Raw genomic sequence first — 57,671 nt, 5'->3', positions numbered from 1 at the left:
AACCGATCATGCCAAACATTCTTGAAATGTTAACTAATGTACCCTCCGGCATAACCGCTTCCGCCCCACCTGCTGCAAATTGGGACCATACCATCGCAGTCGTTAAAATGTTCCCCACAATGATAAACAGGGTCGTAATGAATCCAGAGACTCCCGTTTCACGTGATTGTACCATATAGGTGACGATCGTCCCGACTGACATTAGAATACAAGCGATCAAACCCGTTGTCAGCTCTTGTGTGCTGTCCGTCCCCCAAATAATCGAAGCCGGCGTCATTCCCATTCGTGTAATCCCCGCCAGGATACAGATCATGCCTAACCATTTGATGACTTGCTTCTCATTCATTTTACCTCATCCTCCAAATCGAATTTGTGCTGCTATGCTATTTAGATTACACGGTGGGAAATCACGGAAAACAGAGCAGAGACTCCCGACTTTTCGGGAAACTTTCAAATCTTTTTCGGGAATAAGCAGGAAAGCTAATGGGAAATTATCCTTAATCCATTTTCATAAGGCCAGGGATCAAGCTATAATTAAATGAAAAAAGATTCTAATTAGGAAGGCGATTGTGGCATGTCGATGGAGATTGTCAAAGGAAGTAATCCAGAAATGCGAAATGAACGAAAAACAGCTTGGAGAATGTTGATCTTGCAGCTGTTTGTGCTTGTTTTCAGCTTGATAACAGCCGCGCTGTATATAGGCAGCATTCCGAAGTATTATACGGCTTTGGTACAAACATGTATTGTCCAAGGATGCGGCATTCTAGTCCCTGCCATGCCTTTGCCCGATCAGGGACTAAGCTTAGACAGCTATGCTCTCTTATTCGTGCTCATTGACTGCGTCTTTACGTTTGTCTTTTACTCCACTTCTGCTATTGTACTGTGGAAAGGTTTTCGGGAGCCGATGGGACTGCTTGCAGCTCTGGCTATGGTTTCTTTTGGTACGTCATTCCCTTCGTTGGTCATGGTTGCCTCTGAAGGTTCAACATTCGCCTACAGCTGGTTTATGTTTGTATCTATGTTTGGTTGGATTTCTTTGTCGTTATTTTTCTTTCTTTTTCCTGACGGAATGTTCGTGCCGAGATGGACTCGTGCCGCCTTTGGTCTGATTGTGTTCGTTGATGTATTAAATTTCTTTTTAGAAGGAAACATATGGAATTCTCTTCATATTCCCGAATTCCTTCAACTATTCTGGTATGGGGGATCAACGCTCATTCTCATCTATTCACAAGTTTACCGTTTCCGTAAAGTGTCCTCACCCGCTCAGCGGCAGCAAACCAAATGGGTGGTGTTTGGGGTTTCCATCGGACTCGTCGGATTCGTTGGGATGAGCGCTTTATTTGATCCCAGTCTCAACGACGGTTCAGCTATGACTTACGTTTATTTGAACGCCATTCTGAACCTCTCCTTAACAGCAATACCAGTTACGTTGATGGTTTCGATTTTGCGGCAGAGGCTATGGAACATTGACCCAATCGTCAATCGGACGCTTGTCTATGCAGCCTTATCCATCTGTGTAGTACTGCTGTACACACTGGCTATTCTTTATTTAAGCCGTTTATTTCAAACCCGGGATAACTATATCGTATCCCTTTTGGCCACAGCTGTAGTTGCAGTAGCGTTCGCTCCATTAAAAGAATGGCTGCAGCGCCAAATTAATCGGCTTATGAAAGGCCGACATGATGACCCGTATGCGGTTCTTTTAGAGCTCGGCAATCAATTCATTCAGCCGATTGCCCCGGAAGACATCCTTGATGCCGTCGTAAGGACAGTTAAAGATGCACTACGCCTCCCTTATACTGGTATTTCTATTGGCGTTGGTGGTCAGGACACCTTGGTTGCTTCTGCCGGTGAACCTAACAATGATCTTCATGTGATGCCTATTATTCATAGGGGTGAAGAGCTGGGCATGCTCCATATTGCCAGTAGATCGCCTGGGGAAACATTTACCTTAGAAGACAGTAAGTTTCTAGATGTCCTACTACGGCAAGCCGGACCAATCGTTGAAAATGTAAACATGACGCTAGGCATGAAGCTGCTGGCTCATGACTTACAGGAATCGCGGGAGAAGTTAGTGTTAGCCCGCGAGGAAGAGCGCCGGCAAATTCGCAAGAATTTACACGACGATTTAGCGCCAAGGCTGGCTGCGCTTGCTCTAAACGCAGCGACGGCGCAGAAATACGTCGTCAAACAGCCCGATACCGCCATCGAGATGCTGGCAGATTTGCGGCAAGTCATTCGATCCACGGTCGATGAAATCCGCACCTTGGTCCATGACTTACGACCGCCCACGCTGGATGAGCTTGGGCTGATCGGGGCGATCCAAGAGCGGATCGCTCTGCTGTCCAAGCCTGCGATGCTGCTTGCGGATGAAGCGGGAGCCGCTCCGCTGAGCGTGGAGCTGCATGCGCCACAGCCATTGCCCTCTCTGCCAGCAGCGGTGGAGGTGGCCGTGTATAGAATCGTTACCGAGTCACTTGTTAACGTCATTAAACATGCCAAAGCTACCTCCTGTACCATCCGGTTGGACGTCTCATCCTCCCACCAGCTGCGGGTGGAAATCTCAGATAATGGCACAGTCCCCCCATCTCGGTCGGGGATTTCGAGCAGTAAAGGCGGCATTGGCCTTGTCTCCATTCGGGAAAGGGCTACTGAATTGGGTGGAAACTGCACAATAGAAAGACTTGAAAACGGGGGCACAAGAGTTTTGGCTGTGCTGCCACTGTAAGAGTTGATGTCGAGAGAATTGAACTTGAAGGAGATTGATGATTAAACATGAAGATCATAATCGCAGATGACCATCCAATATTTCGCAGCGGAGTCAGAAATTTGCTTAGAACGACAGAAGATTTAGAGGTTGTTGGAGAAGCTTCCTCTGGAGATGAAGCTTTGAAGCTGGCGGAACAATGCCAGCCTGATTTGATTCTAATGGATATTCGTATGCCCGGACTGAACGGGATCGAGGCCACGCGGCTGATTAAAGAGAAATTCCCGAATATCGAGGTATTAATCCTTACGATGTTCCGCGATGATCAGTCGGTCTTTACCGCCATGCGCGTCGGGGCTAAGGGCTACGTGCTGAAGGACGCGGACGAAGTTGAGCTCATGCAATCCATCCGCATGGTGGGCAGTGGCGGAGCTGTATTCAGCTCAGATATCGCAGCAAGGATGATGCATTACTTTGCGGTGCCCAAGCTGGTGGACACCGTGGAGCACCCTGTTTTGGCTGAGCTGTCCAAGCGGGAGATGGAGATATTGGAGCGTATTGCCGAGGGGGATACCAACGCTCAAATCGCCACGCGTTTGCATATCAGTTCTAAGACTGTGGCCAACAACGTGTCTACGATACTGAACAAGCTTCAAGTTGTAGATCGGAACGAAGCTAAGCGGCTTTTGAAGGAATCTCGGGAGGGTTGAGGTTCAAACTTATTACTCAACCACACCTGAGCGAACCATTACTGTCTTAATATCCACTTGAACCTTGGCATTGGGATACATCTCCCTCCACTTCTCATCCGTCAGATTGGAGTGTCGTACCTTAGAATGATAGACTTCACCAAACCCAATCGGATCCGATTGGACCGCTTGGGTTTTTGCAATCAACTTCTGTATACGCCTAACAAATTCCTTAGATATCTCGCTTTCAAAAGCACGTATGACTTTTTTTTCTCCTAGCTTCAAATCGGTAGAAACCTCTTGTATTCGAACATTCATTTTTATACGGATAGAAAAAGACGGAATAGAAGGATCCGCCAGTTTAATTTGACTGGAGCTTGATATATTTTCGATCACGATATCCACTTTATTTCCCTGAAAGCCTGGCTTCAATTGGCGAAAAGGCTCCGCGTCTAATGATATTTCCAATGAACCGGCTTTATATCGATCGCGAATGAGCTTAAGCACAAATGCCTCATCCGTACTTAGCTCTCCTACCATTTTATCATTCCGAAATAAAACGGTATGGTTCAATAAAATTTGGTCGCCAATTCGCTCAATTACTGGGAGTACAGGATCTTTGCCTACGGAATATACGTCGTGAATAAATTCATGTAGCGTACACGAGCTGATTTGTTCTCCTTGAATATTTTGACGGAGCATCTTATGAAGGTAAGTTCCGATATTGCTGATTTCCGGAAATCGGTGCGTGATGATATTTTCCGTGCTTCCTCTACTTACTGTTAGAAAAATTGTATCAGAAATGACTGAGTCTCTTGAAAGCGTATCGGCAAGCGTTATGATCCCATTCCGTGCAAGCTTCTCATTATAAATGGCGACCCTAAGTTGACCACTAACGACACGCTTCGATACTTCACGGTTTTGAGCATTGCGAAGACCTTTGCTTGTGTTAGCATTCGTAACAACCACTTGGACCTTTTCTTTAGCTGCCGGATCAATTTGATGCAGCAGCGCCGTCCCCTTTATGCGATCTTTCTCAGCAGGATCATAACCAACAACGACAACAAGTCCTAATTCTTCCAAAATTCGTTTCTGCACGCAGCCTGTCCAAATGGGTAGGAGCAATACGATAATGGATAGAACGATCACCGATTTTCTCATGACATCACCCCTTCTTCCCTTCGGAAGCGTTGTTTGATCAAGACAGCAGCGTATAGAATCCAGGGATATCCGAACACAATATACAGCGACACTTTTCCAAAGTTGTCATTCATGGTATTAATCTGCAAGCGCGTTTTGAAAAGACTAGATACAACAATAAGCATAAAAGCAAAGGCGTAAAGAGCATATTTCTGTTTCCAACTAAAAATTCGCTTTATTCCTTTGGATGCTGCCCACATGTACATCATTAAGTTCGGGAGTATAATCAACATCCACAAACTGATAGCTACATATTCAAAGCGTTCCAGAAACGGGAATATAACAATCTTGAACAGACTAAAAGTTGCCCAAACGGTTCTCAGTAGTTGATCAGGACTAAAATAAACGATCGTTATCACCATGATAACTACATATAAGACTGTGGTTGCCAGAAGACCCATATGGATGGGCAAAGAGGCACGCTCCTTGTTACGAACGAAAGGATACACAAACATCAGGATTTCAAATCCGATGATGGTCAAAGACATTTTCAACATGCCTTGCCCTAACTCCGAAATACTAGCCTCCATAACCGGAGCTAGATGTAACCATTCTGCATAACGAATAGGAAAATATAAAACAATAATCAACCATATGGTCATAATGAAGGACATAAAGCAGATCCCCACTACAATCCGAATTCCGCCAAGAACGCCATAAGTAATTAACATAGCCAAGAACGTACTCAGCAACCAAGTCGGTATTTCCGGAAATATCCAGGTCTGAACCAATTCCACGTAATTGCGTGATATCACAATTGCCGCTGCTAGCATATACAACATATACAAAGCATTGATTAGACCCCCGAAAAAGCGACCATAAAGATCTTTATGGATTTCATAAAGGTCCTTATTCGGATTCAACCTAAGGGTTCGGAGCATAATCCATACGGTGATATGGGCCCATACTCCAGCCATGCATATAGATACCCATGCATCATGCCCTGCCCTTTCAAAAATAACTCGTTGAAATCCTGCCAAACCAACCCCTACCTGATTTTCAAAAATAACAAAAAATAAGAGAAACGAACTGAACATCAGACGCTTTGGAGGATTTCCCGACTTCACCTTAACTCCTCCTTTCTTCCTTCATTCATCGATATCTCCGTGGTTTGTCGAAAGCTCTTGTTTTTCAAATCTGTACGTATCTTCGCCTTTGGTATACGAGGAGCGTCTCCTTAAGAAAGCGAAAGGTAATCTCAATATACTGTCTTTCAAGTCCTCTTTCCTAAACGGATATAAGGGATACAAATAGGGTTGATCGAGACTTGTCGCACGAAGTAGGTGGATCACCAGAAAGCAAATACTAATCATGATCCCGATTCCTCCATAGAAGCCTGCAAGGATAATGATTGGATACCGAATGATACGAATCGTAATACCCATCAGATAAATCGGTGCTATAAAGGAGGACAACGTTCCTAGAGCTACGATGATGATGAGAATATTGCTTGTGAAACCTGCTTGCACGGCGGCTTGTCCGATGACGATACCGCCTACGATCCCAATGGTCTGGCCAATTTTGCTCGGAAGTCTTGCGCCTGCTTCGCGGAGCAGTTCAATCGTTATCTCCAAAAACAAGGCTTCCATCAAGGGTGGAAACGGTACTCGAGTTCGGGATTCTGCCAGCGGCACGACCATAGCCGAAGGTATGATTTCATAATGATACGTTAGGGCAGCGACATAGAGGGGTGTAAATAATAATGACAGAACCATAGCTCCAACCCGTAATAGTCGAATGAAAGTAGCCATATTCCACCGGACCATATGATCTTCAGGGGAGGAGAAGAAATCCATCATCGTCGATGGACATACGATGGCGAACGGACTTCCAGAAACAAAGACGACGATCTTCCCCTCTGATAAGCTGAACGACGCGCGATCCACACGTTCGGTCAAGATAAACTGCGGAAATATCGTAAATTTATTATCCTCTATTAACTGAACCAGCTGTGCGCTAGCTATAAGACCATCTATCTCCAAACTATTGATCCTATCGCGTACTCGTTTGACAAGCTCATCATTTATGAGGTCTTTGATATAAAACATGGCTAGCTGCGTCTTGCTTCCCTGCCCGATCTCTAGGTTCTCCTGGCAAAGATTTGGACTCGGAAGGTACATTTGAAGCAAGGCAATGTTGGACCTCAAGATTTCCGTGAAAGCGATTTGCGGACCAAGAACTTGGTTTTCGGCATCCGGTTTTGAATAACTTCGATCTGGAGGCTTGTACATATTCAGTAAAAGATTAAAACGGGAATCGTCGGAGTGAAGATACACCCATCCAAACAACAACTTCTCCACTACAGCCTCAACATCTTCAGCCTCAACAATCCCTGCAACGGGGAACCGCTCTGTTTCATTTACTAAAGGTACATCGACTAAATTCACTAAAGGTTGAATAATATCCCTTTGAAGCAAATCCTGGTCAACTAGTGTTTCTATGTAATAGATTGCGGCTGTTTGCTGACCAAGCATGACATATTTGGCAATTAAATTTGGATTGTCATTTAGAGCCTCTTGAAGCAGCTGTTCCAACTCGATAATATCGGCAGGTAAGTCATTTTTCATGTTCTGCACGTTAAACAATCCCTCGTTTCACAATGCCATATCGCATAGTATGTCAAAATGTCAGGAAAACAATCCCATTATAGCTTTGAAAAACATAAAAAACCATCGCGTTTATATCGATGGTTCTTAAGGACTTGAGGCCCGTTACTTTATGTAATTTGTCTCTAATTTAATCCTTAGCGACAAACAGAATATGATTGCCTGATGGGTCGACTGCTGTATTTTCGTTTACAGGATAGCCCAACAATTCAAGATTCTTTTTTGCACCATCCCTAGTTAGTTCATCAGCAAATACGATCGTATAATATTTCAGACCAACGCTGTTACGAGATGGCGCTTGTATGCCTTTACCGTTCCAGATGTTTAATCCAATATGATGATGGTATCCTCCACTGGAAATAAAGAGAGCTTGATTGCTTATTTGATAAACAACCTTAAATCCAAGTCCTTTGACATAAAATTCTGCTGCTTTTGCGAGGTCTGAGACATGTAGATGAATATGTCCCATAATGGTATCAGTCGGCAAACCAGTGAACTTCTCTCCATTTGCTTCAGATAAAAGACTGCGTAAATCAACCTGTTCAGTTGCCATGCTGACTTGCTCCCCAATCCATTCCCAGTTTTCAGATGGACGGTCTACATAAATTTCCAACCCATTCCCGTCTGGGTCAGCCAAGTACAGCGCCTCACTCACAAGATGATCGGATATTCCTTGTAACGGGTATTTGATATCAATGAAGTGCTGAATGACTTTTGCTAACTCTTTCCTGTCCGGCAAAAGTATCGCATAATGATAAAGTCCTGAACGACGTGGTTCTTTCGGTGAGACATCTGCTGGCTGCTCTAGGGTCACCAGTACATCCTTTCCGTTTAGCGTCAGTGAAACTGAGGTTTCTGTGCGATCCAAAAGTTGAAAACCTAATACCCCTTGGTAGAATGATAAAGACCTTTCAAGCTTTTCAACGATTAAATGTACATGACTAACAAATGTAATTGGCTGTTGATGAAACTTCATATGAGTACCTCCCATTTATATATTAGACTTCAAGTATGGATGATCGAAATGTTACATCTTGATCACTTTGCCTTACCCTTAGATTCTATAACTTGGAGTTAACACCAAGTCAAGTTATTTATGAATGAGTAAGCATTAGATTTGCCACAAAGTTTTAAAGAAAAAGCAGGTCGCCGCGGCGCCTGCTCGTTATCTTATTCATTTCAAACTTGAATACTTACTTGAACTCTTTATTTTCAAGCATAATTAATTGGGAGGTTGACGTTTTCGCGGTCTGTTTCGTATGTTGAACGAGATTAAAAATGTCTTTATATGCTTGTTTTGCCCCTATAACCAATAAAGGCACACCTATGAAATCAATTTTTAACCATCGTGAAAGCATGCCACCACACGTCATCGCAAAAGGCACAGTTGGAGACGTGTTGGATAAAATGATTTTTTCGTTGAGAACCCCTTCTTCAATTAGCATATCAATGAGATTAAATACACCCGGAACTAGGATTTTAGACCTTCCTCTGCCCATCGTGTATACTTTATTGCCATCTTCATCCTTGCCATGAAAGTATAACTTCCCTCTGTCTTTGTAAACTAGCTTATTGAAATTGTGTGTATTCAGGATCTCATTTTTTGTTGGCTCGTGAGAACCGTCTAACTTTTTGAGATGATAAGCTGCAGCTAAAACTGTTGTATGAGTTCCCCCGAAATCGTTATAAATATAGATCATTGTTCATATCCACCACCCTGATTGCGATATTATTTTAAAACATCTTTACTCATTATCTCCTACAATGAATAAAACAACCTTATTCTCGAGCATATTACAGTTTGTTGTATCCTTATAAATAACAGCAAGGGAGCATTCTTAACAATGACAACAAACAGTGGACATCAAGGAGCGCATGGAATCGGCCAAGAGGTAGAACAGTTGAACAATCAGGCCCAGGCAGCTGAACTCATGCAAGGAAAAAATAAGGTAGATCAAGAAATCATTGCAGCAGCTAACGAGCACAGTTCAGAACTAGATGAAATCATTGAACGTGAGACAACGTAATTTGTAACTATTTAGAGAATAATACAGAGAAGCCACGCACTGATGCGTGGTTTTTTGTTGCATCTCCGTCGTCTAGGAATATCCACTAGGTAGGATCAGCTGCATAATCGGGGTCCGTATTTTTTGTTTCTTTGCCAAAAAACAATAAAACAAGGGCTCCGATGACAATCGCTACGAAGAATACCATAAAAATGGAAGTGATTGCTTTATCACTCGCCACTAGCAAACCTACAAGGTACGGACCAATGATACCGCCGATACGTCCGAAGGAAGCGGCAAGCCCAACACCCGTAGAGCGTACTTCAGTCGGATACAACTCAGGTGTGTAAGCATACATGGCTCCCCATGCACCAAGATTAAAAAAAGATAAGCTAATACCAGCTGCTATCAACATCCCTTCCGTTTCAGCATTACTGAACCATAATGCGCTTGCTGCTGTCAGCAGCAAATAAGTGACAAGCACGAACTTGCGGCCGAATTTCTCAATGAAAAAAGCGGCGGTAAAATAACCTGGAAGCTGTGCTAACGTCATGATCAATACATATTGAAAGCTTTTCACGAGACCAAAACCCTTAAGAACCATGACGGTTGGCAGCCATAGAAACATTCCGTAATAGGAAAATACGACTGTGAACCACAAAATCCAAAGTGTTAACGTGGATCTGCGATATTGAGATGACCATACGGAAGCTATACGTTCGCCGAATGACAATTTCCGGCTGCGCAGCTCTGTAAATCGAGGTGAATCTTGAATCGCTCGTCTGAGGTATAACGCATATAATGCCGGCAGCGCACCGATAACAAAGGCTGCCCGCCAGCCGTAGGAAGGAATCACGAAGTAAGCAATAAGCGCCGCGACGATCCACCCGCACGCCCAGAAGCTTTCTAGCAGAACGACAGCACGTCCCCTTTCATTAGCAGGAAACGACTCAGAAACAAGAGTTGACGCGACAGGAAGTTCTCCACCAAGTCCTATTCCAGTAATGAAACGCAAGACACATAGGATAACAAAGCTAGTAGCAAGAGCAGAGAGTCCACTAGCAGCGGAGAATATAATAAGCGTACAGAGCAATACCATACGACGTCCGTATCGGTCTGCAAGGGAGCCTGCTAATAAAGCCCCTACGGCCATTCCGATCGAATTAATGGCTGCCAACAGACCAATTTGCTGTGCACCTAATTTCCACTCGACTGCTAACGCAGCAACAATAAACGAGATAATTCCTACATCCATAGCGTCGAACAACCAACTAATACCTGTGCTGAAAAGCAACTTTCGTTTTGCCGGTTCACTTAACAAACTTGTTTTATTTACATTCAAAACGCATTCTCCTAATCATATCATTAGCTTGCCTTATCCTATTTTGTGTTAAATTTCTGAAAAACACTCCCTCAGCAAACCAATAATCAAGCCTCAAGTTGATCACTCTTCCCATCGGATTAAATGTGACCGATCTAAACATAATATGGGTATCAACTATAGGAGGCCTATAATGAAACATACTAAAAAATTACTTACCCTATTAAGCTGTATACTTGTTTTATCCGGGTGCGGTAAAGGGAATTTTGACCCTCAACAAATTGGAGTCTCAACGCAACAAGGCGGTATGGATAGGCGGCTATTGGACCCTAAAATTACAAATCAAGACGTATTGCTTCAAAGGGGTGATGCCAACATCGAACTAGAAAAGCGCGGTTATCGCGCGCAAGATGCCGCTTCTTCCACGAATAGCACTATCAAAATTCTTGGAGGAACGCAAGGACTCGTTCAAGTTTGGCCCAATCCATCTATCCAGCCCAAAGAAGGTAATTATGCAGAGAATGTGATCTCACATGCGGCTATGTACTATGGAACTCCATACGAATTCAGTTCAGATCGATCTGACCCATCCACATTTGACTGCTCCGACTTCACGCATTGGGTTTATCTTTCTTCTCTAGGGATGGATATCCCAAAAGATTCTCGAAGTCAAGCGACCTATGTTCAATCTTTTTCCAATCGGGCTTACACAACTATCGATCAAGCCCAGCGTGGAGATTTGCTCTTTTTCGTCAGTTATAAAGGGACAGATCCGAATTTATACACCGGGATGGATAAATCCATCGAAAACATTACACACGTGGGTATCTATTTGGGTAATGGAAAAATCATACATACTGCTTCAGCGGCCACAGGTGGCGTACGTATTGATGAAGTTGCCAATAATCATCTAACCTATCGCTTTGCCTTAGGTGGCTCGGTACTCGACACAAAATAGCCCTTAACTCTCACATATCTGATTGGCCTGGTTTCCATCCAAGATTCTATCTATGTTCCTAATGGAATGGACGAAACATTGTTTCATCCTGTGGAACCGATTGCTCCCAAAGGTGAGCGAGTTAGGATTTTGTTGGAAGGTTCCATGGAAAGGAATGGCTGATGCCATTGCAGCAGTGAAAGACTTGACTGTGAGGTATGGTAAGTCTCTAGAAGCAGACAATTGCAGCCAAAATGGAGGTGTGATCACTTTTTTCCCTCTAGGTAACATTGCAGCGGCACAAGCAGCAGTAAAATGACCTTTGCTTTAACTAAGGCATAAAAATATCAAGAGACGCGATCTTTTCTAAAGAACACGCCTCTTGATTTAATTAATCTTTTATAGGTATTAATATTTCAACGTTTTCTTCCTCTACATTTTCCTCAAAGTAATAGATTTCGATCGGACAAGATTGATCCAAAAACTTCTGTTGATATCCATTTTCTTTCATCCACTCAAATATTCTCGAGTACGCTTCACCTATTGTTTTGGTTGTACAATTTATTTTGGCATAATTAACGGCAGGGAGCTTAAAACCAATCATCCCTTCGGGTATTACAGTTAAATCATCCACTTCAAGGCAAGCAAAATAGGTAGCGAATATCCCATTGCACATATATGGCGAAAAGAGGATTTCCTGATCCTTCGCATTTGTGATCTCATGTCTTCTCTCAGCAAATTGACTTTGTATTTGTAGTGCTGCATCTGGGAACCCTTTTGGAAAATTGGCTGTAAGACTCTGACCAACTAATTGATACTCTCTTCGAAGAGTCTCACAGTGATATTTAATCATCGTTTTGTTTTCCAAAGTAATCGTCCCTCTCTTATTGACTATTTATTCTGTATTAAACCGATCCCATTCCCTACTGGATCCACTAAATAAGCAAGATAAAAATCATCAAATTCCATCTTTCCTCTAACAACTTGTGCTCCGGACTCAACGGATTTCATAAGTGCCTCATCTATGTTGTCAACTTCGATTTGAATTCTTATTCCGTGTGGAAAATCACTTGGTCCCTTTGAAATACCGCCATTAATGCCAGATTTATCATCATTTCCTGTTGTCACTGAGTGGTATCCCCAGTTAGGCTCTGCAACTTTCCAGCCAAAAACAGATGAATAAAAACTTGCAGCTCGTTCCGGATCCTGACTATTCATTTCAAATAAGACAACACGGCCCAAATGATTCAACCTCCATAATTGGTATTTATACCCACCCCTATAATACCGAATATTTGTTCCCATGTAAATGAATTTATTTCTGAAATGAACAAAAGAAACCGCTCCTTGATGATCAAGGAGCGGTTTCTGGGTATTAATTATAAGTAATCTTTAAACCTAATTCCAAGGCTCGGGCAAGCGCTCCCTCAGAAAATTTAGGTTTCTTATACTTTTCTTCAAACTCTTCTTTCGATAGCGGTGCCCAGATGAAATCTTTATTCTGATAGATCCACGTTTTGGTTCCCCAATCGACGTGAACCGTCCGGCTGGCAACCTTTTTAACGACGCCAATCTCGATAATAACACCCGTTTTACCGAATATTTTGGCGCAGTATTTGTTAAGCATTTCGCTCACAACAACACCCCGTTTCTATACGCCTGATCTTAGTGAATGTATGATACTTGAAGCTATTTCAATAGACTGTTCGTCTGCTTGAAATTCACCACGAAAGGAATCACCCAATATCTTAATAATCGCCTTGCCCAGGGATAGTGCATCCAGATCATCTAGATGTTTAGTGATATAAATGGTTATCGTTCGCGTTTCACCATCATACTCATCATCCGGACAATCCATCGCTAGAAGCTTAACGGGGTCCCATCTATCGATATGGTGTTTCACGACCTCCATAATTGGCGTAGGGTCATAAGGTAGGGATTCTAAATACTTATTCTCTTTCATGATTTCCTTTTTAATACTCCAAAGCATAACATTCATTTTCGTCTGATCAGATACTGCTCTAAATTTCAATAGAAAAGCCTCCTTTACAGGACGCTTTCTCGATCTTCTGTCACAATCTTTTCAGACCGCTCAATAATCGCCCCATTGAAGTTTATCATTTTCCCTGTACCATGAGCAATACATTCCATCGGGTGCTCAGCGAGATGAACCGGAACGCCTATGTCCTGCTGAAGCCGCTTATCCAATCCTTCCAGCAATGCGCCTCCACCACATAGCAGAATGCCCTGCTCCATCACATCACCGGCAAGTTCCGGCGGGCATTTCTCCATCGCGAGTCGAATGCATTCCAGAATCGATTTCACAAAATCATCCATAATCTCGTAAATTTCCTGCGATGAAATCGATATCGTTCTTGGCAAGCCCTGCACGAGGTCACGCCCTCTTATATCCATCTTCACTTCTTTCACAGGCATCACAACGGCAGCGACGTTCTTCTTGATTTCCTCCGCAGTCCGTTCTCCAATGGCCATATTATAAGTTTTCTTTACATATTCGATAATATCCTGATCAATTGACATGCCTCCACGGCGAACCGACTCACTTACGACAATTCCACCAAGAGAGATAATGGCTACTTGACTTGTCCCTCCGCCGATATCAAGAACCATGCTTCCAATTGGTTCTGCAACAGGTAGCCCGGCGCCCATAGCTGCAGCTAGTGGCTCCTCGATGGTGATAGATCTTCTTGCTCCTTTATGTACAATCATTTCTTCAACGGCACGCTTCTGTACATTCGTTATTCCACAAGGCACGGAGATCAGCACTTGGAAGCTGCGAAACCATTGATAACCTCTTTTTATTTTGCCTATAAAATATTTCAGCATCGCTAAGGTCATATCAAAATTGGCTATAACCCCATCTTTTAAAGGATAGATGACCTCCACATTAGCTGGAGTTCTTCCAATCATATCATAGGCTTCTTGGCCAAAAGCTTTAATTTCCCCTGTATCCGTTTGAATGGCGACAACAGACGGCTCTTGCAGAACAATCCCTTTTTTTTGTTGATAAATAAGTGTATTACAAGTGCCCAAATCCACACCAAACAGTTCTTCTAATCTCTTTAACATGACTCGCTCCTTCTCGCTGTTCAATAGACAATGCCCATAGTAGCGTGTATATTAGTTGATTTTGACTTAACTGCATCTTCATACTTGTTCGCATAAAGCAGCCATTCTAGGGGGGTAACCCAAAAAATGCCACCCACCATATAGGTGAGCGGCACTCTCAAGTAAGCTTAATTTAGTTCGCAGCTGCTGGTTCAGCTACTGCTTTAAAGGCTGAGGAAACGTAAGTTACGGCTTTTGCCTCAGTTATCACTTCAGCATACATTGTGTCTGGTTTTGGATCTTGCAGCGTATACGAAATCACTGCTTGACCGTTTTGGTCAAATCGAACATTTTGAATGGCAATACTGTAACCTGAATTCGGTTTTTGACCTCTTGATAAGGTAACCTTGTTCACATCGTCAGTTACTTTCTCCACAGTTACGGATACATCTTCTACAGGTGCCGGTTTTTGGATATGTGTTTCCAGGACGCGAATCGCATTATAGATCCAACCTGCGGCTTGGCCACGATTAAGTTCGGCTTTGGGATTAAACATACCTTCCTTGTCAAGTTCGGCAATTTTATAAAGCAACAAGCGTTGTAGCGCCCCTTGATATTCAGGAGTGATCTGAGCCTCATCTTTGATCGGGATAAACATTTTCACTAATGGGAAATCGCCCTTCTTTTCCAAAGCACGTACGAGCATTTCTCCAAATTGTTCACGAGTGATTGTAGCGTTCGGGTTTACATCCTTTGGAATATCCATACCGTTGTAGTGCGCTTTGATAAAGGCATCCGCATACCAAGCATCATTAGGGATATTGGTAAAGATGTCCGAAGCTAATGGTTGTTTAATAAAGCGCATCGTATCTAAGTTCAAATTCATGCCTTTAACAATCATTTGAACGGTTTGTGCATAACTAATCTTTCCTTTTGGGACGAAATGATCCTTATCAATACCGCTCACGATTCCGCGTTCTTGTAGAGCGGAGATTGCTGCAGCTTGTCCTTCCTCTACATCCGTAAAAGCGAAGGCACTGCTAAAAGTCAAACTGCTAACCAAAGCTGTTGTTAAAGTTAAAGCCGCTATCTTTTTCATAGTTAATTCTCTCCTTTTAGTTGATTATCTTATTACAACCTCTTAACGTATCGTACGTGATAAATGTTTCAGTGAATTTAAAAAAAATAAAAACCGAAGGATTCTCCCTCGGCTTACTGATCTTTTAAATAAAGTTCTAACTTGGTCTATGGCGTTAAATCCTTTGCTAGAATTCTATGTCAAAAGGCTGCGAATCCAATCTTAAACAATATTCAATGCGCTGCCGAAAATTCTTCCAAGTCACTAAATTTAACCCTTCCTCAATTGAAAAATATTTGGTTTCTAAGCTTTCGTTCGTTATTGTTAGTTCTCCACCAATTGGCTTCGCGAGAAATAATGTATTTACGATTGAGCTCTCTACATTCTGAAAAATCCCACAAAATCTGATTATTTCAATATCAATTCCTGATTCTTCTTTGGTTTCTCTAATCGCTGCCCTTTGTAAGGATTCTCCTTCCTCCACTTGCCCTCCAGGCATTTCCCATCCTCTTCTTGGTCCCTTAATAAGTAATATTTCATTCTGCTCATTTATCACAATTGCAGCTGCCGAAACAATATGTTTTGGTGGATTCATCTCTCTTCTCCTTCTTATTGGTTTTGAACGACATACGTTAAACAGTCACTCTTAAGCAGAATTTTGCGCCCATTTCTCTCTATATTGAATTGTAAAGGCTTTACAGTAGTTAAAATTATTTCCCATTCTTCATACGCCGTTGATAATAATTGTTTCGCATCCTCAGTTGTCAAATTAAGCTCCATAAATGGATCTAATTCTACTCCTGTTTCTATATCTATTTCTTGAATGTTGGTGCTCATAATAACACAATTAATCCCGTTTTCTTTCGTTCCTCGTGCCATTCTCTCTAAGACTTGTATAAATTTGGGTACTGATTCCACATGTTCTAAGGCAGAAACCGCAATGATATAATCAAATTGATTCTCTTCGATGATATAGTCTCCAATGTCTGATAGCTTTGGTTCTATGTACGCACGAGCTCCATTCTGTTCACTATAATCTTCTAATTTCTTAAGTGCAGATTCAATTATATCAACACAAATGATTTTCCCCGCTTGGCGATCCTTCATTGACTCAGCAATTGGAATACTGTTTCTTCCTACTCCACAACCTAGATCTAATACAGTTAAATTATCATTGGAATTAAAATAAGTTAGCGTATCCATCACTGTTTTTACTGGTTTCGATAACCATGATCCCTCTGCAAATAATTTGTAGTTATCATAACAAGCTTCATGATATTTTCGCTCTTCATTTCTAATTTTTTTGATCCTATTATCCATTGTTGTTTTCCTCTTCTTCTTAGCTATCACTCTAAATTAGGAACCACGTTAAATTCATTAATTGTTTTGAAATACTTTCACATAAATAAACATTCCCTTTACATCCACATAACTCATAAGTAATTACTTTTTGTTAAAATAAAAAGACTACACGTTCTTATCCAAAAACTATTAGAAGAAAGGAACTACATTATGCCCCATAAACAATCTTACGAAGCTGTTATTAAACAAGAGTCTTCTTTACGTTATTGGGAAATTATGAAATCAACTGCCCGCTATGTGCTGTCTCGCACTATTATAAGACGATGGCGCACAGACCGAATTGTGCTTCCCGATTCATCTCGTATTCTGTATGTCGATCCAACTGAAAATCGCGGAAGAATTTTGTATATGACAGGTGGAATGACACAACCAAGGCTGAATCTGTTTTGGAAAACGGCGGTTGCCTCTTTCCGACCCACTTTGATCGTAGACGTAGGAGTAAACTATGGCGAATGTCTCTTTTCTGTAACCTATCCTAAGAACAGCAAAGTGATAGGAATTGAAGCCAATCCTAATTTACAGCCGTATATTGAACGTTCTAAGAAAATACATCCAAACCGCAAAAAAATTAACACCGTTTATGCTATGGCTTCTAATGAAGATAGTGAGAAGCAATCTTTCTTCATTAACAAATACTGGTCTGGACTTTCAACCGCTGCTCTTGGCAATCCCAACGGATCGAAGCATTACCAACAACACGATATTCCAAGCATTACACTTGACTCTTTGCTTAGTCAGTATCCGCTGGAAAAAGAAAAGCTCTTGTTTAAAATCGATGTTGAAGGTCATGAAGAGAAGGTTATCCAAGGGATGCTGCAATCTATTAAAAATTGTCCTTATATGTTTGGATTTATTGAATTTGACAGTAAATATTTAGCCAAAAGTGATACAGATGCGCATGTATTTTTAACTTATTTACAAGAGCATTTCAACCTTTATGTTTACTTGAACAATCAGGAACTGTACCACTTCGAGCAAATTTCTCTGGAAAAACTACAAATGTTATTCAAAAAGAAACATATTCACACGGATATCATCTTAGTCTCACCAGGCGTGAAGATTCCAGAGATCTATTCGCAGATTATTCGATTGGATTAGAACAGTTTCTTAAATTAGTTAAATATGTGTTTGTAAAACTGGAAATTTGCTTAAATCAAATAATTTCTTTGTACACGCTATAACTGCCATTAATGTTCACTACTTTCTAATTGTACTTGTCCAAGATTTTTATCAACTTAACTTATAGTTTCTTACTCATTACATACCAGCTATCTGTCCGCTCCGGATAAAACTTATGTTCAATGACTTCATATTTGAGCCTTTTATACATACCTATGTTTTCTGGAATTGACAACCGCACTTCAACTCTTAATTCTTGAATTCCACTTGACAATGCTTTGTTTTCTATAATATTTAATAGTGATTTACATATTCCTCTTCCGCGATATTCTTGTAGAACCGAAACTCTGCCAATATACATATAATGATCCATGTATCTATATCTGGCGGAGCCTACAGCCATACTTCCGTTCCATGCTATTACGGCTCCACCACCTTCTTTAAAGATGTTTATAACATTTTGAATCGTCTCAGAAAGTGCTCCTGAAGGTGGATTCAGTTTCCCACTATATTCCATAAATGACTCTTGCATTGTACGAAATACAATGTCTGCTTCTTCTATTTTTGCTTCTCTAATTTCAAATAACATGCAACACACTCCATCCTTATTTGTGACGATTACTACAAAACAAAAAAAAGCTCCTTAACAATCTATCGTTCATCATTCAGCTATCACCCGATATTCTATATTTACTTTCAAAGAGTGTAATAAACTCTTCAATTTTAATCGTACTTTGCTCAAGTGTTCTTAATTTCTGTTCATCAATATTTAGCAATCCACTCGCGTTTCCAGTAAATAAAGAAAAAAACTCTAAAAGACCAACGGAAGTCTCAAAACCTAATAACTTACTAAATCTCCCCATTTCATAAGATAATTCGGTTGGCTGGATCTGCATGCCCATTTGCAAAAATAGTCTATCGATTTCATATGGCCAATCCCTTGTTGTTGAACCCAACATACCATGCATTTCTTCCAGGGCAAGGGATCTTAAGTCTTCATCATATTGCTCAAATTCAACCGTACCTTTCAGGTCTAAATAAAACTCGATTTCGTCACAACAAATAGAAAAGCATCGCAAAGTCGAAGTCCACACTCTATATTCGGTTGATTTCAGTACGATTTCTCTTGCCACGGCTGGTGTCGTTCCTTGCTTCAATAGCGTTTTCGTTAGTCTCAAAATGCTCTGATAAACTTCCCAATCTTCTTCAAACTTTTCATCATTCATATTTTATCCCTTTACTTAGCGAGTTTTATTTCAATTATTCTCAATCCTCACGTTTCTCATTTAACCATGTGTTCAAGATATCTTTTCCAGTTACAATCTCTATCGTCTTTATAAAAAACCATGTAAACCCAGAATAGAAACCTATAAGTGGGTACCGAAACGATGCTGGCTTATTCCCCTCAAAATAGAAATGTCCTATCCACGATAAAAGGTAATGTAATAAGCCAAGAATCAGCGTTGCTTTTAGATCATAAAACAGAAATAACCAAGCCAAAAAAGCCGATAAAAAAGCAAAATAGTGCAGTATTTGATTGGTCTTATTCTGATGTTCTTTCAGATAATAATCTAAGTCGCGTTGAACTCGATATTTGAACTTCTTTAGTCTCATCTCAATTTTTCCTCATTTATCAGCGTCCATATCTTTATTTTTCTCATTTACTTTGTTCGAATAATCTTCAAGTTCCTCTTCAATTTCCTCATTCGTCATATGAAAATCGTCACGATCCACGATGCCTAATCGTTCTTTCATTCTCTGAATATCTTCATACATTTTTTTGTTTCTTTGATGTGTACTTAGAACAAGCCCAAAAGTAACAGCCAGTAAAACGATTCCCCCAAATGGCCCTAGATAAATAGAAATCAGTATTGCAAAAATAATGGCTGTAATAATTCCAATAATCGTCATTGGTTATTCCTTTCGGTTGTTGATTAATTTTTTTCAAAACTTCCTTTGGTTTAATTCAATAAATCCCAAAATATCCCTGCACAAACTCCCCGTTTCTGAAAAATTCTTATGGTCGAATCAAAATGGACAGCCCCGTGTGAAGTGACTGCCCATTGATACCCTTATTTTCAACCATGATACGAATAAAACCCCTGACCAGATTTACGCCCCAAACGCCCCGCTTTCACATACTTCCGCAGTAGTGGACACGGACGATATTTCGAATCCTTAAAGCCTTCATAAAGGATTTCCATGATGGATAGGCATGTATCCAACCCGATGAAATCAGCCAACTCTAGCGGTCCCATGGGATGCTTCATGCCGAGCTTCATCACGGTATCGACCGATTCAACAGATGCAACTCCTTCATAAACGGTAAAAACAGCTTCGTTAATCATCGGCATCAAGATACGATTCGACACAAATCCAGGGAAGTCTTTCACTTCCACAGGGGTCTTCCCCATCTTTTCACTCAATTTGTATACAGCTTCGAACACTCCCTGCGAGGTTTCCAAACCACGGATGACTTCAACTAAAGGCATAACCGGTACTGGGTTCATGAAATGCATGCCTATCACATGGGACGGACGCCCCGTCACCGCGGCAATTTCGGTAATGGGAAGCGATGACGTATTCGATGCCAAGATTGCCATCGGTGGGCAAATGATATCCAGCCTTTGGAATAGTGAAGTTTTCAACACCATATTCTCTGAAATAGCTTCTATCACAAAATCTACCTGTTCCGCTTGTTCTAGTTGCTCCGCAGGATGTATTCGACTTAGAATTTCAGCCTTCCTCGCTTCTGAAAGACCTCCTTTCTCAATACCTCTAGATAGTTGTTTGTTTATCGAAGCTAATCCTTTGTCAATAAAATCCATGGAAATATCATGCAACAGCACCTTCATGCCCGAAGCTGCAGCAACTTGAACGATTCCGCTCCCCATTTGTCCCGCACCTACAACCATGATAGTCTGTATTTTCATCTATCCACCCCCACCATAAACTTATGGATCTACATGCAAAAGAATGGCGTCTCCTTGAGCTGCTCCGCTGCATATCGCGGCAATGCCATAGCCACCGCCAATTCTCCGCAGTTCATGGATCAAAGTAAGTATGATTCGCGCCCCACTGGCGCCAATGGGATGACCAAGTGCAATCGCTCCGCCATTTACGTTGACTAGCTCCGAATTCCAGCCAAGTAATCTACCACTGATCAGCATGACAGCCGCAAAGGCCTCATTCACCTCAAACCTGTCGATTTGCTCCAAAGACAAACCTGTTTGACGCAGCAGCTTCAGAATTGCCAGAGCCGGTGTGATCGCGATATATGGCGCTCTTTCCCCAACGGCTGCGTGACCTACAATTCTAGCCAGAGGCCTTATCCCCTGAGAAACAGCCTTTTCTTTGGACATAACCACCATGGCGGCAGCGCCGTCATTAACGCCGGGGGCGTTACCCGCCGTTATGGTGCCATCCTTCATTAAAGCAGGCAACCCGGCAAGCTTATCCAGGCTTGTATCTGTTCGAGGTCCTTCGTCTTGATCAATCTCTTTCTTCCCTTGTTTACTCTCGATAGCTACAGCGACAATTTCCTCCGCAAAATATCCCTTATTCATCGCTTCTACGGCACGAATATGACTGCGAAGAGCCCAGTCATCCTGATCTTTGCGGCTAATTCCAAACTCTGCGGCAACCGTGCTGCCATGATCGATCATATGCACGTTGTGAAATGAACACCATAAACCATCATGAATCATGAGATCCACGAGGCTTTGATCCCCCATTCTTGATCCCCACCGGGCGCTTGGCAGGGCAAACGGTGCGTTGCTCATGCTTTCCATCCCGCCGGCTACAATAATATCTGCATCTCCTGAACGTATGATTTGATCGGCCATTGTCACACTTCTCAGCCCGGAAGCACACACTTTGTTAATGGTCTCCGTCGTCACGCTCCAGTCCAGACCAGCCCATCGGGCAGCCTGACGAGAGGGAATTTGTCCCGAACCTCCCTGCAGCACCATCCCCATAAGCACTTCGTTAATTGTTGCCGGATCAATCGAAGATCGGAGGATCGCCTCTTTTATCACTATTCCTCCGAGAACGACAGCGGGAACATCTTTTAAGGCACCGCCAAACTTAGCGAACGGCGTTCGGGCACCGCCCGCAATTACACTTTCCCTCATGGATCCGCCCCCCCCATCGTTCTCAATAAATGATCGTTTCTTGATCATATTGTTCCAAATAATACTTAACCCGCTGCATGAACCGGCTGCAAATCAACCCGTCTACAATCCGGTGATCATAGGAAAGGCAAAGGTTGGCTATCGATCGGATCGCAATCATTTCCTGAATGACTACGGGCTTACGTACGATGGACTCAAAAGTCAGTATGGCCGCCTGCGGATTATGAATGATTGGACAGGAAAGCAAGGATCCTACCGAGCCGGTGTTACTAAATGTAAATGAACCCTCAACGAAATCGGAAGGCAGCAAGGAACCACTTCGCGCCCTCATGACCAACTCAACCATCTCAATCGCGATTCCTGCTATGGATTTACGATCCGCATGATAAATCACAGGTGTTACGAGGGTATCGTCGGCATTAGCAACAACTATGGATAGGTTGATATCTTTTTTGAAAAGAATGCTGCCCGATTGCCAGCTTGAATTCAGCATGGGGAACTCCTTCAAGGCATTCACGATCGGTTTCAATACGAACGGGCTAAGCGAAAGCGGGAGGCCCTCTCTACGCATAAAGGTGTCTTTCAACTCTTGCCGCAAGACGACGAGGTTACTGACATCCACTTCGATCATCATCCAAGCATGGGGATTCTCAGAGTTACTCTGCATACCCAGCCTCCTTCAGATTTCCGCTAATTGGCGCATGGCTTCTTTGACGATGTCGACATTCGGCAGGTAAAACTTCTCTAAGGTTGGCGCCATGCCAACAGGGGGAATATCGGGAGGGCAGCATCTCATAATAGGTGCATCCAACTCGTACAACAGATGTTCCGCTATTAGAGCTGATATTTCAGCACCAATGCCACCTGTTTTATTATCTTCGTGTACGATCAATATTTTACCGGTTTTGGCTGCCGCCTCATAAATGGCAGGTTTATCGAGTGGATGAAGCGTCCGCAAATCCAATACCTCAGTACTAATTCCTTCTTGCTCCAGCTCAAACGCAGCTTTTATCGCATAATGTACCGACAAACCGTAGGCAATCACAGTGATATCCGTACCCTCGCGCCTTATGGCTGCCTTGCCAATTGGGACGGTGTAATCTTCTTCAGGTACTTCATCTGATATCGAAAGATAGCATTTCTTATGTTCGAAAAAAAGGACAGGATCCTCGTCCCGCACTGCTGCTTTCAGCAAACCTTTGGCATCATATGCGGTAGACGGCGCAACAATCTTGAGTCCTGGCGTGCCAAAAAAGACGGATTCCGGACACTGTGAGTGATATAATCCGCCTCCGCCTGTCGCGCCGTAAGGTGCGCGAATAACGATCGGACAATGCCAGTCGTTGTTCGATCGATACCGAATTTTCGCTGCCTCACTTATGATTTGATTAGCCGCTGGGAAAATAAAATCAGCAAATTGAATCTCAGCTATCGGCCTCATACCGACCATAGCAGCTCCAATCGCGACACCCACAATGGCAGATTCAGAGAGAGGCGTGTCAAGAACTCTCAATTCACCGAACCGATCGCGCATGCCTTTCGTCGCATTCAAAACGCCGCCCTTCCCAATATCCTCTCCGAGCACAAAAACATGCTCATCGCGTTCCATCTCTTCTATCATCGCACGGCGAATGGCCTCCAAGTACGTTAAGATTGGCATCTAAGCATCACCCCCATCTTCCGCATAAACATGTCTTAATACATCCTCAGGGGCCGGATAAGGGGCTTTTTCTGCATATTTCGTTGCTTCATTCACTTCTTTTGTAACACTCTCATTCAGCACTTGTTCGATCTCTTCTGACATAACGCCGCATTCGATCAAATAACGACGAAACCGCTGCAAGCCGTCCTGCTCCTTATGGTATTCCACCTCTTCTTTCGTTCGGTACAGCATATCGTCATCCGCAGTGGAATGCGGCGGGATCCGATAAAGCATCGCTTCAATCAATGTCGGTCCATACCCGCGAATGGCACGCTCCCTCGCTTCTTTGACCGCGCGATACACCTCCAGAGTGTCATTGCCGTCAACACGCTGACCTGGGAAGCCATAGCCTGAGGCACGATCAACAACGCGCCCGGCTACTTGTCTGTGTGCAGGAATGGAAATGGCATACTGGTTATTTTCGCATAAGAAGATAACAGGCAGCTTAAATACACCGGCAAAATTGAACGCTTCGTGCACATCCCCTTGGTTACTCGCCCCTTCACCAAAGCTGACGAAAGCGACATGATCTTCCTTCCTCATCATAGCCGTCAGTGCGATGCCGACAGCGTGTAGGGTCTGCGTGGCAACCGGACTTGATCCTGAAACGATATGATGCTTTTTATAGCCAAAATGCCCAGGCATTTGCCTGCCTCCGTTAACGTCCTCAGCTTTGAATAAGGCTGCCAGCATGAGTTCTCGTACCGTCATGCCCACCGTTAAGACAAAGGCATAATCCCTGTAATAAGGCAGAAAATAGTCATGCTGCTTATTTAATGCGAACGCCGCTGCTACTTGGGTCGCCTCTTGACCAACACTAGAGATATGAAAGGCTGTTTTACCTGACCGTTGAAGAAGTGTTGCTCGCTCGTCAAACTTTCTCGCTTTGAGCATGAAGGTATACATCTTCAGCACCTGTTCATCGGTTAAACCGAGCTGTTGATGCTTAGTAACCTGCTGAGAAGACATTGGAATTCCTCCTCTCTCCTGCTGCTACATATTTCTGCGATATTGCCCGCCTACCTGATAAAGCGCGTGAGTAATTTGACCCAAGCTTGCAACCTTGACCGTTTCCATCAATTCGGCGAAAATGTTGCCACCTTCAAGCGCAATTTGCTGCAGCTTTGCCAAAGCCTTGGGTGATTCTGCTAGGTGCCTCGATAGAAACTCCCTGAGATTCGTAATTTGCTGCTCTTTTTCTTTCGACGTTGCGCGAGCTAACGGGATATTCATATCTTCATCTTTGGAAGGATTAGGATGAAGGAACGTATTTACCCCAATAATGGGTAGCTCGCCATGATGTTTTTTCATTTCATACAGCATCGATTCATTTTGGATTTTACCCCTTTGATACTGAGACTCCATAGCTCCGAGTACACCGCCCCTTTCGCTGATTCGTTCTAATTCCTGCAACACAGCCTCCTCAACCAAATCGGTCAATTCCTCGATGATAAACGAACCCTGCAGCATGTTTTCGTTTTTAACAAAACCAAGTTCTTTTGTAATGATTAATTGAATCGCCATCGCTCGACGTACGGATTCCTCCGTTGGTGTTGTAATAGCCTCGTCATAAGAATTCGTATGCAGCGAGTTACAGTTATCAAGAAGGGCCATCAGTGCTTGCAGCGTGGTTCGGATATCATTAAAATCAATCTCCTGCGCGTGCAGAGAACGCCCCGACGTTTGGATATGATATTTCAGCTTTTGGCTGCGTTCATTAGCGTTGTATTTGTTCTTCATAACGGCAGCCCATATTCGGCGGGCCACCCGTCCAATCACGGTATATTCGGGATCAAGTCCATTGCTGAAAAAGAAGGACAGATTGGGTGCAAAGTCATCAATCGACATGCCTCTAGCCAAATAATACTCAACATATGTAAATCCGTTTGCTAGTGTAAAAGCGAGCTGTGAGATCGGATTCGCCCCTGCCTCCGCAATATGATAGCCCGAAATAGAAACCGAGTAATAATTACGGACTTCATGATCGATAAAATATTGCTGAATATCGCCCATCATCCGCAGTGCGAACTCTGTGGAAAAAATGCATGTATTCTGCCCCTGATCCTCCTTCAAAATGTCAGCCTGTACTGTCCCCCTCACCGATTTCAGCGTCTGCCCGCGGATCTGCTTCGCCTCCACGTCCGTTGGCCGTCTACCCTGCTCTCGGAAGAAGCGTTCGATCTGGAAGTCGATCGCCGTGTTCATGTACATCGCGAGAAGTATTGGAGCAGGACCGTTAATCGTCATTGAAACCGAAGTCAACGGATCGCATAGATCGAACCCGGCATACAGCTTTTTCATGTCGTCTAGAGAACAGACACTGACCCCGCTCTCACCGATCTTGCCGTAAATGTCCTGCCGTTCATCAGGATCCTCGCCATACAAGGTAACGGAGTCAAAAGCAGTGCTAAGACGTTTGGCTGGATCGTTCTGAGATAAATAATGAAATCGTAGATTGGTGCGTTCCGGTGTTCCTTCGCCCGCAAACTGGCGTTTAGGATCCTCCGCTGTTCGTTTGAAAGGAAAAACACCTGCTGTAAAGGGAAATTCCCCCGGAACATTCTCACGGTACATCCAGCGAATGAGATCTCCTTCATCACGGTATTTAGGCAAGCTCACCTTCGGGATATCCAGGCCTGACAAGCTTGACGTTGTTAGCTCTGTCACGAATTCTTTATCCCTTACTCGGGTAGTTAATGTTTTGCCTGTGTATTTTCTTTGCAGCTCCGGCCACTGGGCGAGTAGATGGCGAGTTTCTTTTTGCATGCGGTTCTCGACATTCATCTTAAGTGATTGCAGCACAGAAATACTTTCGTCTACTCCAAGCTCTTGCTTTAGTGCTATTATCGCCCCTTCAATTTGATAACAGGTAGTGGCCAGCTCTGCTTCCCTATCTGCAAACGCGTGATACGCCCGTACAGTATTTGCGATTTCTCCTAAATACCGTGTGCGGTCAGTTGGAATGACGATATGCGTCTTAGCAACAGCATGACCAGTTGAAAAGCCCTGAACAGGCCATTGCAAAGCACATTTTTGATTCAAGGTATCGATGAGTGCATGGAATAATGTATCCACGCCAGCATCGTTAAATTGACTAGCCATCGTTCCATAGACAGGCATGGTTTCAAAATCTAAATCAAATAAACCGTGATTTCTCTGAACTTGCTTCTTCACATCCCGAAGTGCATCCGCAGAACCTCTTCGGTCGAATTTATTAATCGCGATTAGGTCTGCGTAATCAAGCATATCAATCTTCTCTAATTGCGAAGGCGCACCGAATTCGCTTGTCATCACATAGAGCGATACATCGGCTACATCGGTGATCTGATGATCACCTTGACCAATTCCGCTGGTTTCCACCAAAACGAGATCAAAGCCGGCCGCCTTCAAGATGGCAATGGCAGGAGCGATTGCAAGGGACAGCTCATTACCCGAGCCCCGTGTTGCCATACTCCGCATATACACGCGGTCATTGTGAACAGCGTTCATGCGGATGCGATCTCCGAGCAAAGCGCCACCACTTCGCTGCTTAGTTGGATCGACCGATAGGATGGCGATCGTTTTGTCCGGGAACTGACGCAGAAAACGCTGGACTATTTCATCGGTCAGGGAGCTTTTACCCGCTCCGCCTGTGCCTGTGATGCCAACAACCGGGCATATGGCCCCACTCAACTGCATGTTACTTAATGTCTCTATCTCCGATACTGATTCCTTGCTTTCACAAGCTAGTTCGGCAGCAGTAATGAAGCGGGCTATCGACCTATGATCTTTGATTTGCTCTACTCCGCCTACATCGTAACCTTGAGCATAGCCAGAAACCGTACTAAAATCACACTCCTTCATCATGAAGTTAATCATCCCTTGCAAGCCAAGCTCCCTTCCATCATCAGGCGAAAATAGGCGAGTAACGCCAAAGTCATGAAGCATTTTGATTTCCGAAGGAAGGATCACACCCCCGCCGCCGCCGAAGACTTTGATCTCGGGTGCCCCTTTTTCCCGCAATAAATCAATCATATAAGTAAAGTACTCGACGTGACCGCCTTGATAGGAGGATACGGCAATTCCCTGAACGTCCTCCTGAATAGCTGCTTGCACAATCTCCTTAACGGATCGGTTATGCCCTAGATGGATGACCTCCGCTCCACTGGCTTGAAGAATTCGCCGCATGATCGTAATGGACACATCGTGGCCGTCAAATAAAGCTGAAGCCGTTACGAATCTCACCTTATGCTTCGCACGATAGTTGGTTTCCGAACCCACAGTTGACACGGCTGCACCTCCCTTCCTCAATCTGCCAGAAGGCTTCGAGAAATAATCACTCGCTGGATTTCGTTCGTCCCTCCATTTATTTGCGTGATCTTGGCATCGCGCATATAACGCTCAACGGGAAAGGCTTTCGTATAGCCATATCCCCCGAAGATTTGAACAGCTTCTACAGTCACCTCCATGGCCGTGTCTCCAGCAAAAAGCTTGGCATAAGCAGATTCTTTGCCGTACGATAACCCCTGACTTTCTCGCCAAGCGGCTTGATACGTCAACAGTCTTGCCGCTTCGATTTTGGTTGCCATATTCGCAAGCTTAAAACCAATCGCCTGCTGCTGAGCAATAGGCTTTCCAAACTGCTTGCGTTCTTTGGCATAGGCTAACGATACATCCAGTGCTCCTTGCGCGATCCCTACCGCTTGAGCCGCGACTCCAATCCTAGCGCCATCCAGCGTTCGCATAGCGATTTTAAACCCTTCTCCTTCATTACCAAGTAGGTTTTCCGTGGGTATGCGGCAATTGTCAAAGCGGATCTCCGTCGTCGGCGATGAACGAATGCCCAATTTTCTTTCCTTTTTGCCAACCGTAAATCCGGGGGTATCTTTCTCTACGATAAATGAGCTGCAGCCTTTGTGCTCTTGAGAGGGGTCTGTCAAAGCGAACACGATATAAATTTCCGCAGCACCTGCATTCGTAATGAATTTTTTGGAGCCGTTTAATACATAGTGATTACCATCTCGCATGGCTGTCGTTCCTATAGGTCCAACATCGGAGCTTGAGCCGATCTCTGTCAGACCAAATGCCCCAAGCTTCTTCCCTTCAGCCATCGGACGTAAAAACTTTATCTTCTGCTCTTCCGTTCCAAAGGTATAAATAGGCCAGCTTCCAAGCGAAATATGTGCCGATAGCGTAATACCTGTAGAAGCGCATACACGAGATAATTCCTCCACAACAAGACAAAAGGTCAGATAATCGGAGCCAAGCCCGCCATAGTTCTCAGCCCAAGGAATCCCCGTCAGACCAAGCTCTCCCATTTTGTCAAATAAGGTCCGATCAAACCGTTCTTCCTCATCCCGCAGAGCAGCACTCGGTTCCACCTCGTTTTCGGCGAAATCACGGACCATCGTGCGTACCATTTCCAGTTCCTCTGACCAGCTAAAGTCCATGCCAGCACGACCTCCTCTAGATGACTTATGTGTACGCAAAGACCCCACCGATAACAGGAGATCAGTGAGGATGGATCATAGGCCGCTAATCATTTTCATTCAAAATCGTTTTGGCAATTTTCCCATCTAAGGCTTCATAATCGTAATATCGAATGGTGTCATACAGCTCACTCCGGGTTTGCATTTGGCTGAGAGAACCCTTTTGAGTTCCAGTTTGACTGATTTCCTCAAAAACTCTTTCATAGGCCTTGGCAGCTACACGAAGAGAAGTGACTGGATAAATAACCATATGAAATCCCCAGCTTTCAAATTGCTCCGCCGTATAGTAAGGAGTTCGCCCAAACTCCGTCATATTGGCTAAAAGTGGACCCTTCACTTCCTTGCTGAAGCGTTGAAAGTCCTCTTGACTCTCCAGCGCTTCTGGAAAAATCGCATCAGCCCCCGCAGCAAGATATTGCTGCGCTCTATGAATCGCTTCATCCATTCCCTCGACGCTCTTGGCGTCCGTACGCGCAACGATAAATAACGTCGGACTCACAGCTTTGATCGTTCGAATTTTTTGAATCATTTCCTCAGCGGAAATGAGCTTCTTTCCATTCAAATGTCCGCATTTTTTCGGCATTTCCTGATCTTCAATTTGAACAGCGGCAACTTTCGCCTCCACCATTTCCTTTGCAGTTCGTGCTACGTTTAAAATACCGCCGAATCCGGTGTCTATATCGACAAGCAGAGGAAGACCCGATGCACGAACCAGCTCTCGGGCACGTTCCGCCACCTCATTAGAGTAAATGAGGCCTAAATCAGGCAGCCCCCTGCTTGCAGTATAAGCAGCTCCAGATAAATAAATGGCTTTAAATTGAGCCTGCTTAGCTATTCTTGCAGCCATTCCGTCGTGGGTACCAGGGATTTTGACAATTGGACCTGCACCAACAAGCTGACGAAACTCAGCGGCCAATCGGTGTTGATCTGGTTCTTCTTCAATCAGCCATGACATAAAGACCTCCTGCATCTTGCTGACTTTATTGACCAATGGTCATATAATGAAAAGCGCCATAAACTCATGAACAGGCGTTTGAATCAACCGCTCATAATCAAGGGAGAGCTTTCGTATTTCTGTCGTCTTCTTACGAGGAAACCGAGTTAGTAAATTGGCTTCATATTTCTCAATAACCTTCGGCAAACCTTCCTCACGCCTTCTGCGATGCCCGATTGGATACTCGCAAACCACTTTCTCCGTTTTCGTGCCGTCTTTGAAGTGAATTTGGACTGCGTTGGCGATCGAACGTTTGTCAGGATCCAAGTAATCCTTGCTGTACTGCTCATCCTCGACAACGACCATTTTCTCCCTTAACGCATCAATCCGAGGATCAATAGCGACCATTTCTTCGTAGTGCTCAGCGGTCAATGTACCAAACAGCAGCCCAATTGCAACCATGTATTGCAGACAATGATCCCGATCAGCAGGATTGTGCAAAGGTCCCTTCTTATCAATAATCCGAATCGCAGATTGATGGGTAGTCACTGTGATCTGAGCAATCTCATCTAGTCGCTCGTGTACCTTAGGGTACAGATGCAAAGCGCATTCGACGGCCGTTTGACCATGAAATTCAGCTGGAAATGATATTTTAAATAAAATATTTTCCATCACATAGGAGCCTAGTGAACGACCTAATGTAAGTTCTTTTCCTTGAAACAAAACATCTTGGAAGCCCCAGTTTTTCGCAGTAAGAGCGGACGAATAGCCCATTTCGCCACCTACAGCCATCAAAGCTAACCGAACCCCACGACTTGTGGCATCACCGGCTGCCCATGATTTACGGGAACCTGTATTGGGAGCATGTCGATACGTTCTTAAGCTAGCCCCGTCAATCCATGCGTTAGATAGCGCGCTGCACAGCTCATCTCTGTTTGCCCCCAACATTGCCGCAGCAGCGGCTGTCGAAGCTATTTTCACAAAATGAACATGATCCAGCCCTACACGGTTTAAGCTGTTCTCTAGAGCTAGCACTCCTTGAATCTCATGCGCTTTAATCGTCATGGTGAGGACATCCTTCATATAGAGCGGCTTTTTCCCCTCAGCAACTCTATTGCGGCTAAGATAATCGGCGACGGCAAGAATACTGCCTAGATTATCCGAAGGATGCCCCCATTCAGCAGCCAGCCATGTATCGTTATAATCCAGCCAACGAATCATACAGCCGATATTAAAAGCCGCATGGACAGGGTCAAGCTCGTATCTCGTCCCCGGCACGCGGGCACCTCCCGGTAAGTTTGCACCTGGTACGATCGGACCCAAATGCTTCGTACAATCCGGGAATCGCAAGGCGAGTAATCCGGTGCCAAGTGAATCCAATAGGACATGCTGTGCGATGCGATACGCTTCCTCACTTTCAATTCCTTTTGCCAATATATAATCAGCCATCTCCTCGATTAAGGGGTCAAAGGTCATCTCCTTATTTTCCAGATATCCAGAACTACTCATTCGTATTCGTCCTTTCTGCTTAAGTGACTCGGCTGCTGAGGAGGGTGTAGATCGCGAAGTCCCTTATAATGAACTCGTGGTCGAAAGAGTCGATTATTATCATGTTGTTCGATCACATGCGCGCTAATGCCGATCGTACGGGCAGCAAGAAATACCGGCGTAAACAATTCAATTGGAATCCCAAGCAAATAGTAAACAGGAGCTGCATAATAATCCAAATTCGGATGCAAATTCTTTTCTCGCTTCATGACTTCTTCCCCAAGGACACACATGTTGTAGAGCTCTGGTTGATTTTTGTCTATTGCGAGTTCAGCTAGTGCCTCTTTCATAAGCAATGCACGGGGATCCGCTTTTTTCATATAAACCCGATGTCCAAAGCCCATAATTCGTTCTTTCTTTGCTAACTTATTTAGCATGAGTGCTTCAAGATTTGCTTCCGATCCCGCTTCCAAAAGCATAGCCATGACCGCTTCATTCGCGCCGCCGTGCAGAGTCCCTTTGAGTGAAGCAACTGCGCCAGTTAAGGCACCATAAAGATCGGATTGTGTGGATGCAATTACACGCGCAGCAAACGTAGAATTCGGCATTTCATGCTCACTATAGACGATCAGTGATTGATCAAAGATAGCTTCTTCCATCTTGGTTGGGACGCGTCCTGTGATCATATATAAGAAATTAGCTGTGTATGATAGCTCTTTGCGCGGATCTATGAATGGCTGCTTCGTTTGCGCGCGATACCCGTTAGCTACAATTTCCGGCACTTTTGCAAGCAATCGAATGGCTTTACGAGTATTGGCTTCTCTGGAACGATCCTCAAGATCGACGTCGTAACTAGCTATAGCTGAGATACCTGTTCGCAGAACATCCATGAAGTCGGCTTGCTCGGGGAGTAGTTGTAAAATCGCGTTCACATTTGGAGGTAATCCATATTCCGATCTCAACTTCTCTTCGATCGAATGCCGTTCTTCTGGATTAGGCAAAGCTCCGTCTAGAAGCAGCCCCACAATGTCCAGATAGGTTACATGTTGGGCAAGCTCAATAAGGTCATACCCGCGAACAACAATTTCCTCCTTCTCCACATCCAGATACGAGATGTTCGTCTCGCTAGCAATGACATTTTCAAGTCCAGGCAAATAGTCGTCACTCATCTCATCGCTCTCCCTTCTTCCGTTCGTTGCACTTCCTTCAGTCGGCAAGAAGCATTCGGGATATCACAATACGCTGAATCTCATTCGTACCTTCGTATATTTGGGTCACCTTCGCATCGCGTAGAAACCGCTCTACAGGGAAATCCTTGGTATAGCCGTCGTCTCCAAAAATTTGCACAGCCTCAATGCAGACTTGAACCGCGGTATCACTTGCGAAAAGCTTGGCAATTGCAGCTTGCTTTCCATATGTTAACCCCTTGCTTTCCCGCCAGGCGGCTTGATAGGTAAGCAATCTAGCTGCTTCAATGTGAGTTGCCATATCCGCGATTTTAAAAGCAATCGTTTGCTGCCCACCCATCGGCTTTCCCAGTTGACTTCGTTCTTTGGCATAGGCAATTGATGCATCTAGAGCGCCTTGCGCTATTCCAAGTGCTTGAGCGGCAATTCCGATACGTCCGCCATCTAGGCTCTTCATGGCAATTCGGAAGCCTTCACCTTCCGGTCCTAACAAATTCGCCACAGGAACACAGCAATTCTCAAACCTCAGTTCCATTGTCGGCGATGAACGGATGCCTAGCTTCTTTTCTTTGCTGCCAAAAATGAATCCAGCAGCTCCCTTTTCTACGATAAAGGCGCAGCACCCTTTTTGCCTTTGCTGCAAGTCCGTCATAGCAAAAACAATGTATACCTCCGCCTCCCCTCCATTTGTAACAAATAGTTTGGATCCGTTAAGGACATAACTGTCCCCGTCCGTCCTTTATCGCTGTTGTCCTCATCGCTCCAGCATCAGAGCCCGAACCGCTTTCCGTTAAGCTATAGGCTCCTAGCTTCTTACCTTCTGCTAAAGGCCGCAAAAACTTTTGTTTCTGCTCTTCCGTGCCATACTTGTAAATCGCCCAGCTGACTAAAGAGGTATGAACGGAAAGCATAACTCCTGTGGAACCACATACTCTAGAAAGCTCTTCAATGACCATGGCATAGGTCAGAAAATCGGATGCAAGCCCTCCGTACGCTGCAGGCCACGGAATCCCCGTCAAACCAAGCTTCCCCATCTTATCGAACAAATTTCGATCAAATCTCTCTTCTTCATCCCGCTGTGCAGCCGTCGGCTCTACCTCGTTAATCGCAAAGTCACGCACCATGGAACGAATCAAGTTCTGTTCATCCGTATAGGACACATGCATTCGACTGCCTCCTTCGACATGATGGACTTTCCTTCATGTTCTGCCGAGGATATATTCGGTCGATGGATTAAAACTGGGACAAGCTGTAAACGCTTTCAGATCTATGCTTTATATATACACCCTTTTACAAATGCTTATACCTTCGGGGCTGCATGATTTTAATCGATCCTTTGCCATGATAATAATAAGAGCATCCCAAATTGCAGAATAAAGCTATCCGCTACTCCGCTGAAAAATGGAAAGAGCCAGACCTTTGTACGGGTTTGGCTCTTCCAAGTTCATTGTTATTCCATATTTATACCAGTTCATTGACCAGCTGTTGATTTTTTTTGCCAAAAGATATGAAATAAAGTAAAGTGCTTGCTACGACAACTAAGCATAATATCAGAATGAGATTGCCGTACAAGTAGGCTTGTGAGTCTGAAATTAGCGGATGCAGCGGAAAAGCAAGCATCTCTTTCTCCATCACTTTGGCAACGAGTGCCGTCACGACTGCTCCGGAAATCGTTGATGTCATATTGAAAAAGCCCATCCCGACGCCAATTTGCTGAACCGGCAAAATTTGCGTAATCGTTTCCGTTAATGCCGTCTGCATGAAAGAAAATCCGATGTACATCATGATGAGGGCTGCGCCAATGTACCATACCCAAAGTCCGATCGTTGAAGATTGCAGTAGTAGACTAGCAGCGATTAATATCAATCCTAGATATACAACATAATGGCTTCCTCGCTTAACCGTCATATTGCCAGCAACTTTACCAAATACGACCGCGCTTATGGCTCCAGGAAACATAATAAGTCCAATATGTTCTGTGTCTAGGCCGTATATGTTACTTAACATCAGCGGTATGACAAACATGACCGACATCACGGTGCCAAAAATTAGAAAACCGATGATGAGACCATTTCTGTAAAGAGAATTTGTGAAAAGTGCAGGTTCGACGAACGGCTCCTTCGCTCTGCGAATATGAACAATAAATAGTATAAGTGCTATCAATACAACACCCAAGTAGATCCAATTTCCTTCCGTCGTAAACAAAATCAGCGTTGATATGACTACACCCAACAGTACCGCCCCTACAACATCCAGTTTACCTGCTTTGCGCGGTTCTACGGGCAGAAACTTTTGAAAAAAAGGAATAGCGATTACGACTGGTACCGAAACAAGAAATAAAAAGGCCCAGTGAAATGATCCTGCAATATAACCGCCAAGTACCGGACCGATCCCTATCGCGAATGAAACAGTTGAAGTAATGATACCAAACATTCTCCCCCGTTCTTTCACTGTGAAAAACCGGGCTACCATGACGAAAATCAAGGCTGGGATAGCTGACCCACCTGCCCCTTGTATGGCCCGAGATAAAATGACAGCGGGATACCACGATTGGCATACAAAACCCAATATTGACCCAAAAGCGTAAAGGGAGATCCCTATTGTAATCAATTTTTTGATGCTGTACATATCGGAAAGCTTCCCGAATATGACCATACCCATTCCGAAGACGATAAAAAAGATCGTGACTACCCAACTTACACCGGAAGCATCCAGACCGAACTGCTTGGCAATGCTTGGGGTGGATACATTAAATACGGATTCATTCAAAACGGCAAAAAAGATGACATAATAAATCCAAAGGACACTTCTCTTTATTTCTGAATTGTCCTCTACAGATTTGGTTTGACTCTCCACAATATGCATTTTGACAGTCTTCCTTCCTCTTTACGAATTTTAAGTTCATTTTATTGATCTTACTATTCATTTACTCCTCGATTCCCCCCATTTCTTACCAACTTAGTTTCACCTAAGTGTACCAAACGCACGTTCTCATGTACAGTAGTTTACACAACAAAAATTGTTGTACAACATACATCTTTAAAACTTAGCCTAACAAAAAAAACTGCCAACTCTCTGTCGCTAGAGAATAAGCAGTCTTTAAAATGCTCCGAATTAATTTACATCCACACGCACTGTAGCAGGAGTAGCCTCGCTATAAATGGTAATTTTATGAGTGCTGTCGTCCATTGGCTTGGCAGTCAGTCTAACTTCAAAGCGGGCGTTCCCATTTTCATCAAATAAATCACTTGTCCCTAGCGTAGTGCCCGCCTTCACAATCTCAAGGTTTGGATTTTGAGGCGATACAACTGGCGTCAAGCTCTTTGAAGTGACCTCACTTTGATCAAACTGTTTTTTGATGATCGGGTTCCCATACTGGTCAAACAAATTCAACGAAATGGAAGCCTTATCACCCACATCAATCAATCTTGTTTTCGTATTCGAATAGGTTATTTTGTTCGGTTCGATGAAGCTGAGAACAGGTGCGTTGCCTACTTTGAAGCTTTGAGCTGCACTAAGTTTGCTATTATTCACATAAACGTTTACTGGTAAATAATCATTCATTTGGGAAGTATTCGCTTCTTTAACGTTAGCAATAATAACGAGGTTGCCCCACTCATCCTTTTTAAAATCGGCTGGAGCTGAACCAGCTACGATGGCCGTGAAACCCGACGTTCCAAGGGATGCTGTCTCACCATATTGATTCATCGCCTTCACTCTAATCGTTGCAGCCGAGCTGTTCGCAATGGTTTCTTCAGGATTGACGAAGTTGATTTCAGTCACCTGCTCCGCCTGTGCTCTGAAATAAACTTCATTTCTCGATACCGTCGATGCGTCTAACCCAGAAATAGCAGCTGTATATTCTCCTTCACTAATCGGTGATGATGTGAGTAAAGTAGCCCATTTGCCATCATCAGACCAAGTCACTGTTAACGGAACATTCAATGTTCCTTTGCTTAATGTTAGTTTTGCTTTTGTCTTATCAACCGTTTGATTAAACCAAACTTTCACTTTGCTTGCTCCAACAGCTTGTGCACTAACTAATGCTACTTTACCAGGTATGTATTGTTGTTTTGCTTCATAAGCGCCAGTTACCAAGAGTTCGCGGGTAGCAGGCATTTGACCTTCGATTGCACCTATTGTTTCTGGGAGAAGCTTCAAGTTCAATGCAAGTGCTACGTACCCTTTTGCCCAATTAGAGACGGAACCATCCGTTAAGGTCTTATTGACTGCTTCTGCATCCTTACCTAAGATTCGAACCAAGAAAGTTGCTAACTCCTCTTTCGTTACTTGTCCAGCTGGGTTGAAAGCACCCTCGCTAATCCCATTCGTAATGCCAGCTGTCTTCAAAGCTTCAATATAAGGTAATGCATAGCCATTGGCTTGATCGTATGTACTTACATCTGTAAAAGAAGAAACTCTTAAACTAGCATTAATCGGAAGATTCAAGATCATCGCCGCAACTTTAGCGAATTGTGCACGGTTCATTTGACTCTTTAATCCGAAAGTCGTTTCAGTCATCCCATCAAAAATACCCGCACTAATCATCGCATCGAATTTGGCTTTGGTAGCAGCATCTAGTTGGCTCAAGTCCGTGAAGTCAGAGGACGTTTTTCCGAATGCGACAGATGAGAACATGGATAAAGCCATTGTAGATGTAAGTACAATAGATAGGTTTTTTTTCATAACGTTTCTTCCTCCTAACTGTGGGTTATGTGTTGATAGGAATTTATACCCAGTTATTTTGAGATCGAAACGAAATGTTTTGAAATATTTTACAATTACCATCTAGCTTGATACTTGGATAGATTCCAGGAAGGCCATGAATGATCTCTTGAATCTGCTTTAATACGATCTATCGTTGCTTGTATCGACACCAACTCAGGGTGCTTGGTTTGCAGTTCCTTAAGTGGCGGGACCACGTCGGTTGAGAGTCTCCCCAGATATTCAAGGTCGATGATTCCCGTTCTTTCGTACCGCTCCATGTTATTGATTACGATTCGTTGTTCAATATTCATATAATTCATCACCAGATAGGCCAAGATTGCCGTTGTGATAACAGCTTTTGACAAGGACATCCGCTCCATCCAGATTCGGAAAAAAGCAATGATAAACAGAACACCTAAGAAAATCATGAAACCATGAACGAGTAATCTCGTTTGCGTGAAGCCATAAGCCTCTTCATACAACGAAAGCCTTCCATAAGCGGAAATGAGCATCACGATCGTGCATCCGACGAGCATCGTCAGCAGCCCTTTTCGAATGTTTTCCCCCACTTGACCGCTGCGGCGGATCCAATGTAAACCTGGAAACAGCAGCGAGATATTGATGATAGCGACGGCAACAAGCTCGGCAAACCCTCTTCGCGCGTGCTCCGCATAGAACACACCATTAGGTAAAAACCCATTCGCTGCTCCAAATAAATAGGAGAACTGAATGATAGTGAACAGTACATAGACAACATTGACACACACCAGCAAAGTACCGGCTGTTATTGGATCAATCCCCATCTTTTTGCTTACAGCGGCAGATTCTTCCCTTAACTCTTGTGGCGTTTGACTGACTTCGAAGATTTTCGGAAAAAGAATTCCCCATAAATAGCAGAACGTGTATAGGGTTATTCCAATCGTAACACCGATACGTACAATCCCCTCAGCCACCGATATTCCGTTGAACCAAAGTGGGATTTCGGTCACCCATGATTGAAAAACACGATCTGCAGAAGCTAACAACCCAACAACGATGAACAATATAGGGGCTGCCAACAAGAGGCCTGCACCAACTTTCCCCATCTTTCCCCAAGCAGAATCCTTTTCGCTCTTTCTACTCGGCAGCCAAGCTTTGATCATCCCAAAAGGTACAGACAAGTAAGCTATCGGCCTGCCAAAGCAATGTCTCAACAGATCCTGCAGGAATGTTGCATGATACCATGCATGCTTACTATTGCGTGATAAGACAATCGTCTGCATCGCAATGCATAGGGGTAAGGCAAACATATTAAGCGTATGGAACAGATTGTTAGCAAACAATGAATACGTCATAGCAATTAATACAACCGGAACCAGAAGGAACCAACCCGCTTTATTTTGTCCTTCCCACGGTTCAAAGCCGCCTAATCTTCCTTTTATGGCGTAAAAGTAAAGGCTGTAAAAGCCAGCCACACTAATCAGAACAGAGATGCCGGCGGCATGCTCCAAAAACATGTATTGAACCATGAGACCAAATAAACATGCGCACACAAGCATTAAACCGTATTTTCTTTGCCATGGAGCAGGATCTCTCATTGGACTTTTTCTCCTTTGTTTTACAAATGGTAAGGAAGCAAAAGCATTTGTTATTTCCTGCCCTTTATTGTAACCTGTAAAACAAGAACAAAAAGTGTAAGTTTAAATTTCATAATTTCATATTTTATTCCGGAGGCTAAAAGGTGAAAATACGCAAGCATTATTTGACACTTCGACGCTCATTTCCCCATATCCATGAAGAACATCCACTTGAAATAACGCTAGAAGAGCTAGCGTTACATTTGGACTGTACGCACCGCAATATGGTGCTGCTTCTCAAGCGAATGCAGCAGGAGCAATGGCTCACATGGTTGCCCAAGAAAGGCCGCGGCAATCGCTCGACCCTTATTTTCCATGCGCGCAAAGAAGATATGCTTCTGGAGGAAGCTAAGGAATTGGTTGCGAAACAGGATTTGCACTCTGCACTTGAATTGCTGCAAGCAGCCGAGCATGCTTCTTCCCTGCGAGAACAATTCCAAGTTTGGTTGTCAGGGCAATTCGGCTTTCGGTCTGAAGTGCAAGGTCAGCGGAGAACGGATATTTTACGCTTCCCACTTACGCAAACGATTCACGCCTTAGACCCTGCAGCCATCCATTATGCGGGGGAATCTCATCTCGTGAATCAGCTCTTCGATGGTCTCGTTCGGATGGATGCCAAAGGAGATCAGATCCTACCGCATCTTGCACACGCGTGGGATGTTGATGATTCGCGTACCTTATGGACCTTCTATCTTCGGAAAGGTGTGCAGTTTCATCATGGCCACGAGATGCTGGCGAGCGATGTGAAATATTCACTTGAACGGCTTGGGCGCTTAGCGCCGCGTGGTCTTTACAGCTGGGCTTATGCGGACATCATCGACATTACAACACCAAATGAAACAACTGTCTGCATTAAACTGTCTGAACGCAATGAATTATTTCTCGGATTCTTAACTACCAATCGCGCTTCTATCGTACCAGAAGATGTCTGTGAAGCAGCTGGAGGACTGATGGATAAGTCGCCTATTGGCACAGGACCTTTCCGATTAACTGGGCATGAACAAGGGATATGGATCTTGGAGGCATTCCCTGCGTATTTTCAGGGACGTGGATTCTTGGATCGGGTCGAAGTGTGGACGTTGCCGGAGAATGAACAGACAGAAATATCAGCTCAAAGACAGCCTTTCCAAGTCATGCACAATGTGCGAATTTCAGACATGGAGGCGCAGCGTTGGCAGCAAGTACGGCAATCTGGCATGACGACGAAATTCATGACCGTGAATGAGTTGAAAGACGGACCATTAAAGAATCCATTCATTCGCGAGGCACTTCACTTAGCTTTGGATCGACCCTATTTGCTGGAACAGCTCTCAGGCGACGTGATTGAAGCGGCTAATAGCTTCTTCTTGCAATCACAACAAGATACGGATCGTTCCAATCAGTCCGTTGACGCGGGACATTCAATGGATATCGAACAGCTGCTAGCAGCTGCCGGCTGCCAGGGTGACGTACTGAAGCTAGCGACCATCCCGCAATATGAGCAGGATGCGCTCCTCTTGCAGAAAATGTACGCAATGTCCGGAATCACTTTGGAAATCCTGCTCATTCCCGCAGAGGAATTCAAGGGCGAGCTGCGCATGACGGCAGATCTGCTGCTGTTTGCCGTTATGCTAGATGAGCATCGTGAGCTGCGGCTCTACGATATGTACAAGAGCATGCGGCAGCATGCTGCGCCTGATGTGCAGACCATGCTCGATGACAGCTTAGGACAGCTGCGTTCCGAGTCCGACCCGAAACGCAGAATGGCGCTGCTTGAGCAGTTGGAATCACAGCTCAAACAGCGCCATAGCCTGTTATTTCTATATCGAAAACATCTCAAAACCGCTTACCATCCGTCAATTCGCGGGATTTCCCTCGACTCGCTTGGTTGGGTGCGATTTCGCGACATTTGGTTCACCTAGAACCATCCACCCAAGTAAACTATTCGCTCTTCAGTGTAACACCAGCGGGTAATATGCGAACAATGTGCTCGCGAAGCACCACGTTATCGTGCAGTTCATCATTGAAGATGGCAATAATGCCACTATCTTCGCGGGTTCTAATCAAGCGCCCGATCCCTTGTCTAAGCCTTAACAGCATATAAGGAATATCCACCTCTTCATACGGCGAGGTCGAAGCTTGACGCTTCGCATTGAAAACGGGATCTTGTGGAGGAAAAGGCAGCGACCAGACAATGACATTGGACAACGAAGGACCCGGTATATCGAGTCCTTCCCATAGGGTGACGGCAGACAAGACGCTGTGTTCATCCCCCTGGAAAGAGCCAATTAAATGGCTGATTTCTTGATCCCCTTCAAATAAGAATGTCAGGTCCGAACAATCCGAACGGCCTTTGATTTCTCGCTTAAACCGCTGCAGTTCTTCGTGGGTTGGGAACAGAATAAGCGCTCTTCCTTCTGTTCTTTTTAATAACTGAACCGCGGATTCCATCTTTTCTTGAAACGTACCGCCAGACGCCCATTTGGGTGCGATGACTTCCATCCGCTCTGCATAATCAAAAGGAGAATTCACAGAAAATGAAAGATACTTTTCAAGGCCCAAACTGTTAGCCACATAATCGAATGAACCCTCAACAGACAGCGTAGCCGATGAGAATACGATTGGCATTTTGGAAGAAAACACATGCTCTTTCAGCACTTCTTTTACAGTTCTTGGCATAATCACTAGGCTAAGACCTGTAATGCTTTCAGTGGCCCAACAAATGAAGGTTTGATCATTGCGGAACAAAGCCAGCGCTTTCTGCATCATTTCCAAATGTTCTTCCACGATCTTAAGCTGGTAGTCATTTAATGTGAACATTTCACCTTCAAAGACAAGCTCCTCTTCAATCTCCGATAAAATATCACTTAGACGATGGATCTCTCGCAGCAATCGGTCATTGATGACAATCTGTTTACGATCCGATCCAACAATCGGTTGACAGCAGCTTTCAAGCACTTCGAACATAAGCTCGCTTTGCTCAATGGCTCGATCGATACAGACGGCTAACGTCTCGCGTACTTCCCCTTTTAACAAACGAATCACTAATTCCTCGAACACCATATGCTTCAGCTTGTACGTTAATGCTTTCTGAGCGGCCGATTCCATCAGATGTCCTTCATCGAATACAACGGTACAATGATCCGGCAGCAAAGGAAGCTGGCCTTCACGCTTTCTTCCGTCGTACGTCCACACATGTTCCATGTAGAAATCATGCGAGCAGATAATCAGATCCGCCGAACGTCGATACGCTTCACGCGATAACGTTTGGCCGCAGCGATGGCGCTTATCACAAACGAAACAATCCTGATAGGCATCCCAACTCACCTTGTGCCACTGTTCATCATTCAGATGTGGGTAGTTTTTACGGTCCCCATAAGCATGAAAGGTTTGCAGCGCTTCACGTGTGTGAACGAAGTCAGGAAGACCTTCATGCAGCTCTCTGTATAAGCCGATATCCTCGTGACCGAATCGCGCCTCATCAAGCTTGACGAGACATACGTATTGGTCAGGCGATTTGGCAAGTCGTGCATCAATAACAAGATCCAAGTGACGCGATATTTTATCAATATCTCCACCTGGCTTGACCAATTGTTCAATCAAAGATTCATCCGCACAAGCGATGATAGCCGGTTTCTTCATGAAACGCGAGTAACATATCGCATACAATAAATAGACAAGCGTTTTTCCCGTACCAACCCCTGCTTCCGCAAAAATGGTCGATTTCTCAGCAAAAGCTCGTTCTAACTGGAACGCCATGTAAATCTGTTCGTCACGCACCTCGAAGCCCGCTTCAGGTAATACTTCATAAAATATATCCGCAATCCAGTCAGAAACCTGCTGCATGAATGGCTGTGCGTGATCATATGCAAATGGATAACGTCCCACGTAATGTGCCCCCAACAAATAGAATTGAATCAAACTTATATTATCCCACGAATGCCGCGTAAAAGCAAAGGATCGCAAGAAAAAGGAACATAAGAAAAAGGCCCATTCCCCAGCACAATCGCTGCCAAGAATGAGCTCTACCTATTTTACATGCTAAAACGTTCGCGATATCCGCATTTGCGGCATAATTCCTCGACAACTTCACGTCTAGAAAAGCCCTCGAACAATCGGTTCGCCCGCTCACCCTCTACGATTTCGGAGAAAGGCGTTTGGTTGATATTGCCCAAATTAATGACCCCTTCCCCATCCAGACAACAAGGAATCACAGTGCCATCCACAAGAATGCCTGCTTGATTCCGCAATGCGTGACAGAAGCCCGGCCCTTCAATTTCTTCTGCCTTCAAATCCGGCCATTGGAACTCATGATCCTGATTCAGATAAACGCGATCGGCCAGTTTAACACCAGTACCTCGAACGAATTTCTCATCGATTTTGTAATCAAGTTCGAACTCTTTCTCAAGCAATTCCAGCACTTCACGGTTTCGCTGCCGTTCTTGATTCGTCTGATTGTCCGTATCTAGATTCCATAAACGGAATGAAATAATCACATTGGACTTGGCAACGATTTCCTTAGCAAATCGCAGGATACTCGTGACATATCCTTCTTTATCCTCAGATCCTTCATGGCCATCAAAGCTGTGCAAAGAGAAATTCATTTGCCTCAGCGCCGGTTTATCCAGCAGCTTATGTCTATTTTTGTTAATCAGCGTACCGTTGGTTGTGATATTGACCTTGAAGCCTTTCTCATGGCTCAAATCCAGCAGTTCGTCAATCTTCGGATGCAGCAAAGGTTCCCCTTTGACATGCAAATAAATATGATCCGTGTGCGGCTTAATTTGATCTAATATATTAGTAAATGTATCCATTTTAATAAAATTAGCTTGACGCTTCGTCTGTGGGCAGAAGGTGCAAGCCAAGTTACAAACACTTGTAATTTCGATATAAAATTTCTTGAACTTCTTCATTCTATGGCTCCATTTCTAGCTGCGCTCCTATGATATTTGCTATTATACCAAGCAAGCACTATGAAGGAAAGGAATTCAAACAATTAGAAAACCCATTTGACCATCCATCCAATAAAATGAGCAGACGGAATAAGGAAAACTTGCGCTAGCAGTGTTCCCAGAAATCGAGAAGTCATGAGCAGCGCGTAGATCTTACCAAGTTGTCTACGCTGCGATTCGTCATGCAGTGCCTTGTCCGTGATAAGACCTAACTGCGGATCTATGAATATAGTAAGCAAAATCGTAGCAATTCCATTAATAAGTCCGGATGCTTGCGACGCTGTCGTTGCAAATTCAGGTAATAAATGCGCGGCATATAAGGAAGAAAGCACACCAACCGAATAAAAAGCTGTCACCATAATATTAATCAGAAGGAATCGTTTGGGAATCCCCAAGTAACGGAATTGGCTCAGCAGCTTCACATTTGGCTTCTTCAAATATTTTTTCGTGTTCTTCAACTGTGTCACCGTTACACTCGTTATGAGCTTTGGAATCGATCCTGCAATTTCCAAGCGGGAAATGACTCGAACGCTGAGATTGATAAAAGACGGGAATAAAGCAATCGCGATCAGTGTGCCAATCGACGAGGCGAATAAACTGATTCGCAAGTATCGTTCCAAATCGAAGGTCGGTTCGATCTTCGCAAAATCAACGAAGTTCGCAGTCATTGGCGCCTGAATTAAATTCGCAGTACGAGATACAAGGACGACAATGCCGACTAAAGAAAGTGCCACAGCCAACTTGTTCACTCGTACCCCAGCGTACCGAATCGAGTATGACAACGTTTCCGCTGTATGGATAATCATCGTCAGAATGAAGACCAATATGAGCGTGTTCGTCATCGTGTGGATTTATCCTCAGAAAGGGCTAGTAATCCGCTGATAACCTCTTCCCAATGTACTTTCATCTCTTCTCTTTGCTCCGCGCTGTCCAGCTTCTCTTGATGGAAGCTAAATGTTATTTTCCCTGGACTGGCGGCAGGCAGCAGACGAATTTGAAGTGTTGACGCATTCGGGAAGCTAGCAGGCTGCCAAGTCAGTCGAAGCTGCTCCAATGGCTTCACCACACGAAATTCCCCCGTCGTTCCTTCTTGCGTCACGAACTTGTGACCCTTCACAAACTCAACCGACGCTGCATCACCTAACCAAAGTTTTCGCCCTCGAGTTGATATCAGCAGCTCCCAAGCTTCCTCTTGGAAAAACGGGAGTGTACGTCTAACACCAATTTGAAAGCCTACCGAAGCGGTCAAACCAACTGGTTTGTTGGTATTCATCCTTCTTTCCTCCTATCGGGGTTAAATTCCCCGCTTTTATACCGGAAGTCGTTTTCTCATCCAACGAATCTGTCCCCGATGATTTATCTCATCCTCAAACACGTGGTACCACATGAAATAATGGTTGGCTGGCTGGTTCCGCCAGAATGGATACTCCTCATACAACCAATCATCTGTCTTCGTCTAGAAAACCTCATACGTTTTGCTGCGCACCTCGCTCATGATGTTGAGATAATAGTCGAGGTTATTTCCCTTAATTTGGGCTCTTCCTTGATCACCAAGCTCGAGAGCATTGACATCAGTCTACTAATTTGAGGCGTATAGTCTGGTATATCTGTGATTAGTAGAAGATTCGGTGAATCGTGCATATTTACTTTCGCTCCTTGTTAAGTCGTTAAGTTTATCTTATTAGATTCGTTCTTTTGGTAGATTTCCCCTGCTATGAGCATTAAAAGCCTCTCTTAAGGCGAAATTAGCTGCAAATTTTGCAGATAATCCCCTACAAAGGGCATTCTACGCCTAGTTTTGATGCACAAAATGCATGTTGTGTGATGTAATTACTTGCCTCCCTCAATGTTGGTCGATAATCCTTGTACTTCCATCGTTATATCCAATGACTAATGAGCTTACCATGCGAGTGAATAAGCCATTATCAACAACACCTGGAATTAAGTTGATTTGTTTATTTAGCTCTATGGGCTTTACTATTTTTTCAAAATTACAATCTACGATTATGTTTCCGTTATCCGTAAAATACGCCTCATCGTTACTCATTCGTATCCTTGTGCTACACCCTAGTTCCTTTAATTGATTCATTGTTAAATTCGCAGCAAAGGGTACGATTTCGACCGGTAATGGAAATTGGCCTAAATGTTCTACTTGTTTTGATTCATCTACAATTACAAAAAATCTCTTACTATTGATTGCTAGTATCTTCTCTCTTACTAATGCGCCGCCTCCGCCTTTGATTAAGTTTAAATGAGTATCAACCTCATCGGCTCCATCGATTGTTATATCTATCCATTCTATTTCCGAAAATGGAACGATTGGAATTCCTAATTTATTTGCCAATTCTTCCGAATCTCTAGAACTCGCTACGGCACGGATACGAAGCCCTTCCTGTATTCTTTGGGCAATTTTTTGGATTGCCCAGTATGCCGTTGATCCAGTACCTAATCCGACTACCATTCCATCTTCAATAAATTCAACAGCTTTCTCAGCGGCATGTTTTTTTGGGTTCAGCATTTTCTATATTCACTCCCTGAAATTAGTTTATTGTTTAATTTATTTTGCCCTCAACCTATCTTAATTACAATCTTTGTCAATTGGAAAAGGAGTTCATATATTTTCGTGAAATCACCACAAATTTCCTTTATGTAAATAAAAAAAGAAGCCCAATCTCTCAGGCTTCTCTACTAATTCATGATGAATGCCGCTCATCGCCATACCATAGTTCCCTGAACGTAGCACTATGCCGCAGCAGTTCCTCCGAATTCCCTTCGGCCTCAATACGGCCGTCCTTCATTACAATGATGTGGTCTGCCCGCGAGAGCGCCGTTTTGCGGTGCGATACGACCAGGCAGGTCGCATCGCTGCGACGCTGGAACATCCGCTCCCACAGCTTCTGTTCCGTCTCGACGTCGAGTGCGCTCGACAGGTCGTCGAACACGTACAGCTCGGCGTCGCGCACGAGCATTCGCGCTGCAGCCGTCCGCTGCGCTTGCCCGCCGGAGAGCTTCACCCCACGCGGGCCGATGACGGTGTCCAGCCCGCCAGGCAGCTGCGCAACGTCGAACTCCATCACCGCCGCGTGTAGAGCCTGCTGCAAGCTATCGCCTTGCTCCGCTTGCCCAAGCAAAATATTGTTTCGCAGCGTATCGCTGTATAGCCGCGGCACCTGCGCGGTATAAGCGCTCCGCGGCGGTGTAAAGAATGTGCCCGGATCTTCAACGGGCACACCATTCCACGCAATCGTTCCCTTTCCCTTGGGCAGCAGCCCAAGGAGCGAGCGAACAAGCGTGGTCTTGCCCGAACCAATCGTTCCGGTAATAACGGTGAACGACCCTCTTTTCAAGCTGAAGTGAATGTCCGAGATCCCTCTGCCTGTATCAGAGTAAGCGTAGCTCAGTCCATTCACATCAAGCCGCTGCAGCGAGGCCTCAAGCCCGGTTTCATGACTGAATCCTTCCTCTAACTTTGCTCCAACCGCGTATTCACGCTCGAATCCTACTTCTAACTTTACCTTACTCGCACCTTCACTCTCGAGTCCTTCGACCCTCTTTACCCCACCCAGACTCTCTCTTCCATTCTGAGCCGAAGGGATATCGGACACAGTAGCCTCCGCTACTTTACTCTCCGCCTTCAAATGCAGCGAATTAACGATCGTAAGAACCTTAGCTGATGCCCCCTGCAAAAGAAACGTCAATCTCTCCAGCGACACACTCATCTGCTTAAAATATGTAATAAATTTACCCACATTCGTAATAAACTGCGTAACAAAAGTTAAATAGTACACGAATAAAGCGAAATCTCCGACAGTAAACGTCCCGGCTCTCATTTTAGTTCCCGCGAGCAATAGAATGAGTCCCGTCCCTAAATTAACCGAGTTAGAAAACACCGAATCCAGCAGTTCACCCATGAGCCGATCCTTCAGCATCGCTTTCCTGCGGTCGTCACCGAAGCTGCTGAACCGAGCGATCACTCGTTTCTCTGCACCGGCGACTTGTATCGCCTGCACATTGCCGAACATTTCGCTAATCTCTCCCGTTACCTTAGACGTTGCTTCACGGCTAGCTGCGCGATATTTCTGTAAGCGAACAGTCGCTAACTGCGCAGCTGATATAACAAGAACAATCGGCATAAACACAAGCAGAGTCATTTGAGCATCAATCCGAATCAGGATATAGCCCGATACGAGGGCAAAACAAGTCATCCCGAAAACATCGACCGACCAGCTTGCTGCCTCTTCCGATTGATCAACATCATCTCGGAAATGGCTAATCGCTTCCCCCGGAGAAACGGGAATGGCCTGTGCCCCCGGCTGTTTTAATACATGCTCAAGCAGATTCCGTCTAAGCAGCATCCCCATACGAAAGCGGAAATTAACATCCGTAATAAAACCGATAACAATCAGCATGATTCGCCCTAAGGCGGCAGCCATCAACAAAGCGATAAGTCCCCATACACCATAACCAAGCGCTGACGTACCTGTCAGGGAATCGAAAAACTCTTTCGTTATAAGGCCAGGCGCAATCGGCGCCAAATAGATAACGGTCCAAGCAATGGCGTTAACCAGATACCGTATTGGCCGGTACATAATAAGCCGCCACAAATATTGATACGTATTCATGCCAACACCTCCTCTAAGCCTGTGGCAAGTAACTGGCTGAAGCGAGAATTCGGATCTGCGGCCAGATGCTCTCTTTTACCCGATTCCAACACGCGTCCATTATCCAGAATAAGAATGTGGTCTGCTCGTTGAACGGTTGTTAGACGATGGGCAATCATGATACAGGACCGCTGTGTCAACAGCTTAGAAACTGCTTTTTCCATACGCTGCTCCGTCAATGGGTCAAGTCTGGAAGAAGCTTCGTCCATGATTACAAGTCCGGGGTTCGTTAAGAACACCCGTGCGAAGGCTAGCAGCTGTGCTTCTCCTGCAGACAGGCTTCCTCCTCCGGAGGCTAAACCTGTATTTAGCCCTTCAGGCATGGCTTCATACCACGCTCCGAGTCCTAGCTCCTTGAGTACATCAATAATTTGTTCGTCCTTGATCGAATCGTCGTAGAAGGTTAAGTTATCTCGAATGGTCCCTTGCATAATTTCAATATTTTGCGTCACCAGGGCTACACGTTTACGTAGATCAACTAACTTACAGCTCCGGATATCCGTACCACCAAGCGTGATACTTCCACTTTGAGGATCGTAAAAGCGAAGCAGCAATCTTGCCATTGTTGACTTTCCGCTCCCCGTGCGGCCAAGGAGTCCTAGGACTTCTCCAGGTTTCATAGTCAGATTTAACCCCTCAATTGTAGGCTGATCCCCATCATAACTAAACGTGACATCATGGAATTCAACGCTAAGCGGCCCCTCCGGTAACGCAGCTCCAGGTCCATCCTTAATCTCAGACTGGATAGCAAATAGCTCACGAATACGTGATATACTAGCGTCTGCCTTTTGTAAATCTTCCATTTGCGTACGAATCTTTTCAATCGGCTTGGCTAATAATTCCGTATAAAAGAAAATCAGATACACAGTACCTAGAGAGATATGCTGGGTGTGCCACAGATAAGCGCTAATACCAAACGCCATGGCGTTGCCAAGCGCAAATACGAAAATAGACATGTTCCACATCGCACAGAAACCGAGAAAGGCTTTCACCCGAAGCGGCAGCATTTTTCTAAGCATCGTATAGAAGCGATTCATAACGAACCCGACTGCACCATTGGCGCGAATATCTTCAGTTCCCTCCAAATGCTCACCAATAAAACCATAAAACTCTGCGTTCGCCTGCCGCCATCCCGCCCAAACTGGAACAGCAAATTTACGGATCCACTGAATCATAAAGACCGCAAATACAACGAAAAAGGCCATCCCCGCGCCAATCAACCAATTTTCCCGCAGCAACAAAATAATAATACCAGCCATTAAGAGCAGATTACCCAATAAATGAATGATCATGCTCGAGAAGAAATTAGCTAGTGCATTCACATCCCCATCCACACGTTCGATGAGCGAGCCTGATGTATGTGATTTATGAAATGACATATCCAGTGATAGACAATGAGCGGCAAGATCCACTCGTAGCTTATTCGTAGTTTTCCACCCTACATTTTCACTAAAATAGGTCGCAATGACGGATACAAGCTGCTGCACAAGCGCAAAGCCAATAAACATAATCGCGGCTGTAATCAGTGGCTGCATCGCCCCTTGCGTTTGAGCGGTATCGATGAAATAGCGAATAATTTGCGGGTTGATGAGTTGAAGACCAATAGATGCGAATAATAGCATCGTCAATATAAAGAGCGTACCCTTTTGGGGGAACAAATATCGGCTAAGCAGCTCCGCATATTGTCCCATCGTGTTATGCTTTTTTTGTTTATGCTTCATATAGGAAGCGTCCTCCACTAATAATTAATGACATTAATATTTAACATTACTAATTAATCAAACCATTTCTTATTTCGGAAAAACATATACATACCGAAACCAATGCCGAACATGATAAATAGAACAATAAAATATCCCCAACGCCAAGTAAGTTCCGGCATATTTTGAAAATTCATTCCGTATATCCCAGCAATAAATGTCAGAGGCATGAAAATCGTCGTTATCACCGTTAAAGTCTTCATAATTGTATTCATACGGTAGGAATTTATGGAAACATAACTATCTCGTATATCCGCAGTTAAATCACGATTGGAGTCAATAATTTCTGAGAGCTTAAGCAGATGGTCGTAGATGTCTGTAAAATAGACGACATGTTCTTTAAGTCCTTCAATTTTTTCGGTATTAATAACACGATAGAGCAGATCTCTCATAGGAACAATTGTCTTTCGAATCTTTAATAGCTTAGCTCTTATTTCAAAAATTTCGTTCATTAAGATGTGAACAGGAACACTTTTACCTCTTACTTCGATTTCATCTAACTGATCTTCGATTTGATATAGACTAGGGAAATATTCATCTACGAGCTTATCTATAATTAAATAGGCCGTGTATACAATACCTTTCTCAACAAACTTTTGTTGATCTGCCATCCGATGCCATGCCTCATCAATTTCCTTAGACGGTGAATAGTGAAAGGTAACGATGAAATTAGTACCCCAGAATAAGTCCACCTCTTCCGCAGCTAACGTTTCAGGATGCAAAGCATGAAGGACAAAAAAATGAGTATCATTGTAATGATCTAGTTTAGGTCGCTGCAGATAATGATAGCAATCTTCTATAGCCAGTGGATGAAATTGAAAGTGCTTTTGTAAGAGTAGGGCTTCCTCCTTGGAAGGCGCATTAAAATCTACCCAGTACCGATCTATATTTGAATTTTTAAGATCATCTAATGAGGATAGATGGATAATCTCCTGTTCTTCGTTAACAGCCAATATTCTAATCACTAGTGTCTCCTCCTTAATTCCCTATTCATTAACCTACAACAACGATTAATGCTTGTCCATACACAACGGCAAAAAAGCCGCAATCACTCGCGGCCCTCATTCTCTATATTCTTTTATAACTCATTTTAAAAATAACGCGATGTCATCATCTTTTTCTTCGTATAAAACTCTACACCATCTTTGCCATTGGCATGCAAATCTCCATAAAATGAGTCTTTCCAGCCTGAGAATGGGAAAAAGGCCATCGGAGCTGGTACACCAACGTTCACGCCAAGCATCCCCGCCTCCACTTCCTCACGAAATTTGCGAACAACTTTGGCATTTTCCGTATAGATGACTGCCGAGTTGCCGAATCGCGATTGATTCACAAGCAGCAGCGCTTCGTCCAGATCCTCAGCACGGAATAGGGATAATACCGGACCAAATATTTCTTCTTTAGCAATGGTCATATTTGGTTTCACGTGATCGAATACCGTAGCTCCAAGAAAAAATCCTTCAGCCGAATAAGCCTCCGCATTTCTTCCATCTAATAGAAGCTCCGCTCCCTCCTCTATCCCTTTGTCAATAAAGGCTTCAATCCTGGTGCGCTGTTCGCTTCGAATGATCGGTGTGAGTGTAACTTCTTCATTCATCCCATTGCCAAGCACCATATTACGTGCCGCATGAAGAAGCAAGCTCACGAAATTCTCCCCATCCCCAACAACGACAACCGCCGAGCAAGCCATGCATCTCTCCCCTGCGCTTCCAAAGGAAGACATGATAATATTCTCAATCGATTTTTCAACGTGGGCATCTGGCATCACGATATGATAATTTTTGGCCCCTGCTAGCGCTTGCACACGTTTACCTGCTGAAGAAGCCTTCTCATAGACATATTTCGCAACCGGCTGCGAACCTACGAATGAAATTGCTTTTACAGCAGGCGTAGTAGATAAGGCATTAACGACATCATGTGCACCATGGACGACATTCAACACCCCATCAGGGAGCCCAGCTTCTTGAAAAAGTGACGCTAATTTCATTGCAGTAAGTGGCGTTCGCTCTGACGGCTTTAACACGAACGTATTTCCACAAGCAATGGCCAAGGGAAACATCCAACATGGCACCATCATCGGAAAGTTAAAAGGAGTTATCCCCCCAACTACACCGAGCGGCATCCGAAAAAGCTCCGAGTCCATATCGGCGGATATGTTAGCCAATGTCGAACCCATCATATGCGATGGCGTTCCTGCTGCAAATTCTACGCATTCGATCCCACGGAGCACCTCACCTAACGCTTCTTTATAGCTTTTACCATTCTCAGACGTAATAAGCTCTGCAAGTTCTTGCTCATGTTCCTGCAATAAATGCCAGTAGTGAAACAATACTCTTGCCCGTTTGGGCACAGGTGTTCTGCTCCATGATTCGAAGGCTGTTTGTGCCGCTAGAACAGCATTTTCGACGTCTTCGGAAGAAGAATGCGGCACACGAGCGATGATTTCTCCTGTTGCCGGATTAATCACATCACCTACTAAACCGCTTTCTGAATCGATCCAAACACCATTTACGAAATTTTGTAAGAGTTTCATACTCGTTCAGCTCCTGGTAGGAAGAATTTTTCCCAAAAGTCTTTGGACACATTGTATAATAGGTGAAATTACTATTTCGCTCTGCTACGTCAACTTTCCTTACATGAAGGTGGTGAACTCGCTTGGTACAGACACTCTTACAATTAACAGTGAAAGATATTTTGCAGAGACCCCTATTCCACAAAGCAGAAGCCATCGCAAGCGAAGAAGCTTTGAACCGGAAAGTACGTTGGGTACATATTATGGAAGTGACCCAAGTCGGCCATCTTCTCAATGGGAATGAGCTTATTCTAAGCACAGGCATTGGTTGGCATGATAACGAGGAGCTTAGTCTCTCCTTTTTGCAGCAGTTGATCGACAGCGGCGCTTCAGGATTATGTATCGAGCTCGGCACGTATACGAAACAGCCGCTTGAACGGATGAAGAAGCTCGCCACCAAAGAGAACTTTCCACTTATCTTTTTCCACGAAGAAGTACGATATATTGACATCACGCAGGACCTACATGCCTATTTCATCCATCAGCATCACAAAATGGTGTCAGACCTGGAATCCCTCTCCACCCAGTTGAATCAGTTACTTCTCTCGGGGAAAGGACTGCAGTCCCTCTTAAAGCTGCTGCATCAAACGACACACTCACAAGTCGCCTTCTTTCCCTTCGGCGCAGAGGCGCAGTTCGTCCCTAGCATGCCGAAAACGAAGGCCGATGCCTTTTATGAGAAATGGATTTATGGCGAGATCTTTCAACTTCCTAACGCCAAAAGCAAGCTGGCCCATCGCCCTATTCTAGCCTTGGAACATTTGTTCGCAGATTTACTTTTATATGCCAATCAAGAACTCAGTGAATTTCAAATCCTCGCCTTAGACAGGTTTGCAACGGCCATTGCACAAGAAATGATGCGCACGAAATATATGGAGGAGAAAACGCGGTACAAACAGAATCTCTGGGTCACTGATTGGCTGAACGGCAAACATACAGGGCAAGAAATTCGCGATTATATGTCCTCCATCAAACCCTCCATGAAGCTGAACCAAACCATCGTCTGTCTATTTGACATCGTCTCAACTGCCGAATCATCAAAGGACTATGAAGATCTCCTTTTACAGAAGCAGATGATCGCCCGCGCCTTATTCGAAGGTGAAGGTTTCTATCTCATGCCAACCGTCATACAGGATCAAATCGTATTCATCCTACTTGATCAATTGCCTGCTATGCCATGCAATGAACGAATCTCCAGAGCCATACAAAGACTTCAAAAATCAGAGGCTAATCAAGAAACAATCTTGTTCTCCCCTTGGTTCGGTATCGGGAAAACATTAAGTGACCCAACTTGCGTTAAGGAAAGCTATGAGACCGCCCAAGAAACAATTGAGATTCAGAAAGATACCGGTATGCTTGAAAGTCCTTTCTATCATGAACAGCATGTGAACAAAGTGATTCTTAAAATGAAACAAACCGGTATGCTGGAGTCGTTCATCGATGAATACATCGGGAAATTAACTCATTATGATCGTGAGAAAAATGGACAGCTTCTGAAGACATTGAACGTATATTTAGCGCTATGCGGATCCAAACAGGATACAGCCAAGGAGCTGTTTATCGTCCGGCAAACCCTTTACCATCGTCTGGACAAAATAGCAGCGCTGCTTGGTGACGATTACATGCATCCACACAAGAGGATTGCCATTGAGCTCGCCCTCCACGGCTATGAATACATGCATGGCGCGATCGTTTAAGCCTGCGTTTGTTCTTGTTTAAGGAGCAATGATACATAATACTTCCTAGCATTGGCCGTCGTTAGATGGAGATTCGCCGTTTCACCGCCGGGATGTTCGAGATCGAGCCATGCTCCCTCCAGATCTTCCTTCACCCCGACGATTTTGAACTTCTGAGCCACGAAGTCATCCAATTTCTGCTTTTCTAGCTTAAATTGTGCAAACTCAGACATGTGTGGCTCCCCCTTTGACAGCTTCTTCTTTCTTCGATTTTTCAACGCCTGAAGCTGCATGGTACGTATCTCGTTTCACGAATTGCCCGGCACCTGCTGTGCCAACGAATTGTTTATTCCGGATGACGTATTCGCCTCGAGACAGTACAGTTACAGGCTCCCCTGTGATCACTATGCCTTCAAATGGATTGTAGTCCACATTCATATGGTGGGTTTCAACTGAGAGCGTCCGCGTCACGTTCGGATCAAAGAGGACAATATCCGCATCACATCCTACAGCGATGGTCCCTTTTTTGGGAAATAAGCCAAAAAGCTTCGCAATTCGCGTAGATACGATATCTACGAACTGATTCAATGTGATGCGGCCCTTCACTACGCCTTCTGAATATAGGATAGAGAATCGATCCTCAATGCAGGGCCCTCCATTCGGGATTTTGCTGAAATCACTTAGCCCCAAGTCTTTTTGCCCGTTAAAGTTAAAAGAGCAGTGATCAGATCCGAGTGTCTGGAGCTGTCCATTTTTCAAAGCGGTCCACAGAGCTTCTTGGTGATACTGCGGTCTCAGCGGAGGCGACCATACGTATTTCGCCCCTTCGAAATTCGGCTTTTCCAAATAGGTCTGATCCAGCATCAAGTACTGCGGGCACGTTTCCCCCCAGATATCAACGCCCTGATTCCGCGCTTCGGCAATTTGCTGTACGGCTTCTTCGCAAGTCACATGAACGACATAGAGCTGAGAGCCTGCCAACGCGGTAAGCTTAGCCGCACGCCCAGTCGCTTCTCCTTCAATTAAAGATGGTCGCGTTAGTGCATGGTAAATCGGATCCGTATTTCCCGCTTCCAGCGCTTCTTTAATCAAATATTCAATCACATCGCCATTCTCGGCGTGCACCATGACAAGAGCTCCGTGCCGCTTTGCCTCGAGCAATGTCCGATACAGCGTGCCGTCGTCGGCTTGGAACACATTTTTATAAGCCATAAACACTTTGAGTGAAGTGATCCCCTCTTCGTGAATCATTTTCGGCAGCTCGGCCAGCACCTCATCGTTGATCTCCGCAATCATTAAGTGAAATCCATAGTCGATGACGGCTTTACCTGCGGCTTTTTGATGCCAAGTTTGAACAGACTGACTTAACGGTCTTCCTTTGTTCGTTAAACAAAAATCAATGATTGTCGTCGTTCCACCGAAAGCAGCTGCTCTTGTACCCGTCTCGAAATCATCAGCTGTAACCGTGCCGCCAAAAGGCATGTCAAGATGAGTATGCGGGTCAATACCGCCTGGGAACACATAATGACCCGAAGCATCTACAATCTCTGCCCCGTCTTTGGAGAGGTTCAGACCAATTTGCGTAATGATCCCTTTCTCGATAAGGACGTCTGCCTGATACTGATCAGCAGCCGTCACGACCGTTCCGTTCTTAATGAGTTTGGACATGGTTACACAGCCTCCTTCTTGGTGGAATCTTCGCCTTCCGACAGCTTGCCGATAGCCTCCTGCCTCTCGTTCCAAGTCATTGGCGCATCATTTCCTGATACCTCAATCATAGAAATGGCACCATCAACAGGACAAACAATCGCGCATAAGTTACATCCTACACAATCTTCTTCACGTACTTGCAAATAGGACTGACCCTGATCATCGGTCAACATATCAATGCATTGATGAGACGTATCCTCACAAGCAATATGGCATTTGTTGCAGTTGATACAGGTATCCGTGTCAATTCTTGCCACGACCGCATAATTCAAATCCAAGTTCCCCCAATCGGAGTAACGCGGAACGGATTTCCCGATTAATTCGGTGACGCTGGCGAGACCTTTTTCATCCAAATAGTTGTTCAAACCATCGATCATATCCTCCACAATGCGGAAACCATGGTGCATCGCCGCCGTACATACTTGAACGCCTGTCGCGCCCATCAGCATGAACTCAACGGCATCTCGCCAATTGGAAATACCGCCAATACCAGAAATAGGTACGCCAACCTCTGGATTTCGCGCACAATCAGCAACCATATGGAGGGCTATTGGTTTAACTGCCGGTCCGCAATATCCGCCATGAGAGCCCTTGCCCCCGACATGAGGAATCGTGTTCCACGAATCGATATCCACGCCAGCTAGTGAGTTGATCGTATTGATCAACGAGATCGCATCCGCTCCGCCTCGAACCGCCGCCTTAGCGGTGCTCGTGATATCTGTGATGTTCGGTGTCAGCTTCACGATGACCGGCGTCGTCGCCGCTTCCTTCACCCACATCGTCTGCACCTCCACGAGATCCGGCTGCTGCCCCGAAGCAGCGCCCATGCCGCGTTCAGCCATGCCGTGCGGGCAGCCAAAGTTCAGCTCCAAGCCGTCTACACCGACAGCTTCGACCTTTTTCACAATCTCATGCCATTTCTCTCGGTTCGGCTCAACCATCAGGGATACAACGATCGCATGATTCGGAAAACGCTTCTTCGTCTCATAAATCTCTTTGAGATTGATCTCGAGCGGTCGGTCCGTGATAAGT

At 44.5% G+C, this 57,671-nt stretch carries 51 protein-coding genes and 1 pseudogene (2 of these 52 running past the window's edge); 7 read left to right on the top strand and 45 right to left on the bottom strand.

The window, feature by feature from the left end:
• Window positions 1–346, bottom strand: partial view of a hypothetical protein gene (locus QFZ78_RS03190; RefSeq protein ID WP_307545283.1) — the 5' portion only. It extends 245 nt beyond the left edge of the window; 346 of the gene's 591 nt are visible here — the first part of the coding sequence; it begins with the start codon at window positions 344–346; the stop codon falls past the left edge of the window.
• 228 nt (window positions 347–574) lie between these two features.
• On the opposite strand from QFZ78_RS03190, the gene QFZ78_RS03185 reads away from it, so the two are divergent.
• Window positions 575–2,728, top strand: coding sequence for a GAF domain-containing sensor histidine kinase (locus tag QFZ78_RS03185; protein ID WP_307545281.1), 2,154 nt, complete (start codon window positions 575–577; stop codon window positions 2,726–2,728).
• A 47-nt stretch (window positions 2,729–2,775) separates the two neighbouring features.
• Window positions 2,776–3,417 carry a response regulator transcription factor gene (locus QFZ78_RS03180; protein ID WP_307545279.1) on the top strand — a complete coding sequence of 214 codons (642 nt, stop codon included), beginning with the start codon at window positions 2,776–2,778 and terminating at the stop codon, window positions 3,415–3,417.
• Between the two features lie 12 nt (window positions 3,418–3,429).
• On the opposite strand, the gene QFZ78_RS03175 is transcribed toward QFZ78_RS03180, so the two are convergent.
• The 5 genes from QFZ78_RS03175 to QFZ78_RS03155 form a co-directional block, all read right to left on the bottom strand.
• Window positions 3,430–4,557: a Ger(x)C family spore germination protein gene (locus tag QFZ78_RS03175; RefSeq protein ID WP_307545278.1), complete on the bottom strand. Its 1,128-nt coding sequence runs from the start codon at window positions 4,555–4,557 to the stop codon at window positions 3,430–3,432.
• On the bottom strand, window positions 4,554–5,663 hold the full coding sequence (locus QFZ78_RS03170; protein ID WP_307545276.1) for a GerAB/ArcD/ProY family transporter: 1,110 nt from the start codon (window positions 5,661–5,663) through the stop codon (window positions 4,554–4,556). The genes QFZ78_RS03175 and QFZ78_RS03170 overlap by 4 nt, the downstream gene beginning before the upstream one ends.
• A gap of 21 nt (window positions 5,664–5,684) precedes the next feature.
• Window positions 5,685–7,163 carry a spore germination protein gene (locus tag QFZ78_RS03165; protein WP_307555450.1) on the bottom strand — a complete coding sequence of 493 codons (1,479 nt, stop codon included), beginning with the start codon at window positions 7,161–7,163 and terminating at the stop codon, window positions 5,685–5,687.
• A gap of 169 nt (window positions 7,164–7,332) precedes the next feature.
• Window positions 7,333–8,178 carry a VOC family protein gene (locus tag QFZ78_RS03160; RefSeq protein WP_307545274.1) on the bottom strand — a complete coding sequence of 282 codons (846 nt, stop codon included), beginning with the start codon at window positions 8,176–8,178 and terminating at the stop codon, window positions 7,333–7,335.
• A gap of 217 nt (window positions 8,179–8,395) precedes the next feature.
• Entirely contained in the window at window positions 8,396–8,902 is a 507-nt protein-coding gene (locus tag QFZ78_RS03155; RefSeq protein WP_307545271.1) for a DUF3189 family protein, read from the bottom strand.
• 144 nt (window positions 8,903–9,046) lie between these two features.
• On the opposite strand from QFZ78_RS03155, the gene QFZ78_RS03150 reads away from it, so the two are divergent.
• Window positions 9,047–9,229 carry a hypothetical protein gene (locus tag QFZ78_RS03150; protein WP_307545270.1) on the top strand — a complete coding sequence of 61 codons (183 nt, stop codon included), beginning with the start codon at window positions 9,047–9,049 and terminating at the stop codon, window positions 9,227–9,229.
• 85 nt (window positions 9,230–9,314) lie between these two features.
• Here the strand turns inward: QFZ78_RS03150 and QFZ78_RS03145 are convergent, their stop codons facing one another.
• Complete coding sequence (locus QFZ78_RS03145; protein WP_307545268.1) at window positions 9,315–10,550, bottom strand: MFS transporter; 1,236 nt, start codon at window positions 10,548–10,550, stop codon at window positions 9,315–9,317.
• A 172-nt stretch (window positions 10,551–10,722) separates the two neighbouring features.
• On the opposite strand from QFZ78_RS03145, the gene QFZ78_RS03140 reads away from it, so the two are divergent.
• Window positions 10,723–11,487: a C40 family peptidase gene (locus QFZ78_RS03140; RefSeq protein ID WP_307545266.1), complete on the top strand. Its 765-nt coding sequence runs from the start codon at window positions 10,723–10,725 to the stop codon at window positions 11,485–11,487.
• A 370-nt stretch (window positions 11,488–11,857) separates the two neighbouring features.
• Here the strand turns inward: QFZ78_RS03140 and QFZ78_RS03135 are convergent, their stop codons facing one another.
• From QFZ78_RS03135 to QFZ78_RS03100, 8 genes are all read right to left on the bottom strand, one after another.
• Complete coding sequence (locus QFZ78_RS03135) at window positions 11,858–12,334, bottom strand: GyrI-like domain-containing protein (protein ID WP_307545264.1); 477 nt, start codon at window positions 12,332–12,334, stop codon at window positions 11,858–11,860.
• A 23-nt stretch (window positions 12,335–12,357) separates the two neighbouring features.
• Entirely contained in the window at window positions 12,358–12,708 is a 351-nt protein-coding gene (locus QFZ78_RS03130) for a VOC family protein (RefSeq protein WP_307545261.1), read from the bottom strand.
• A 133-nt stretch (window positions 12,709–12,841) separates the two neighbouring features.
• On the bottom strand, window positions 12,842–13,102 hold the full coding sequence (locus QFZ78_RS03125) for a hypothetical protein (RefSeq protein ID WP_171644114.1): 261 nt from the start codon (window positions 13,100–13,102) through the stop codon (window positions 12,842–12,844).
• 15 nt (window positions 13,103–13,117) lie between these two features.
• A complete protein-coding gene (locus QFZ78_RS03120; protein ID WP_307545258.1) occupies window positions 13,118–13,498 on the bottom strand; it encodes a hypothetical protein in 381 nt (126 codons plus the stop codon).
• Between the two features lie 14 nt (window positions 13,499–13,512).
• Window positions 13,513–14,556, bottom strand: a complete 1,044-nt coding sequence (gene mreB, locus QFZ78_RS03115) for a rod shape-determining protein (protein ID WP_307545255.1) — start codon at window positions 14,554–14,556, stop codon at window positions 13,513–13,515.
• A 172-nt stretch (window positions 14,557–14,728) separates the two neighbouring features.
• Window positions 14,729–15,634 (bottom strand): S-layer homology domain-containing protein, encoded by a 906-nt coding sequence (locus QFZ78_RS03110; RefSeq protein ID WP_307545253.1) that lies wholly within the window; start codon window positions 15,632–15,634, stop codon window positions 14,729–14,731.
• 166 nt (window positions 15,635–15,800) lie between these two features.
• Window positions 15,801–16,208: an NUDIX hydrolase gene (locus QFZ78_RS03105; RefSeq protein ID WP_307545250.1), complete on the bottom strand. Its 408-nt coding sequence runs from the start codon at window positions 16,206–16,208 to the stop codon at window positions 15,801–15,803.
• Window positions 16,209–16,222: 14 nt separating this feature from the next.
• Window positions 16,223–16,933: a class I SAM-dependent methyltransferase gene (locus QFZ78_RS03100; RefSeq protein WP_307545248.1), complete on the bottom strand. Its 711-nt coding sequence runs from the start codon at window positions 16,931–16,933 to the stop codon at window positions 16,223–16,225.
• 192 nt (window positions 16,934–17,125) lie between these two features.
• On the opposite strand from QFZ78_RS03100, the gene QFZ78_RS03095 reads away from it, so the two are divergent.
• Window positions 17,126–18,073, top strand: a complete 948-nt coding sequence (locus QFZ78_RS03095; protein WP_307545246.1) for an FkbM family methyltransferase — start codon at window positions 17,126–17,128, stop codon at window positions 18,071–18,073.
• 142 nt (window positions 18,074–18,215) lie between these two features.
• Here the strand turns inward: QFZ78_RS03095 and QFZ78_RS03090 are convergent, their stop codons facing one another.
• The 18 genes and pseudogenes from QFZ78_RS03090 to QFZ78_RS03005 form a co-directional block, all read right to left on the bottom strand.
• Window positions 18,216–18,683: a GNAT family N-acetyltransferase gene (locus QFZ78_RS03090; RefSeq protein ID WP_307545244.1), complete on the bottom strand. Its 468-nt coding sequence runs from the start codon at window positions 18,681–18,683 to the stop codon at window positions 18,216–18,218.
• 76 nt (window positions 18,684–18,759) lie between these two features.
• A complete protein-coding gene (locus tag QFZ78_RS03085) occupies window positions 18,760–19,320 on the bottom strand; it encodes a hypothetical protein (protein WP_307545242.1) in 561 nt (186 codons plus the stop codon).
• A 40-nt stretch (window positions 19,321–19,360) separates the two neighbouring features.
• Window positions 19,361–19,708 (bottom strand): DUF962 domain-containing protein, encoded by a 348-nt coding sequence (locus QFZ78_RS03080; protein ID WP_307545240.1) that lies wholly within the window; start codon window positions 19,706–19,708, stop codon window positions 19,361–19,363.
• 12 nt (window positions 19,709–19,720) lie between these two features.
• A complete protein-coding gene (locus tag QFZ78_RS03075) occupies window positions 19,721–20,005 on the bottom strand; it encodes a hypothetical protein (protein ID WP_307545238.1) in 285 nt (94 codons plus the stop codon).
• Window positions 20,006–20,172: 167 nt separating this feature from the next.
• Window positions 20,173–21,027 carry a 3-hydroxybutyryl-CoA dehydrogenase gene (locus QFZ78_RS03070; RefSeq protein ID WP_307545236.1) on the bottom strand — a complete coding sequence of 285 codons (855 nt, stop codon included), beginning with the start codon at window positions 21,025–21,027 and terminating at the stop codon, window positions 20,173–20,175.
• A gap of 21 nt (window positions 21,028–21,048) precedes the next feature.
• Window positions 21,049–22,227: an acetyl-CoA C-acetyltransferase gene (locus tag QFZ78_RS03065; protein WP_307545234.1), complete on the bottom strand. Its 1,179-nt coding sequence runs from the start codon at window positions 22,225–22,227 to the stop codon at window positions 21,049–21,051.
• A 22-nt stretch (window positions 22,228–22,249) separates the two neighbouring features.
• Entirely contained in the window at window positions 22,250–22,894 is a 645-nt protein-coding gene (locus tag QFZ78_RS03060) for a 2-oxo acid dehydrogenase subunit E2 (RefSeq protein WP_307545232.1), read from the bottom strand.
• 12 nt (window positions 22,895–22,906) lie between these two features.
• A complete protein-coding gene (locus QFZ78_RS03055; RefSeq protein WP_307545230.1) occupies window positions 22,907–23,887 on the bottom strand; it encodes an alpha-ketoacid dehydrogenase subunit beta in 981 nt (326 codons plus the stop codon).
• A complete protein-coding gene (locus tag QFZ78_RS03050; RefSeq protein WP_307545228.1) occupies window positions 23,888–24,898 on the bottom strand; it encodes a thiamine pyrophosphate-dependent dehydrogenase E1 component subunit alpha in 1,011 nt (336 codons plus the stop codon).
• A gap of 24 nt (window positions 24,899–24,922) precedes the next feature.
• The gene (gene icmF, locus QFZ78_RS03045) at window positions 24,923–28,189 is read right to left on the bottom strand and encodes a fused isobutyryl-CoA mutase/GTPase IcmF (protein WP_307555448.1); all 3,267 of its coding nucleotides are present in this window, start codon (window positions 28,187–28,189) and stop codon (window positions 24,923–24,925) included.
• Window positions 28,190–28,215: 26 nt separating this feature from the next.
• Window positions 28,216–29,358: an acyl-CoA dehydrogenase gene (locus QFZ78_RS03040; RefSeq protein ID WP_307545226.1), complete on the bottom strand. Its 1,143-nt coding sequence runs from the start codon at window positions 29,356–29,358 to the stop codon at window positions 28,216–28,218.
• Between the two features lie 85 nt (window positions 29,359–29,443).
• Window positions 29,444–30,352: a methylisocitrate lyase gene (gene prpB, locus QFZ78_RS03035; protein ID WP_307545225.1), complete on the bottom strand. Its 909-nt coding sequence runs from the start codon at window positions 30,350–30,352 to the stop codon at window positions 29,444–29,446.
• Window positions 30,353–30,391: 39 nt separating this feature from the next.
• Window positions 30,392–31,840, bottom strand: coding sequence for a bifunctional 2-methylcitrate dehydratase/aconitate hydratase (locus tag QFZ78_RS03030; protein ID WP_307545223.1), 1,449 nt, complete (start codon window positions 31,838–31,840; stop codon window positions 30,392–30,394).
• Window positions 31,837–32,988 (bottom strand): citrate synthase, encoded by a 1,152-nt coding sequence (gene mmgD, locus QFZ78_RS03025; protein WP_307545221.1) that lies wholly within the window; start codon window positions 32,986–32,988, stop codon window positions 31,837–31,839. The genes QFZ78_RS03030 and mmgD overlap by 4 nt, the downstream gene beginning before the upstream one ends.
• 37 nt (window positions 32,989–33,025) lie before the next feature.
• Window positions 33,026–34,172, bottom strand: a pseudogene (locus QFZ78_RS03020) (acyl-CoA dehydrogenase).
• 295 nt (window positions 34,173–34,467) lie between these two features.
• Entirely contained in the window at window positions 34,468–35,871 is a 1,404-nt protein-coding gene (locus QFZ78_RS03015) for an MFS transporter (RefSeq protein ID WP_307545219.1), read from the bottom strand.
• A gap of 249 nt (window positions 35,872–36,120) precedes the next feature.
• Complete coding sequence (locus QFZ78_RS03010) at window positions 36,121–37,692, bottom strand: S-layer homology domain-containing protein (RefSeq protein ID WP_307545217.1); 1,572 nt, start codon at window positions 37,690–37,692, stop codon at window positions 36,121–36,123.
• Window positions 37,693–37,787: 95 nt separating this feature from the next.
• Window positions 37,788–39,290: a DUF4153 domain-containing protein gene (locus QFZ78_RS03005; protein WP_307545215.1), complete on the bottom strand. Its 1,503-nt coding sequence runs from the start codon at window positions 39,288–39,290 to the stop codon at window positions 37,788–37,790.
• A gap of 143 nt (window positions 39,291–39,433) precedes the next feature.
• Between QFZ78_RS03005 and QFZ78_RS03000 the strand changes: the two genes are divergently transcribed.
• Window positions 39,434–41,230: an ABC transporter substrate-binding protein gene (locus QFZ78_RS03000; RefSeq protein ID WP_307545212.1), complete on the top strand. Its 1,797-nt coding sequence runs from the start codon at window positions 39,434–39,436 to the stop codon at window positions 41,228–41,230.
• A 19-nt stretch (window positions 41,231–41,249) separates the two neighbouring features.
• On the opposite strand, the gene QFZ78_RS02995 is transcribed toward QFZ78_RS03000, so the two are convergent.
• From QFZ78_RS02995 to QFZ78_RS02955, 9 genes are all read right to left on the bottom strand, one after another.
• Window positions 41,250–43,196, bottom strand: a complete 1,947-nt coding sequence (locus tag QFZ78_RS02995; protein ID WP_307545211.1) for an ATP-dependent DNA helicase — start codon at window positions 43,194–43,196, stop codon at window positions 41,250–41,252.
• A 146-nt stretch (window positions 43,197–43,342) separates the two neighbouring features.
• Window positions 43,343–44,221 carry a radical SAM/SPASM domain-containing protein gene (locus tag QFZ78_RS02990; RefSeq protein ID WP_307545209.1) on the bottom strand — a complete coding sequence of 293 codons (879 nt, stop codon included), beginning with the start codon at window positions 44,219–44,221 and terminating at the stop codon, window positions 43,343–43,345.
• Window positions 44,222–44,304: 83 nt separating this feature from the next.
• Entirely contained in the window at window positions 44,305–45,102 is a 798-nt protein-coding gene (locus QFZ78_RS02985) for a lipid II flippase Amj family protein (protein WP_307545208.1), read from the bottom strand.
• The gene (locus tag QFZ78_RS02980; RefSeq protein WP_307545207.1) at window positions 45,099–45,533 is read right to left on the bottom strand and encodes an SRPBCC domain-containing protein; all 435 of its coding nucleotides are present in this window, start codon (window positions 45,531–45,533) and stop codon (window positions 45,099–45,101) included. The genes QFZ78_RS02985 and QFZ78_RS02980 overlap by 4 nt, the downstream gene beginning before the upstream one ends.
• Window positions 45,534–46,103: 570 nt before the next feature.
• Window positions 46,104–46,775, bottom strand: coding sequence for a ribose-5-phosphate isomerase RpiA (gene rpiA / locus QFZ78_RS02975; RefSeq protein WP_307555445.1), 672 nt, complete (start codon window positions 46,773–46,775; stop codon window positions 46,104–46,106).
• Between the two features lie 178 nt (window positions 46,776–46,953).
• Entirely contained in the window at window positions 46,954–48,882 is a 1,929-nt protein-coding gene (locus QFZ78_RS02970; RefSeq protein WP_307545206.1) for an ABC transporter ATP-binding protein, read from the bottom strand.
• Window positions 48,879–50,642: an ABC transporter ATP-binding protein gene (locus QFZ78_RS02965; protein ID WP_307545205.1), complete on the bottom strand. Its 1,764-nt coding sequence runs from the start codon at window positions 50,640–50,642 to the stop codon at window positions 48,879–48,881. Before QFZ78_RS02965 ends, QFZ78_RS02970 begins: the two co-directional genes overlap by 4 nt.
• Before the next feature lie 53 nt (window positions 50,643–50,695).
• On the bottom strand, window positions 50,696–51,646 hold the full coding sequence (gene corA / locus QFZ78_RS02960) for a magnesium/cobalt transporter CorA (protein WP_307545204.1): 951 nt from the start codon (window positions 51,644–51,646) through the stop codon (window positions 50,696–50,698).
• Between the two features lie 125 nt (window positions 51,647–51,771).
• The gene (locus QFZ78_RS02955; protein ID WP_307545203.1) at window positions 51,772–53,214 is read right to left on the bottom strand and encodes a CoA-acylating methylmalonate-semialdehyde dehydrogenase; all 1,443 of its coding nucleotides are present in this window, start codon (window positions 53,212–53,214) and stop codon (window positions 51,772–51,774) included.
• 122 nt (window positions 53,215–53,336) lie between these two features.
• Between QFZ78_RS02955 and QFZ78_RS02950 the strand changes: the two genes are divergently transcribed.
• On the top strand, window positions 53,337–54,950 hold the full coding sequence (locus tag QFZ78_RS02950) for a PucR family transcriptional regulator (RefSeq protein ID WP_307545202.1): 1,614 nt from the start codon (window positions 53,337–53,339) through the stop codon (window positions 54,948–54,950).
• Here the strand turns inward: QFZ78_RS02950 and QFZ78_RS02945 are convergent.
• The 3 genes in view from QFZ78_RS02945 to preA are tightly spaced (at most 2 nt apart) and all read right to left on the bottom strand, a layout consistent with a single transcriptional unit that may run on beyond the window.
• Complete coding sequence (locus QFZ78_RS02945; RefSeq protein WP_307545201.1) at window positions 54,947–55,162, bottom strand: hypothetical protein; 216 nt, start codon at window positions 55,160–55,162, stop codon at window positions 54,947–54,949. The genes QFZ78_RS02950 and QFZ78_RS02945 overlap by 4 nt on opposite strands.
• The gene (hydA, locus tag QFZ78_RS02940) at window positions 55,155–56,597 is read right to left on the bottom strand and encodes a dihydropyrimidinase (RefSeq protein ID WP_307545200.1); all 1,443 of its coding nucleotides are present in this window, start codon (window positions 56,595–56,597) and stop codon (window positions 55,155–55,157) included. Before hydA ends, QFZ78_RS02945 begins: the two co-directional genes overlap by 8 nt.
• Before the next feature lie 2 nt (window positions 56,598–56,599).
• Window positions 56,600–57,671: the 3' portion of an NAD-dependent dihydropyrimidine dehydrogenase subunit PreA gene (preA, locus tag QFZ78_RS02935; protein WP_307545199.1), read on the bottom strand. It continues 224 nt past the right edge of the window; the window shows 1,072 of its 1,296 coding nt (coding positions 225–1,296); the start codon falls outside the window, past its right edge — the gene reads right to left on this strand; it ends in the stop codon at window positions 56,600–56,602.

This window comes from Paenibacillus sp. V4I5, assembly GCF_030817255.1.
Taxonomy (GTDB): Bacteria; Bacillota; Bacilli; order Paenibacillales; family NBRC-103111; genus Paenibacillus_E.
Note: the sequence above shows the minus strand (reverse complement) of the source record. Positions and strands in the feature narration are given on the sequence as shown.

Coding starts and splice junctions, on each gene's coding strand:
- QFZ78_RS03095 (WP_307545246.1), top strand. CDS start 17,126: ATGCCCCATAAACAATCTTACGAAGCTGTTATTAAACAAGAGTCTTCT.
- QFZ78_RS03100 (WP_307545248.1), bottom strand. CDS start 16,933: ATGGATAATAGGATCAAAAAAATTAGAAATGAAGAGCGAAAATATCAT.
- QFZ78_RS03085 (WP_307545242.1), bottom strand. CDS start 19,320: ATGAATGATGAAAAGTTTGAAGAAGATTGGGAAGTTTATCAGAGCATT.
- QFZ78_RS03140 (WP_307545266.1), top strand. CDS start 10,723: ATGAAACATACTAAAAAATTACTTACCCTATTAAGCTGTATACTTGTT.
- QFZ78_RS03005 (WP_307545215.1), bottom strand. CDS start 39,290: ATGAGAGATCCTGCTCCATGGCAAAGAAAATACGGTTTAATGCTTGTG.
- QFZ78_RS03155 (WP_307545271.1), bottom strand. CDS start 8,902: ATGATCTATATTTATAACGATTTCGGGGGAACTCATACAACAGTTTTA.
- QFZ78_RS02945 (WP_307545201.1), bottom strand. CDS start 55,162: ATGTCTGAGTTTGCACAATTTAAGCTAGAAAAGCAGAAATTGGATGAC.
- QFZ78_RS03060 (WP_307545232.1), bottom strand. CDS start 22,894: ATGCAGAGTAACTCTGAGAATCCCCATGCTTGGATGATGATCGAAGTG.
- mmgD (WP_307545221.1), bottom strand. CDS start 32,988: ATGAGTGACGACTATTTGCCTGGACTTGAAAATGTCATTGCTAGCGAG.
- mreB (WP_307545255.1), bottom strand. CDS start 14,556: ATGTTAAAGAGATTAGAAGAACTGTTTGGTGTGGATTTGGGCACTTGT.
- QFZ78_RS02990 (WP_307545209.1), bottom strand. CDS start 44,221: ATGAAGAAGTTCAAGAAATTTTATATCGAAATTACAAGTGTTTGTAAC.
- QFZ78_RS02965 (WP_307545205.1), bottom strand. CDS start 50,642: ATGAAGCATAAACAAAAAAAGCATAACACGATGGGACAATATGCGGAG.
- QFZ78_RS03065 (WP_307545234.1), bottom strand. CDS start 22,227: ATGAGGGAAAGTGTAATTGCGGGCGGTGCCCGAACGCCGTTCGCTAAG.
- QFZ78_RS03090 (WP_307545244.1), bottom strand. CDS start 18,683: ATGTTATTTGAAATTAGAGAAGCAAAAATAGAAGAAGCAGACATTGTA.
- QFZ78_RS03055 (WP_307545230.1), bottom strand. CDS start 23,887: ATGCCAATCTTAACGTACTTGGAGGCCATTCGCCGTGCGATGATAGAA.
- QFZ78_RS02980 (WP_307545207.1), bottom strand. CDS start 45,533: ATGAATACCAACAAACCAGTTGGTTTGACCGCTTCGGTAGGCTTTCAA.
- QFZ78_RS03165 (WP_307555450.1), bottom strand. CDS start 7,163: ATGAAAAATGACTTACCTGCCGATATTATCGAGTTGGAACAGCTGCTT.
- QFZ78_RS03010 (WP_307545217.1), bottom strand. CDS start 37,692: ATGAAAAAAAACCTATCTATTGTACTTACATCTACAATGGCTTTATCC.
- QFZ78_RS02955 (WP_307545203.1), bottom strand. CDS start 53,214: ATGAAACTCTTACAAAATTTCGTAAATGGTGTTTGGATCGATTCAGAA.
- QFZ78_RS03015 (WP_307545219.1), bottom strand. CDS start 35,871: ATGCATATTGTGGAGAGTCAAACCAAATCTGTAGAGGACAATTCAGAA.
- QFZ78_RS03075 (WP_307545238.1), bottom strand. CDS start 20,005: ATGACGATTATTGGAATTATTACAGCCATTATTTTTGCAATACTGATT.
- QFZ78_RS03105 (WP_307545250.1), bottom strand. CDS start 16,208: ATGAATCCACCAAAACATATTGTTTCGGCAGCTGCAATTGTGATAAAT.
- QFZ78_RS03040 (WP_307545226.1), bottom strand. CDS start 29,358: ATGGACTTTAGCTGGTCAGAGGAACTGGAAATGGTACGCACGATGGTC.
- QFZ78_RS03150 (WP_307545270.1), top strand. CDS start 9,047: ATGACAACAAACAGTGGACATCAAGGAGCGCATGGAATCGGCCAAGAG.
- QFZ78_RS03050 (WP_307545228.1), bottom strand. CDS start 24,898: ATGTCTTCTCAGCAGGTTACTAAGCATCAACAGCTCGGTTTAACCGAT.
- QFZ78_RS02970 (WP_307545206.1), bottom strand. CDS start 48,882: ATGAATACGTATCAATATTTGTGGCGGCTTATTATGTACCGGCCAATA.
- QFZ78_RS03110 (WP_307545253.1), bottom strand. CDS start 15,634: ATGAAAAAGATAGCGGCTTTAACTTTAACAACAGCTTTGGTTAGCAGT.
- QFZ78_RS03070 (WP_307545236.1), bottom strand. CDS start 21,027: ATGAAAATACAGACTATCATGGTTGTAGGTGCGGGACAAATGGGGAGC.
- QFZ78_RS02985 (WP_307545208.1), bottom strand. CDS start 45,102: ATGACGAACACGCTCATATTGGTCTTCATTCTGACGATGATTATCCAT.
- prpB (WP_307545225.1), bottom strand. CDS start 30,352: ATGTCATGGCTGATTGAAGAAGAACCAGATCAACACCGATTGGCCGCT.
- QFZ78_RS03180 (WP_307545279.1), top strand. CDS start 2,776: ATGAAGATCATAATCGCAGATGACCATCCAATATTTCGCAGCGGAGTC.
- QFZ78_RS03080 (WP_307545240.1), bottom strand. CDS start 19,708: ATGAGACTAAAGAAGTTCAAATATCGAGTTCAACGCGACTTAGATTAT.
- QFZ78_RS03160 (WP_307545274.1), bottom strand. CDS start 8,178: ATGAAGTTTCATCAACAGCCAATTACATTTGTTAGTCATGTACATTTA.
- QFZ78_RS03030 (WP_307545223.1), bottom strand. CDS start 31,840: ATGAGTAGTTCTGGATATCTGGAAAATAAGGAGATGACCTTTGACCCC.
- QFZ78_RS03175 (WP_307545278.1), bottom strand. CDS start 4,557: ATGAGAAAATCGGTGATCGTTCTATCCATTATCGTATTGCTCCTACCC.
- QFZ78_RS03185 (WP_307545281.1), top strand. CDS start 575: ATGTCGATGGAGATTGTCAAAGGAAGTAATCCAGAAATGCGAAATGAA.
- hydA (WP_307545200.1), bottom strand. CDS start 56,597: ATGTCCAAACTCATTAAGAACGGAACGGTCGTGACGGCTGCTGATCAG.